Source organism: Streptomyces sp. NPDC012794, assembly GCF_042901085.1.
In the GTDB taxonomy this organism is placed as follows: Bacteria; Actinomycetota; Actinomycetes; order Streptomycetales; family Streptomycetaceae; genus Streptomyces.
Window position 1 is genome coordinate 286,710 of the sequence record NZ_JBIBCI010000007.1, and the last position, 54,676, is coordinate 341,385.

The 54,676-nt window shown below is 75.0% G+C and carries 50 protein-coding genes, 1 tRNA gene and 2 pseudogenes (1 of these 53 running past the window's edge); 24 read left to right on the forward strand and 29 right to left on the reverse strand.

Annotated features, from left to right (window positions below):
• Positions 1 to 710, reverse strand: the 5' portion of a protein-coding gene (locus ACFY7H_RS16395; RefSeq protein ID WP_388938553.1) for an FAD-dependent oxidoreductase. 670 nt of this gene lie to the left of the window's left edge; only the first 710 of its 1,380 coding nucleotides appear in the window; the start codon lies at positions 708 to 710; the stop codon falls past the left edge of the window.
• Between the two features lie 63 nt (positions 711 to 773).
• Positions 774 to 1,787, reverse strand: coding sequence for a DUF4349 domain-containing protein (locus ACFY7H_RS16400; RefSeq protein WP_388938555.1), 1,014 nt, complete (start codon positions 1,785 to 1,787; stop codon positions 774 to 776).
• Between the two features lie 138 nt (positions 1,788 to 1,925).
• On the opposite strand from ACFY7H_RS16400, the gene hemG reads away from it, so the two are divergent.
• On the forward strand, positions 1,926 to 3,404 hold the full coding sequence (hemG, locus tag ACFY7H_RS16405) for a protoporphyrinogen oxidase (protein ID WP_388938557.1): 1,479 nt from the start codon (positions 1,926 to 1,928) through the stop codon (positions 3,402 to 3,404).
• A gap of 23 nt (positions 3,405 to 3,427) precedes the next feature.
• Positions 3,428 to 4,141, forward strand: coding sequence for a hydrogen peroxide-dependent heme synthase (gene hemQ, locus ACFY7H_RS16410; RefSeq protein ID WP_388938559.1), 714 nt, complete (start codon positions 3,428 to 3,430; stop codon positions 4,139 to 4,141).
• A 111-nt stretch (positions 4,142 to 4,252) separates the two neighbouring features.
• Here the strand turns inward: hemQ and ACFY7H_RS16415 are convergent, their stop codons facing one another.
• The 4 genes from ACFY7H_RS16415 to ACFY7H_RS16430 all read right to left on the reverse strand — a co-directional run bounded on the left by ACFY7H_RS16415 (position 4,253) and on the right by ACFY7H_RS16430 (position 9,481).
• On the reverse strand, positions 4,253 to 6,004 hold the full coding sequence (locus ACFY7H_RS16415) for an alpha/beta hydrolase (protein WP_388938561.1): 1,752 nt from the start codon (positions 6,002 to 6,004) through the stop codon (positions 4,253 to 4,255).
• A gap of 267 nt (positions 6,005 to 6,271) precedes the next feature.
• Positions 6,272 to 7,312, reverse strand: coding sequence for a TIGR04222 domain-containing membrane protein (locus tag ACFY7H_RS16420; RefSeq protein WP_388938563.1), 1,041 nt, complete (start codon positions 7,310 to 7,312; stop codon positions 6,272 to 6,274).
• Complete coding sequence (locus ACFY7H_RS16425) at positions 7,309 to 8,601, reverse strand: DUF692 domain-containing protein (RefSeq protein ID WP_388938565.1); 1,293 nt, start codon at positions 8,599 to 8,601, stop codon at positions 7,309 to 7,311. Before ACFY7H_RS16425 ends, ACFY7H_RS16420 begins: the two co-directional genes overlap by 4 nt.
• 130 nt (positions 8,602 to 8,731) lie before the next feature.
• Positions 8,732 to 9,481, reverse strand: a complete 750-nt coding sequence (locus ACFY7H_RS16430) for an aminoacyl-tRNA hydrolase (RefSeq protein ID WP_388938567.1) — start codon at positions 9,479 to 9,481, stop codon at positions 8,732 to 8,734.
• Between the two features lie 71 nt (positions 9,482 to 9,552).
• Between ACFY7H_RS16430 and ACFY7H_RS16435 the strand changes: the two genes are divergently transcribed.
• The 3 genes from ACFY7H_RS16435 to ACFY7H_RS16445 are packed head-to-tail and all read left to right on the forward strand — an operon-like array spanning position 9,553 to position 11,695.
• Positions 9,553 to 10,227: an AIM24 family protein gene (locus ACFY7H_RS16435; protein WP_388938569.1), complete on the forward strand. Its 675-nt coding sequence runs from the start codon at positions 9,553 to 9,555 to the stop codon at positions 10,225 to 10,227.
• Positions 10,224 to 11,042 (forward strand): ATP-binding cassette domain-containing protein, encoded by an 819-nt coding sequence (locus ACFY7H_RS16440; protein WP_388938667.1) that lies wholly within the window; start codon positions 10,224 to 10,226, stop codon positions 11,040 to 11,042. Before ACFY7H_RS16435 ends, ACFY7H_RS16440 begins: the two co-directional genes overlap by 4 nt.
• A gap of 2 nt (positions 11,043 to 11,044) precedes the next feature.
• A complete protein-coding gene (locus ACFY7H_RS16445; protein ID WP_388938669.1) occupies positions 11,045 to 11,695 on the forward strand; it encodes an ABC transporter in 651 nt (216 codons plus the stop codon).
• A gap of 73 nt (positions 11,696 to 11,768) precedes the next feature.
• Here the strand turns inward: ACFY7H_RS16445 and ACFY7H_RS16450 are convergent, their stop codons facing one another.
• The 5 genes from ACFY7H_RS16450 to zapE form a co-directional block, all read right to left on the reverse strand.
• On the reverse strand, positions 11,769 to 12,668 hold the full coding sequence (locus ACFY7H_RS16450) for a polysaccharide deacetylase family protein (protein WP_388938571.1): 900 nt from the start codon (positions 12,666 to 12,668) through the stop codon (positions 11,769 to 11,771).
• A gap of 17 nt (positions 12,669 to 12,685) precedes the next feature.
• The gene (locus tag ACFY7H_RS16455) at positions 12,686 to 13,504 is read right to left on the reverse strand and encodes a PPK2 family polyphosphate kinase (RefSeq protein ID WP_388938671.1); all 819 of its coding nucleotides are present in this window, start codon (positions 13,502 to 13,504) and stop codon (positions 12,686 to 12,688) included.
• A gap of 238 nt (positions 13,505 to 13,742) precedes the next feature.
• Positions 13,743 to 15,083, reverse strand: coding sequence for an alkaline phosphatase PhoX (locus ACFY7H_RS16460; RefSeq protein WP_388938573.1), 1,341 nt, complete (start codon positions 15,081 to 15,083; stop codon positions 13,743 to 13,745).
• Between the two features lie 150 nt (positions 15,084 to 15,233).
• Positions 15,234 to 15,662 carry an OsmC family protein gene (locus ACFY7H_RS16465; protein ID WP_388938575.1) on the reverse strand — a complete coding sequence of 143 codons (429 nt, stop codon included), beginning with the start codon at positions 15,660 to 15,662 and terminating at the stop codon, positions 15,234 to 15,236.
• 62 nt (positions 15,663 to 15,724) lie between these two features.
• Positions 15,725 to 16,831: a cell division protein ZapE gene (gene zapE, locus ACFY7H_RS16470; RefSeq protein ID WP_388938578.1), complete on the reverse strand. Its 1,107-nt coding sequence runs from the start codon at positions 16,829 to 16,831 to the stop codon at positions 15,725 to 15,727.
• A 36-nt stretch (positions 16,832 to 16,867) separates the two neighbouring features.
• Here zapE and ACFY7H_RS16475 point away from each other — a divergent pair, with 36 nt between their 5' ends.
• The 4 genes from ACFY7H_RS16475 to msrB all read left to right on the forward strand — a co-directional run bounded on the left by ACFY7H_RS16475 (position 16,868) and on the right by msrB (position 20,149).
• Positions 16,868 to 17,650 carry a pyrimidine reductase family protein gene (locus ACFY7H_RS16475; protein ID WP_388938580.1) on the forward strand — a complete coding sequence of 261 codons (783 nt, stop codon included), beginning with the start codon at positions 16,868 to 16,870 and terminating at the stop codon, positions 17,648 to 17,650.
• 144 nt (positions 17,651 to 17,794) lie between these two features.
• Positions 17,795 to 18,262 carry an indole-3-glycerol phosphate synthase gene (locus ACFY7H_RS16480; RefSeq protein ID WP_388938582.1) on the forward strand — a complete coding sequence of 156 codons (468 nt, stop codon included), beginning with the start codon at positions 17,795 to 17,797 and terminating at the stop codon, positions 18,260 to 18,262.
• A 60-nt stretch (positions 18,263 to 18,322) separates the two neighbouring features.
• The gene (gene murC, locus ACFY7H_RS16485) at positions 18,323 to 19,726 is read left to right on the forward strand and encodes a UDP-N-acetylmuramate--L-alanine ligase (RefSeq protein ID WP_388938584.1); all 1,404 of its coding nucleotides are present in this window, start codon (positions 18,323 to 18,325) and stop codon (positions 19,724 to 19,726) included.
• 15 nt (positions 19,727 to 19,741) lie between these two features.
• The gene (msrB, locus tag ACFY7H_RS16490; RefSeq protein WP_388938586.1) at positions 19,742 to 20,149 is read left to right on the forward strand and encodes a peptide-methionine (R)-S-oxide reductase MsrB; all 408 of its coding nucleotides are present in this window, start codon (positions 19,742 to 19,744) and stop codon (positions 20,147 to 20,149) included.
• Here the strand turns inward: msrB and ACFY7H_RS16495 are convergent.
• From ACFY7H_RS16495 to ACFY7H_RS16525, 7 genes and pseudogenes are all read right to left on the reverse strand, one after another.
• Positions 20,130 to 21,032 carry an NAD-dependent epimerase/dehydratase family protein gene (locus ACFY7H_RS16495; protein WP_388938588.1) on the reverse strand — a complete coding sequence of 301 codons (903 nt, stop codon included), beginning with the start codon at positions 21,030 to 21,032 and terminating at the stop codon, positions 20,130 to 20,132. The genes msrB and ACFY7H_RS16495 overlap by 20 nt on opposite strands.
• The gene (locus ACFY7H_RS16500; protein ID WP_388938672.1) at positions 21,029 to 22,120 is read right to left on the reverse strand and encodes a cytochrome P450; all 1,092 of its coding nucleotides are present in this window, start codon (positions 22,118 to 22,120) and stop codon (positions 21,029 to 21,031) included. Before ACFY7H_RS16500 ends, ACFY7H_RS16495 begins: the two co-directional genes overlap by 4 nt.
• A 31-nt stretch (positions 22,121 to 22,151) precedes the next feature.
• The gene (locus tag ACFY7H_RS16505) at positions 22,152 to 22,421 is read right to left on the reverse strand and encodes a hypothetical protein (protein WP_388938673.1); all 270 of its coding nucleotides are present in this window, start codon (positions 22,419 to 22,421) and stop codon (positions 22,152 to 22,154) included.
• Between the two features lie 146 nt (positions 22,422 to 22,567).
• Positions 22,568 to 22,906, reverse strand: a pseudogene (locus ACFY7H_RS16510) (glycosyltransferase family A protein); the annotation flags it as partial.
• On the reverse strand, positions 22,903 to 24,402 hold the full coding sequence (locus tag ACFY7H_RS16515; protein WP_388938590.1) for a class I adenylate-forming enzyme family protein: 1,500 nt from the start codon (positions 24,400 to 24,402) through the stop codon (positions 22,903 to 22,905). The gene ACFY7H_RS16515 and the pseudogene ACFY7H_RS16510, both read right to left, overlap by 4 nt.
• The gene (locus ACFY7H_RS16520; protein WP_388938592.1) at positions 24,402 to 25,148 is read right to left on the reverse strand and encodes a glycosyltransferase family 2 protein; all 747 of its coding nucleotides are present in this window, start codon (positions 25,146 to 25,148) and stop codon (positions 24,402 to 24,404) included. Before ACFY7H_RS16520 ends, ACFY7H_RS16515 begins: the two co-directional genes overlap by 1 nt.
• On the reverse strand, positions 25,145 to 26,167 hold the full coding sequence (locus ACFY7H_RS16525) for a 3-oxoacyl-ACP synthase III family protein (RefSeq protein ID WP_388938594.1): 1,023 nt from the start codon (positions 26,165 to 26,167) through the stop codon (positions 25,145 to 25,147). The genes ACFY7H_RS16520 and ACFY7H_RS16525 overlap by 4 nt, the downstream gene beginning before the upstream one ends.
• Before the next feature lie 477 nt (positions 26,168 to 26,644).
• Between ACFY7H_RS16525 and ACFY7H_RS16530 the strand changes: the two genes are divergently transcribed.
• Together ACFY7H_RS16530 and ACFY7H_RS16535 are read left to right on the forward strand one after the other, a co-directional pair.
• Positions 26,645 to 28,705 (forward strand): phosphocholine-specific phospholipase C, encoded by a 2,061-nt coding sequence (locus ACFY7H_RS16530; RefSeq protein WP_388938596.1) that lies wholly within the window; start codon positions 26,645 to 26,647, stop codon positions 28,703 to 28,705.
• 179 nt (positions 28,706 to 28,884) lie between these two features.
• Entirely contained in the window at positions 28,885 to 29,640 is a 756-nt protein-coding gene (locus ACFY7H_RS16535; protein WP_388938598.1) for an alpha/beta fold hydrolase, read from the forward strand.
• Positions 29,641 to 29,712: 72 nt separating this feature from the next.
• Here the strand turns inward: ACFY7H_RS16535 and ACFY7H_RS16540 are convergent.
• Positions 29,713 to 29,785, reverse strand: a tRNA-His gene (locus ACFY7H_RS16540).
• A gap of 73 nt (positions 29,786 to 29,858) precedes the next feature.
• Entirely contained in the window at positions 29,859 to 30,638 is a 780-nt protein-coding gene (locus ACFY7H_RS16545; RefSeq protein WP_388938600.1) for a hypothetical protein, read from the reverse strand.
• A gap of 168 nt (positions 30,639 to 30,806) precedes the next feature.
• Between ACFY7H_RS16545 and ACFY7H_RS16550 the strand changes: the two genes are divergently transcribed.
• On the forward strand, positions 30,807 to 31,655 hold the full coding sequence (locus ACFY7H_RS16550) for a LysR family transcriptional regulator (protein ID WP_388938602.1): 849 nt from the start codon (positions 30,807 to 30,809) through the stop codon (positions 31,653 to 31,655).
• 37 nt (positions 31,656 to 31,692) lie between these two features.
• Here ACFY7H_RS16550 and ACFY7H_RS16555 read toward each other — a convergent pair whose 3' ends face one another.
• Complete coding sequence (locus ACFY7H_RS16555) at positions 31,693 to 32,241, reverse strand: CGNR zinc finger domain-containing protein (protein ID WP_388938604.1); 549 nt, start codon at positions 32,239 to 32,241, stop codon at positions 31,693 to 31,695.
• A gap of 88 nt (positions 32,242 to 32,329) precedes the next feature.
• On the opposite strand from ACFY7H_RS16555, the gene ACFY7H_RS16560 reads away from it, so the two are divergent.
• Positions 32,330 to 33,205 carry an alpha/beta fold hydrolase gene (locus ACFY7H_RS16560; protein WP_388938606.1) on the forward strand — a complete coding sequence of 292 codons (876 nt, stop codon included), beginning with the start codon at positions 32,330 to 32,332 and terminating at the stop codon, positions 33,203 to 33,205.
• 57 nt (positions 33,206 to 33,262) lie between these two features.
• Here the strand turns inward: ACFY7H_RS16560 and treZ are convergent, their stop codons facing one another.
• Positions 33,263 to 35,014, reverse strand: coding sequence for a malto-oligosyltrehalose trehalohydrolase (treZ, locus tag ACFY7H_RS16565; protein WP_388938608.1), 1,752 nt, complete (start codon positions 35,012 to 35,014; stop codon positions 33,263 to 33,265).
• 121 nt (positions 35,015 to 35,135) lie between these two features.
• On the opposite strand from treZ, the gene ACFY7H_RS16570 reads away from it, so the two are divergent.
• Entirely contained in the window at positions 35,136 to 35,711 is a 576-nt protein-coding gene (locus ACFY7H_RS16570) for an FHA domain-containing protein (RefSeq protein WP_388938610.1), read from the forward strand.
• Positions 35,712 to 35,846: 135 nt separating this feature from the next.
• Positions 35,847 to 36,305 (forward strand): GNAT family N-acetyltransferase, encoded by a 459-nt coding sequence (locus ACFY7H_RS16575; protein WP_388938612.1) that lies wholly within the window; start codon positions 35,847 to 35,849, stop codon positions 36,303 to 36,305.
• On the opposite strand, the gene ACFY7H_RS16580 is transcribed toward ACFY7H_RS16575, so the two are convergent.
• Together ACFY7H_RS16580 and ACFY7H_RS16585 are read right to left on the reverse strand one after the other, a co-directional pair.
• Positions 36,287 to 37,516: a M14 family zinc carboxypeptidase gene (locus ACFY7H_RS16580; RefSeq protein ID WP_388938613.1), complete on the reverse strand. Its 1,230-nt coding sequence runs from the start codon at positions 37,514 to 37,516 to the stop codon at positions 36,287 to 36,289. The genes ACFY7H_RS16575 and ACFY7H_RS16580 overlap by 19 nt on opposite strands.
• Before the next feature lie 110 nt (positions 37,517 to 37,626).
• On the reverse strand, positions 37,627 to 38,415 hold the full coding sequence (locus tag ACFY7H_RS16585; RefSeq protein ID WP_388938614.1) for an RICIN domain-containing protein: 789 nt from the start codon (positions 38,413 to 38,415) through the stop codon (positions 37,627 to 37,629).
• A gap of 204 nt (positions 38,416 to 38,619) precedes the next feature.
• On the opposite strand from ACFY7H_RS16585, the gene ACFY7H_RS16590 reads away from it, so the two are divergent.
• From ACFY7H_RS16590 to ACFY7H_RS16600, 3 genes are all read left to right on the forward strand, one after another.
• Positions 38,620 to 39,180: a hypothetical protein gene (locus tag ACFY7H_RS16590; protein ID WP_388938616.1), complete on the forward strand. Its 561-nt coding sequence runs from the start codon at positions 38,620 to 38,622 to the stop codon at positions 39,178 to 39,180.
• 17 nt (positions 39,181 to 39,197) lie between these two features.
• Positions 39,198 to 39,653, forward strand: coding sequence for an RICIN domain-containing protein (locus ACFY7H_RS16595; protein WP_388938618.1), 456 nt, complete (start codon positions 39,198 to 39,200; stop codon positions 39,651 to 39,653).
• 209 nt (positions 39,654 to 39,862) lie between these two features.
• Positions 39,863 to 40,960, forward strand: a complete 1,098-nt coding sequence (locus ACFY7H_RS16600) for a serine hydrolase domain-containing protein (RefSeq protein ID WP_388938620.1) — start codon at positions 39,863 to 39,865, stop codon at positions 40,958 to 40,960.
• 51 nt (positions 40,961 to 41,011) lie between these two features.
• Here ACFY7H_RS16600 and treY read toward each other — a convergent pair whose 3' ends face one another.
• Entirely contained in the window at positions 41,012 to 43,306 is a 2,295-nt protein-coding gene (gene treY, locus ACFY7H_RS16605) for a malto-oligosyltrehalose synthase (protein ID WP_388938622.1), read from the reverse strand.
• Positions 43,307 to 43,388: 82 nt separating this feature from the next.
• Here treY and ACFY7H_RS16610 point away from each other — a divergent pair, with 82 nt between their 5' ends.
• Entirely contained in the window at positions 43,389 to 44,669 is a 1,281-nt protein-coding gene (locus ACFY7H_RS16610; RefSeq protein ID WP_388938624.1) for an MFS transporter, read from the forward strand.
• Here ACFY7H_RS16610 and glgX read toward each other — a convergent pair.
• Entirely contained in the window at positions 44,654 to 46,768 is a 2,115-nt protein-coding gene (gene glgX, locus ACFY7H_RS16615; RefSeq protein WP_388938626.1) for a glycogen debranching protein GlgX, read from the reverse strand. The two genes, ACFY7H_RS16610 and glgX, sit on opposite strands and share 16 nt — an antisense overlap.
• Positions 46,769 to 47,064: 296 nt before the next feature.
• Between glgX and ACFY7H_RS16620 the strand changes: the two genes are divergently transcribed.
• Positions 47,065 to 48,339 (forward strand): SAV2148 family HEPN domain-containing protein, encoded by a 1,275-nt coding sequence (locus tag ACFY7H_RS16620; RefSeq protein ID WP_388938627.1) that lies wholly within the window; start codon positions 47,065 to 47,067, stop codon positions 48,337 to 48,339.
• 185 nt (positions 48,340 to 48,524) lie between these two features.
• Positions 48,525 to 49,250, forward strand: a complete 726-nt coding sequence (locus ACFY7H_RS16625; protein WP_388938629.1) for a 3'-5' exonuclease — start codon at positions 48,525 to 48,527, stop codon at positions 49,248 to 49,250.
• Positions 49,251 to 49,253: 3 nt separating this feature from the next.
• Here ACFY7H_RS16625 and ACFY7H_RS16630 read toward each other — a convergent pair whose 3' ends face one another.
• The 3 genes from ACFY7H_RS16630 to ACFY7H_RS16640 form a co-directional block, all read right to left on the reverse strand.
• A complete protein-coding gene (locus ACFY7H_RS16630) occupies positions 49,254 to 49,898 on the reverse strand; it encodes a hypothetical protein (RefSeq protein ID WP_388938631.1) in 645 nt (214 codons plus the stop codon).
• Positions 49,899 to 49,970: 72 nt separating this feature from the next.
• Positions 49,971 to 50,372 carry a hypothetical protein gene (locus ACFY7H_RS16635; RefSeq protein WP_388938633.1) on the reverse strand — a complete coding sequence of 134 codons (402 nt, stop codon included), beginning with the start codon at positions 50,370 to 50,372 and terminating at the stop codon, positions 49,971 to 49,973.
• A 129-nt stretch (positions 50,373 to 50,501) separates the two neighbouring features.
• Positions 50,502 to 51,365 (reverse strand): phosphotransferase enzyme family protein, encoded by an 864-nt coding sequence (locus ACFY7H_RS16640; RefSeq protein WP_388938635.1) that lies wholly within the window; start codon positions 51,363 to 51,365, stop codon positions 50,502 to 50,504.
• A 143-nt stretch (positions 51,366 to 51,508) separates the two neighbouring features.
• On the opposite strand from ACFY7H_RS16640, the pseudogene mgt reads away from it, so the two are divergent.
• From mgt to ACFY7H_RS16655, 3 genes and pseudogenes are all read left to right on the forward strand, one after another.
• Positions 51,509 to 52,770 (forward strand): annotated as a pseudogene (gene mgt / locus ACFY7H_RS16645) (macrolide-inactivating glycosyltransferase).
• Positions 52,767 to 53,339: a DUF1697 domain-containing protein gene (locus ACFY7H_RS16650; protein WP_388938637.1), complete on the forward strand. Its 573-nt coding sequence runs from the start codon at positions 52,767 to 52,769 to the stop codon at positions 53,337 to 53,339. The pseudogene mgt and the gene ACFY7H_RS16650 overlap by 4 nt, the downstream one beginning before the upstream one ends.
• Before the next feature lie 94 nt (positions 53,340 to 53,433).
• Complete coding sequence (locus ACFY7H_RS16655; protein ID WP_388938638.1) at positions 53,434 to 54,435, forward strand: ketopantoate reductase family protein; 1,002 nt, start codon at positions 53,434 to 53,436, stop codon at positions 54,433 to 54,435.
• Positions 54,436 to 54,676 lie beyond the last annotated feature (241 nt).

Below are 54,676 nucleotides of genomic sequence, written 5' to 3' on the forward strand. Positions count from 1 at the left end.
CCGTCCGCGGTGGCGACCGAGCGGGCCCGGCCCTCCTCGTCGGCGAGGATCTTCACCACCTCGGCGTCGGCGACCGTCACGATGCCCATGGCGTTCATCGCCGCGTGCACCAGGCCGCCCATGTCCGGGTCCAGGGTGGACATGGGCTGCGGGCCCCGGTGCAGGACGGTGACCTCGTACCCTCGGTTCACCAGGGCTTCGGCCATCTCCACGCCGATGTAGCCCGCGCCGACCACGACCGCCCGGCGGCCCTCCGTACGCTCCAGGGTGTCCGCCAGGCGCTGCCCGTCGTCCAGCGACTGGATGCCGTGCACCCCGTGCGCGCCGATCCCCGGCAGCTTCGGCCGGACCGGGCGGGCGCCCGTCGCCAGGACCAGCTTGTCGTAGCCCGTCCAGGACTCGGCGCCGCTCTCCAGGTCCCGCGAGCGCACCCGGCGGCCCGGCACGTCGAGCTCCACGACCTCCGTCCGGGTGCGCAGGTCGATGCCCCGGGCACGGTGCTCCTGCGGGGTGCGGGCGATCAGGTCGTCCCGCTCGCCGACCAGTCCGCCGACCCAGTACGGGATCCCGCACGCGGAGTACGAGGTGAAGTGCCCGCGCTCGAACGCGATGATCTCCAGCTCCGCCGGGCCCTTCAGCCGCCGGGCCTGTGACGCGGCGGACATCCCCGCCGCGTCACCGCCGACCACCACCAGTCGTTCCACCGCCATCGTCCGCCCCGCCTCCGCGCCGTCGCCTGCGTGTACGGGGACACGCTACGGGCGGACCCGGCGTCAGTCCTGGAGATCCGCTCCAGTCCGCTCCGGGGCACCGGCGCCCCCGGCGGCCGGCTCCGCCGCGGCGGGCGCGGCCTGACGGGGCACCAGGGTCCGCTTGAGGCCCGTCCTCGGCTTCGCCGGGCGGAAGCGGCGGTACGCCCTGAACCCGAGGGCCAGCAGCCCGGCGGCGATCACGAAGGGCAGGACCGCCGCCACCGCGAGGGCCAGGTAGCGCACGAGCGTGACGAACACGCCCCAGCCGCCGCTCAGAGCATCGCCCAGACCCGGCTCCTCTTCCTCCCGGGGCTTCTCCGGCCCGGCGGCGGGCTCCGAGACCGACACCGTGATCGTGCCCAGCGAGGTCTGGTCCTTCAGCGCGTTCTGCTGGGCCAGCAGCGACTCCAGGTCGGACTGGCGCCGGCTCAGCTCGCCCTCCAGCATCACCACGTCGCTCAGCGCCGAGGCCTTCTCCATCATCTCCCGCACCCGGGCCACGCTCGCCTGCTGCGACTTGACCCGGCTGTCGACGTCGGCGACCTTCTCGGTCACGTCCTGCGCCTCGACCTTCCGGTTCAGCAGCTTCCCGCTGCCCTCCAGCGCGCCGAGCACCGCGTCGAAGCGCTCACCCGGCACCCGCAGGGTCAGCGTCGAGGTCAGCCGGCCGTCGCGGCCGCGCTCGGTTGACTCGTTCCCGACGTACCCGCCCGCGCCCTCGGCCGCCGTGCGCGCCGTGGCGAGGGCCTTCTGCGGCCCGGCCGTCTCGATGGTCAGCGTCCCCGTACGGATGACGTGCGGGCGCAGCGGCGCCTGCGGCCCGGCCTTGGAGTCCTGGGCCGCCGCCGGGGGAGCGGCGGCCCCGGCCCCCGGCTTGCCCGGGGCGGCCGCGCCCTCCCGGGGGCCGGCGACCGCCGCCCGGTCGGAGGCGGCGCTTCCGCCGCCGTCGGCTCCGCAGCCCGTGAGCACGAGGGCCGCCGCGAGCGGGAGGCCGGCCAGCATCGCGGCGCGGCGGTGTCCGTGGAGCGTGTGCATCGTCAGTACCCCCGGGGATCGGCTGATGTCCCCGGTTCGACGTCCGGCGGCCCCCGCCGGGTTGCGCCCGCGAGGTTCCGGCCCGGTTCCGATGCGGTCACGTTCAGGCCTCACCGGCCGGTCTGAGACGATGTGTTCATGCACGAAGCGGACACACGTACGGACCGGCCTGGCCCCTCGCGGCACGCCGTCGTCATCGGCGGTGGCATCTCCGGCCTCGCCGCCGCCCACCGGCTGCTCTCCGACGGAGTCCGCGTCACCCTCCTGGAGGCAGGCCCGCGCCTCGGCGGCAAGCTGTACGCCGGAGAGCTCGCGGGGCACCCCGTCGACCTCGGTGCCGAATCCGTGCTCGCCCGCCGTCCCGAGGCGCTGGAACTGGCCCGCGCCGTCGGCCTCGGCGACGCCCTCCAGGCCCCGGCCACGGCCACCGCCCGGCTGTGGACCCGCGGCACGCTGCGGGAGATGCCGCGCGGGCACGTGATGGGCGTCCCGGGCGACACGGCCGCGCTCGCCGCCTCCGGCGTGCTGTCCGCCGAGGGCCTCGCCCGCATCGCCGCCGACACCGGGCTGCCGCCCACCGAGGTCGGCGAGGACGTGGCCGTCGGCGAGTACGTCGCCGCCCGGATGGGCCGCGAGGTCGTCGACCGGCTGGTCGAACCGCTGCTCGGCGGGGTCTACGCCGGCGACGCCTACCGCATCTCCCTGCGCGCCGCCGTCCCCGCCCTCTACGAGGCCGTCCGCACCCACCGCACGCTGACCGAGAGCGTCCGCGCCCTCCAGAGCGGGCCCGCGGCCCGCGCGGCCGCCGAGCGGACCACCGTCATCGGCGCGGCCGCCGCCGGCGCCTTCTTCGCCGGGATCTCCGGCGGCATCGGCCGGCTGCCGCTCGCCGTCGCCGAAGCCTGCCGGGCCGCCGGGGCGCGGATCCTGACCGGCACCCCGGTGCGCGGCCTCACCCGTACGCCCACGGGCTGGCGGGTCACCGCCGACGGCGAGGCCGTCGACGCCGACGCCGTGGTCCTCGCCACCCCGGCCGGACCCGCCGCCGAGCTGCTCTCCGGCCTCGCCCCGGCGGCGGCCGCCGGGCTGCGCGAGGTCGAGTACGCCTCCATGGCCCTGGTCACCATGGCCTTCCGGCGCTCCGACCTGCCCGCCGCGATCACCGACGGGAACGCCAGCGGGTTCCTCGTACCGCCCGTGGACGGCCGCACGATCAAGGCGTCCACCTTCTCCAGCAACAAGTGGGCCTGGGCCGGGGCCGATCCCGGGCTCTTCCTGCTGCGCACCTCCATCGGCCGCCACGGCGACGAGGGCGACCTCGAACGGGAGGACTCCGAGCTGGTCGACGTCTCCCTCGGCGACCTCGGCGAGGCCGTCGGGCTGGCCGCCCGGCCGGTGGCCGCCACCGTCACCCGCTGGGACGGCGGACTGCCCCAGTACCCAGTCGGCCACCTCGCCCGGGTCGAGCGGATCCGGTCCGCCGTGGCCGGGCTGCCGGGTCTCGCGGTCTGCGGGGCCCTGTACGACGGGGTCGGCATCCCGGCCTGCGTCGCGAGCGCCGCGAAGGCGGCCGACGCGGTGACCGCCGCTTTGGCCACCCCTGGGACAGACCACTGATCAGCACACGGGACAATGGACACATGACTGCACCAGAGAAGATTCCCAACGCGGGGAAGAAGGCGAAGGACCTCAACGAGGTCATCCGCTACACCCTGTGGTCCGTCTTCAAGCTGAAGGACGTCCTGCCCGAGGACCGCACCGGCTTCGCCGACGAGGTCCAGGAGCTGTTCGACCAGCTGGCCGCCAAGGACATCACCGTCCGCGGCACCTACGACGTCTCCGGCCTGCGCGCCGACGCGGACATCATGATCTGGTGGCACGCCGAGACCTCGGACGAGCTGCAGACCGCCTACAACCTGTTCCGCCGCACCAAGCTGGGCCGCGCGCTGGAGCCGGTGTGGTCGAACATGGCCCTGCACCGCCCGGCCGAGTTCAACAAGTCGCACATCCCGGCCTTCCTGGCCGACGAGGTCGCCCGCGACTACGTCAGCGTCTACCCCTTCGTGCGCAGCTACGACTGGTACCTGCTGCCCGACGAGGACCGCCGCCGCATGCTCGCCGACCACGGCAAGATGGCCCGCGGCTACCCGGACGTGCGCGCCAACACCGTCGCCTCGTTCTCGCTGGGCGACTACGAGTGGCTGCTGGCCTTCGAGGCCGACGAGCTCTACCGCATCGTCGACCTCATGCGCCACCTGCGTGCCTCCGAGGCCCGGATGCACGTCCGCGAGGAGGTGCCCTTCTACACCGGGCGCCGCAAGTCCGTCGCCGACCTGGTGGCCGGGCTCGCCTGATACCTCCCCTGGGGGGAAGGACCGGAGGGACACCCGTGACACAAGGGTGGTCTCCGGGGATCGGGAGGCCCTGCCCCCGAATCGACGCAGCCGGAGACCCCGCCCGGAAGTTCAGACGACCGGCGGCAGCAGCGCCCTGGAGGTGCTCGCCGCCCCGTCGTCCAGCGACACCGGCGCGGGCTCCGGATGCGGCGCACACGTGACGCGCCACCCCGGGGTGGCGCCCGTCAGCAGATACCGCTCCACGTGCCGGTCCACGCACGCGTTGCGTCCGCCGGCCACCCCGTGGGTGCCCGCCCCCCGCTCCGTGACCAGCGCGGCCCGCGCCCCGAGCCGCCCCTGCAGTGCCAGCGCGCCCCGGTGGGGCGTGGCCCCGTCCCGCTCCGCCGCGACGATCAGCGTGCCGGGCAGGCGGCCCGGTTCCGCCCCGACCTCGACGGGCCGCTGCCGGCGGGATACCGGCCAGGAGGCGCACGGCAGGTTCAGGAAGGCGTTGGCCCAGGTCTCGAAGGGGGCGCGGCGGGCCAGTTCGGTGTTGTCGCGGTCCCAGGTCTCCCAGTCGGCGGGCCAGGGGGCGTCGTTGCACAGCACCGCCGTGTAGACGGCCGTCGCGTTGGCCGCCTCGCGCGCCGTTCGCGGATCGCGGGCCGCCTGCCGCACGAGCGGGGCCGGGTCCCCGCGCAGGAAGGCGGCGAGGGCCGCGGCCCGGTCCGGCCAGACGTCGTCGTAGTACGCGGCCTGGAGGTACGCGGCGTGCAGCTCGCCCGTCCCGACCAGCCCGCCCGCCGGGGTGCGGGCCACGGCCGCGCGGACCTTCTCGTAGCTGCCCTGCACGGCCCGCGCCGTGGTGCCGAGCCCGTACGTCGCGTGGTGACGGGCCGCCCAGGCGCGGAAGTCGGCCCAGCGGCGCTCGAAGCCCGGGGCCTGGGCGAGGTTGTTGAGGTACCAGATGCCGCGCGGGTCGGGGTCGACCGCCGAGTCGAAGACCATGCGGCGCACGCGCTCCGGGTGGCGGGTGGCGTAGACGGCCCCGAGGTAGGTGCCGTACGAGGCCCCCGTGAAGGTCAGCCGCCGCTCGCCGAGCGCGGCCCGGAGCACGTCGAGGTCGCGGGCGTTGTTCAGGGTCGTGTAGTACGCGAGCGCGGAGCCGGCGTGCCGGGCGCAGCCCTCGGCGTAGGCCCGGGCGGCGGCCAGCCGTTCCCGCTTGTGGGCGGCGGACGGCTCGGCCGGGACCTGGGTCGGCCCCTGCGGCCACTCGGCCGGGTCCTGGCAGGCCAGCGGGGTGGAGCGGCCGACTCCGCGCGGGGCGTAGCCGACGAGGTCGTAGGCGGCCGCGATGCGCCTCCACGCGGGGCGGTCGGCGAGCAGCGGGAAGTACATCCCGGAGGCGCCCGGTCCGCCGGGGTTGTGGACGAGGGCGCCCTGCCGGGCGGCGCCGCCGCGGCCGCTCGCCGGGACCCGGCTGACGGTGAGGGAGATCTGCGGGCCGTCGGGGCGGGCGTAGTCGAGCGGCACCCGCAGGGTGGCGCACCGCACGGGATCGGGCAGTTCCTCGACGGCGGGACACGGCCGGAACTCCAGCCGCCCGCTCCCGGCCCGGGGCGGGGGCACGGGCCGGGTCCCCGGCGCCGGAGCCCCCGCCGCCCCGGTGGGCCCGCCCGCCGGCCGCAGCGCGGCGGCAGCGGCCGCCCGCCGGGCGACGAGCTCCGCTCCGGCGTCCTCGGCGGCGGTGCTTCCGCCCCCGGGCCCGTCCCCGGTGCCGGTCCCGCTCGCCCGGGCCGGCGCGGGGGCGCACAGGGCGAGGCAGAGCGCCGCGGCGGCGGCCCCCTGCCGTAGGCGCGTCATCGTCCGGTACGTCCGCATGGCGGCCCCTTCATCTCATCGTCCGGTCGGATGAGATGCCAGGACCGCGCGCCAGTACAGGCACACCGCCGGAACACCGCGCCGGGTACGCCCTCTTGCCGTAGACCTCACGGCGTGTCGCGCCCGGCGCCGCCCGCCGCTCCGGGTCCCGTAGCGCGCGGTCCCCGGCCGGCCGAGTCCGCCCCGTCCGCCGGGAGGGCCGGCGAAGCCCCCGCCACCACCGGCACGGCGGCCCACCGCACCGACCGGACCGCCGGTGATGCTCGGTCAGGAACTGCTGGAGCAGCTGGAACCGGAGGAGCCGCCGCAGCTCGAACCGCCGGAGCAGCTCGAACCCGAACCGCCGGAGCAACTCGAACCGGAACCACCCGAACCACCGGAACACCCGTGGCCCGAGCCGCCGGAACAGCCGCTCCCCGAGGCTCCGCAGCCGCCCGCCCCGGAGGAACCGCCCCCGCCGTCGCTCATCGCGCACCAGAGCACCGGAAGAGGCTCCGCCCATGCCCCGGACGTGCCCGCCGAACCGGTCCCGCGCCCGCGGGACTGCGCCGCCGCCAGCCGGGTACCGCGGGCCGCCGGCACCAGCTGCCCGCGCAGGTACGGATCCGGCAGGCCCCGCAGCCCGAACAGCGCCGTCCGGACCCGGGGTGCCGGATCGGCCGCGTACCGCTCCCGGAAGGCGGCCAGGGCCCGCCGCCCCGCCGGGGTGATCCGCCGCCCGGCCCGCCGCGCGCACACCAGGCCCGCCACGAGGCCGCCCAGCAGGGCCGGGAGCACGACGAGGGCGAACGGAACCCCGGGTTCCGGGTCCGCCAGCAGGAAGATGAAGGTGAGCGGCAGCGACAACGGCAGCATCACCAGGCACACCACCGCCTGTGCCAGCCCCCAGCGCCGCGCCCCGCGCCCCGCGCCGGGGGCCGAGAGCAGCCCGCGCGCCGCCAGCGCGTCGCCGGTCTCCTGGACGGCCGGCTCGCACATGGCGGCGTACCGCACCTGGTAGAGCCACCCCGACGGCGCCCGGGACAGGGCCAGCAGCACGGCCCGCTCGACGGGGTCCGTGCCCCGCGCCCCGGGCCGCGCCTGCACGATGCCGGGGCCGCCGACGACCAGCCGGCCGTCCCCGAGCAGCGAGACGAGCGCGGTGTCGACCACCGTTCCGGGGCCGCCCGCGAGGAACGCCGCCTCGGACAGGTCGTGCACGGCGGGCGCGGGTCCGGGCACCGGCGGCCGGGAGCGGCGCAGGGCGCGCAGCAGCAGGAGGGTGGAGACGGTCACGGCCGCCCAGACGGCGACGGCCAGGGTGTTCACGGTGACGCCTTTCCCACGAGGGCGCGCGCCCAGCGGGTGAAGCGGCCCGGCGGCCGCACCCCCGCCCGCTCCCGCCACCAGTCGGCGAGCCGGCCGCGCGCGGCCGGGTCGGCCGGCAGCTCCCGGACGAGCAGGTGCTCGGCGAAGTCCAGCGCGTCCCGGCGGTATCCGGCCGTCATCGGGCGGCCGCGGGCATAGCGGAGGAAGGCCGTGCGGTACGCGGCGGGACCGCCCAGGATGCCGGGCAGCTCCGGGGCCACCTTCGCGACCACCGAGGCCCGCTTGGCGGCGAGCGCCCGCGCCTGCACGCGGACCCGCTGCCGGTCGAAGCCCTCGGGTACGGGTGTCCCGGCGACCAGCGCCGACAGCAGGGCCGCCTGCCCGAGCGCCAGCCGGGTCCGCGCGGTCTCACCGGCCGTGCCCGCCGCGTCCTCGCGGAGGGTGACCCGCTCGCGCAGGGCGCCGGGGGGCCCGCCCGCGTCCACCACCGCGCGGATCCGGCCCAGTTCGGCGGCCAGCTCCGCCTCGGGCGGGAAGTCGTCGTCCCGCTCCAGCAGGACACCGGGCGGGTCCACCCGCTCGCGCAGGCGGGCCAGGACGTCGAGGACCACGGGCGGCACGGGGTGGGCGTGGGTGTCGTGCCAGACGCCGTCGCGCTCCACGCCCCCGGCGACGTGCACGTACGCCAGCGCCTCCAGCGGGATCCCGTCCAGCACGGCGGCGGGGTCCTCGCCGCGGTTGACGCGGTTGGTGTGCAGATTGGCCACGTCGACGAGCAGCCGTACGCCGGTCCGCTCGACCAGCTCGGTCAGGAACCGGCCCTCCGTCAGCTCCTCCCCGGGCCAGGTGATCAGCGCGGCGATGTTCTCCAGGGCCAGCGGCACGGGCAGCGCGTCCTGCGCGATCCGGACGTTCTCGCAGAGCACGTCCAGCGCGTCCCGGGTCCGGGGCACGGGCAGCAGGTGCCCGGCCTCCAGCAGCGGCGAGGAGGTCCGTACGAAGGCGATGTGCTCGGTGACCAGCGGCGACCCCAGGGCCACCGCCCGCTCCCCGAGCGCCGCCAGTTTCGCCGGGTCGGGACGGTCTGCCCCGCCGAGGCCCAGCGAGACCCCGTGCGGCACGACGCGGACCCCCCGCCCGCGCAACCGCACCAGGGACTCGGGCAGGTGGCCCGGGCAGAGGTTCTCCGCCACCACCTCGACCCAGTCCAGGCCGTCCAGCCGCTCGACCGCGTCCGCGATCTCCGGCCGCCAGCCGATACCCACCCCCAGGCGTTCCATGGGCTTCATGTCCCCCTCGCCCCCTTCACGGACCGTGTGCCGAAGTGATGACCTCCCCCGGGCACGCCCAACCACGGGAAGGGGACGTTCAGAGCAACATTTGAGGTTCCCGCCGGTTCAGGGCGGGTTCAGGGCGGGTTCAGAGCCGGGAGCGCAGGGCCGGGTGGTCCGCGACCACCGTGCAGGAGCCCGGGGCGATCTCCGTGAAGCCGGCGTCCCGGACCACCGGCAGGCCGCTCCCGCTCAGCCGCGCCCACCGCTCGCGCGGGGCGGTGCGTACCGCCAGCCGGAAGCCGGAGGCCTGCCACAGGGCCCGCTCGGCCGCGGTCAGCTCCCACCAGGCCAGCTGCGCCGCGTGCCCGGCCTGCGCCATCGCCTTGCCCGCCGACATGTCGAGGTCCGGGTTCAGCCACAGCACCGGGACGCCCGGCTCGGCCGGACCGGCGGGCCCGGGGTCGTCCAGGTCGGTGCCCGACACCTGGAGCTTGGCCAGCTCCTTGGGCCAGCCGTCCAGCGGCACCGGCGGGAAGACGCGGACCTCGGACGCCTCCCCCTCCACGGTGACCCCCGGCAGGGTCCCCGCCTTGCGCCACTCCGCCCCGCGCGCCCGCCGGACTACCTTGCGGATCCGCGCGTCCTGCCAGTCGCGCACCGCCCCGGCCCACTCGCCCTCGCCGTGCGACCGCTCGTCCGCCAGCAGGACCAGCACCGCGCGGGCCGCGGTCTCCAGCGCGTCGGTCCGCGCCGGCGGGTCGGTCTTCTCGATCCGTACCACCAGCGGCAGGACGAACTGCGGGGCCTCGTCGCGCGGGGCGTGCTCGCGCCGGAAGGGGCTGTCCGCGCCGACCGCGGGTACGTCTGTGGTCTCGTTCGGGTGCTGGCTGCTCATCCCGCCAAGGATGCCAGGCTCCGCCTTCAGGAGGATGTCCCGGGTGGCCGGCGCGGGTGAGGATCGGGTCCATGAAGAGCGACCTTTTCGCGAGCGAGAACCTCGCCCAGCCCGCCACCGCGCCCGGTATGACCCTGCAGAACGCCAAGTCCGTCAAGTACGCCGTGAACGGGGAGATGCTGGCCCGGCAGGGCTCCATGGTCGCCTTCCGCGGGAACCTCCAGTTCGAGCGCCGGGGCCAGGGCGTCGGCGGCATGCTCAAGCGGGCCGTCACCGGAGAGGGGCTCGCGCTGATGTCCGTACGCGGCCAGGGCGAGGCGTGGTTCGCCCACCTGGCCGGCAACTGCTTCATCATCGACCTCGAGCCCGGCGACGCCCTGACCGTCAACGGGCGCAACGTCCTGTGCTTCGACGCGACGCTCTCCTACGAGATCAGGATGGTGAAGGGCGCCGGCATGACCGGCGGCGGCCTCTTCAACAGCGTCTTCACCGGCACCGGAAAGCTCGCCGTCGTCTGCGACGGCAACCCGATCATCATCCCGGTCACCGCGCAGTCGCCGGTGTACGTGGACACGGACGCGGTGGTCGGCTGGAGCGCGGCGCTGGAGGCCGGGCTGCACCGCTCCCAGTCGGTCGGCTCCATGATCCGCGGTGGCTCGGGCGAGGCCGTCCAGCTGAAGCTGAGCGGCGAGGGCTTCGTCATCGTCCGGCCCAGCGAGCTCACCGAGACGGCGGCCGCCCACTGAGGCTCACCGACGTCGGCCGCCGCTACGGCAGGCGGCGGCCCTGGGTGCTGCGCGGGATCACGGCGGAGCTGCCGGCCGGTTCCCTGGTCCGCGTCGACGGCGGCAACGGCGGCGGCAAGTCCACCCTGCTGCGCGTCGTCGCCGGCATCGACACGCCGACCGAGGGGCGCGTCGAGGGGCGTCCGTCCCGCACCGCCTACGTCCCCGAACGCTTCCCGGCGGCCCTGCCGCTCACGGCGGGTGCCTACCTGACCCACCTGGGCCGGGTGCACGGCCTGACGGCCGCCGAGGCCGCCCGGCGCGCCGCCGGGGCCCTGGAGCGGTTCGGCGCCGCCCGCCACGCCCGCACCCCGATGGCCGAACTGTCCAAGGGCACCAGCCAGAAGGTGGCCGTCGCCCAGGCGCTGCTCGCCGGTCCGGCGCTGCTCGTCCTCGACGAGGCCTGGACCGGGCTGGACGCCGCCGCCCGGGCGGAACTGGACCGGGCCGTCACCGAACGCACCGCCGCCGGGGGCACGGTGGTCTTCGTCGACCACGACCCCGCCCGGCTCGCCGGCCTGCCCGACGCCCACTACCGGCTCCGCGGCGGCACGCTGGCGCCCGCCGCCCCGCCCGCCCCGGCCCGCGCACCCGCCGTACGGATCCACGCGGCCGGGCCGCCCGGCGCCGCCCCGCCCGCGGGCCTGGCCGCCGTACCCGCCCCCGACGGCGGCGTCCTGCTGACGGTGGACGCCGCCCGCTCCGACGCCGTGCTGCGCGAGCTGCTCACCGCGCTCCCGCCCTGGCACATCCGCGCCGTGGAGGAACTCCCGTGACCGTGACCGCCCTGCTGCGCTACCAGGGCGCCCTGCTGCTGCGCTCCCAGCGCTGGATCGCCCCCTCCGTCCTGTACGCGGCGTTCCTCGCGGCCGGCATCCGCTCCGGGGACCCGGCACCGGACGCCCTCGGCTACGCGGCGGCCGGCCTGGTGCCGGTGAGCGCCTGGCTGGTCCGGATCTGCGTCACCGCCGAACCCCCGGCGGCCCGGGCCGTCTCCGCCGCCGCGGCCGGTCCGGTACGGGTGCACGCGGCGGCCCTGCTGACGGCGCTGGCCGGGGCGCTGCTCGCCGGGGCGGCGGGCGCGGCCCTGGCCCTGCTGCTCGGCGACCTGGGGCAGCGGCCCCCGGCCGCGACGGCCCTCGCCGGGGCGGTGGCGGCGGCGGGGTGCGCCCTGACGGGGGCGGCCGTGGGCGCGGTGTGCGGCAGGCCGCTGCTGCGGGCACGGGGCCTGGGGGTGCTCGCCGGGGGCGTGGGCTCGGTGCTGGCCTGGGTCGTGCCCTTCTCCCCGGCCCGCCGCGCGGTGTCCGCGCTGGTGGGGGCCGCCCGTGCGGACACCGTTCCGCTGCCGCTGGGCGCGCTGGCGGGGGCGCTGCTGCTGGCGGGGGCGGCGGGGGCGGTGGCCTGCCTCGTCAGTACGCGGCGGAGCTGACGGGGCCGGACCGCGCGGGCCGTGCGGGCCGTGCGGGACGCGCCGGGCCGCGCACGCCGCCCACGCCGAAACGTTACTTCCCCATCAGCTCCGACACCTTCACGAAGCGGAATCCCCTCTTTCGCAGCTCGGGGACGATCTTCTGGATCGCCTGCTCGGTCACCGGTGCCGCGCTGCGCGTGCAGTGCATGACCACCACCGAACCGGGCTTGACCCCGGCCAGCACCTGCTCCGCCACCGCGTCGGGGTCCTTCGCGAAGGCGTCCCCGCTGACCACGTCCCACTGCACCGCGGTGACCCCGGCGGGGGACAGCGCCCGCAGCGCCCGGTCGTCGTAGCAGCCGCCGGGGAAGCGGAAGTACGGGACGGTGTTGACCGCGCCCGCCTTCCGGAACGCCGCGAAGGCCCGGTCCACGTCGGCCCGCGCCGCCTCGCCGTCCAGCGCGGGCAGTCCGTAGCAGGGGGAGGTGAAGGCGTGGTGGCTGTACGAGTGGTTGGCGATCTCGAAGTTCTGGTCCGTGCCGATGGACTTGGCCTGGTCGGGGTACTCCTCCGCCCAGCGGCCCGTCATGAAGACCGTCGAGGGCACCTTCAGCCGGCGCAGGGTCGCGATCAGGTCCGGGTTGTCGAACCGTTCCCCAGAGGCGGCGCGCGGTCCCTGGTCGGAGGTCATGTCGGCGTCGAAGGTGAGCGCGACCGTCTTCTCGGAGTGCTGCCGGGCCCGTTCGAAGACGGGGGTCAGACCGTTCGGGCCGGGGGGCAGGACCGGGACCCGGGCGGGCGCGCCGGGCAGCGCGGAGGCGGGGGCGGAGGGGGAGGCCTGGGCGGACGCGGTGGCGGGGCCGGAGGCCGCGGGACTGGCCAGTCGTGCCTGCCCGGCGCCCTGCGGGGTGCCCGGGGTGCCGCCCCCGCATCCCGCGAGGGCGGCACCGAGCACGGCCGCTGCCGCTACTTTGCGTACAGAAAGGGTCACGTATGCAAAATATATGACTATGTGGCAAGTAGGCGTTCGCGGCACTCCTGGACGTCGAAGTCACCCGGCGGGTACTGCGGGCCGATCGCCTCCAGATGCTCCAGCAGCAGTTTCGCGACCGCCCAGTTGCGGTACCACTTGCGGTCCGAGGGGACCACGTACCAGGGCGCCGCCGTGGAGCAGCGCTCCAGCGCCAGCTCGTACGCCCGACGGTACGCGGGCCACGCCGCGCGGTCGTCGACGTCCCCGGGGCTGAACTTCCAGTGCTTGTCGGGATTGTCGAGCCGCTCCAGGAGCCGCGCGCGCTGCTCCTCGTAGCCGATGTGGAGGAAGACCTTGACCAGGGTCACGCCGTCGTCGGCGAGGGCCTCCTCGAAGCGGTTGATCCGCGCGTAGCGGCCCTCCAGCCGCTCGCGCGGCACCAGCTCGCGGACCCGCGCGACGAGGACGTCCTCGTAGTGCGAGCGGTCGAAGATGCCGATCTCGCCCGGCAGGGGGAGGGCCTTTTCGATCCGCCAGAGGAAGGAATGGGCGCGCTCCTCCTCCGTGGGGGCCTTGAAGGCCCTGACCCGGCAGCCGGAGGGGTTGAGGTGACCGATCACGTGCTTGACGGTGCCGCCCTTGCCGCTGGTGTCCATGCCCTGGAGGACCAGCAGGACCCGGCGGCGGTCACCGGCGGTGCTGGCCGCGTAGAGCCGCTCCTGGAGGGAGGCCAGCGGTTCGGCCAGGCGGGCGGTGGCCGCGAGGGCGGCCGCCTTGTCCGGCGGGCCGCCCGGGGTCGCGGAGGGGTCCAGGGCGGCGAGGGCGACCCGCTCCCCGGGCGTCACCCGCAGCAGGGGCGCGAGCGCCCGGCCCTCCTGCCCGCGCGCTCCGTCGGCCTTCCGGGCGTTACCGCGCTCCCGGGCGCCCGCCGCCTTCCGGGCGTCCCCGGACTCCGGCGCGTCCCCGGACTTCCGGGCGCCCCTGCCGCTCTTCTCCTGCTCGGCCACCGCTGTCCACCCCGATCCGGTCGGTTCCGTACGATCGTGCGGCACGCCGGACGGAAGCGCGAGACGGCCGGGGCGGGGACGCGGGTCACCGCCAGGGGCCGGTCACCGCGAAGGTGGTGCCCGGTGCGTAGGCGTTGACGAACATCGTCCGCCGGTCGGGGGAGAAGGTCACCCCCGCGAACTCCCCCCACTCCGGCACACCCGGCGCGCCGATGTCGTCGGCGTTGCGGGCCACCGGATAGACCTCACCGCCCGGGGTCACGCCGAAGAGGTACTGGTCGCCGCCGCCGTCCTCGCACACCATCAGCCCGCCGTCGGGCGCCAGGCAGATGTTGTCGGGGGAGTCCCCGGGCAGGGAGGCGGCCGCCGCCGGGCCGAAGAGCACCTCCAGCCGGAGCCTGCCGCGCAGCGGGTCGTGGAACCAGACCTGGCCGTGGTGGTCGGCGGCGGCCCCCTCGCCGCTGCGGGCGTAGCTGGAGACGAAGTACACCCCGTCGCCTCCCCAGTAGCAGCCCTCCAGCTTCTGCGCGTGGGTGATCCCGCGCGTGCCGAAGTCCTGGAGGCGGACCGGTGTCCCGGCCGCCGAGGGGTCGGGTACCGGGACCCACTCCACCGGGAACTCCGCCCCCGGCTCGTCCACCGCCGACAGGTCCGCGACCCCGGGCACCCGCAGGGCTTCCAGGACGCCGCCGGCGCGCAGGGAGCCGGGGCCGCCGAGCGGCAGCGCCGGGAGGAAGCGGTAGAAGAGCCCGAAGGGCCGCACGAAGGCGTCCTCGGTCTCGTAGACCACCCCCCGGTACGGGTCCACGGCGACGGCCTCGTGCGCGAAGCGGCCCAGCGCGGTCAGCGGGACGGCGCCGAGCCGGTGCGGGGCGGCGGGGTCCACCTCGAAGACGTACCCGTGGTCCCGGGCGTACCCCGACTCCCCGGCCCGCTCCTCGGTCTCCTCGCAGCTCAGCCAGGTGTTCCAGGGGGTGCGCCCGCCCGCGCAGTTGACGGCGGTCCCGGCGAGCCCGACCCGTTCGGCGCGCAGCTGCCCCGCCGGGTCCAGCTCCAGCACCGTGCAGCCGCCCAGCGCCGCGGGGTCGTACGTGAGCCCGGCCGCGGCGGGGACGCGCAGCGCGGCGGTGGCGCGGTTCTCGTGGTTGCGGACCAGGCGCAGCCGGCCGCGGCCCGCGCCGAAGGCGGCCATGCCGTCGCAGTTGCCCGGCACCGTGCCCCCGCCCGAGCGCAGCGGGTCCCCGGCGCGCGAGAGCACCCGGTACGAGAACCCGGCGGGCAGGTCCAGCAGCCCGGCCGGGTCGGGCAGCAGCGGCCCGTACCCCCGGGCGGAGGCGCGGGCGCCGCCCGTGGCGAAGAGCGCTCCGAGGGCCCCGCTGAAGGCGACCGCGCCGGCGGCGAGCAGGCTGCGTCGGGTGACGGACATCGGCGACTCCGCGGTGCGCGGCTGGAGGAGTGACCGGCCCGTGGTACCACGGCGCACCGCGGCGGGGACCGCGACGCGTGCGCCGGACGCGGCCCGTCACCCCACCGGGCCCCGGCGGCGTGCGCGGGGGCCCGGCGGCGGTGGGCGGGATCAGACGAGCTTGGCGCTCAGGGTGATCGTCGTACCCGTCAGGGCCTGGCTGACGGGGCAGTTCTTCTTGGCGTCCTCTGCGGCGGCGACGAAGGCGTCGTCGTCGAGGCCGGGGACCTCGCCCTCGACCGTGAGGTGGATGCCGGTGATGCCCTGCCCGGGCACGAAGGTGACCGCGGCCGAGGTGGTCAGCTTCGCCGGCGGGTTGCCGGCCTTGGCCAGGCCGTTGGAGAAGGCCATGTTGAAGCAGCTGGAGTGCGCCGCGGCGATCAGCTCTTCGGGGCTGGTCCGTCCGTTCGCCGCCTCGTCGGTCCGCGCGGGCCAGGAGACGGGGTAGCTGCCGAGGCCGGACGAGTCGAGGGTGACGACGCCCTTGCCCTCGAACAGGTCGCCTTCCCAGACGGCGTGTGCGTTACGTGTGGCAGCCATGGTGATCCCTTCGCAGAAGTGGAAACGGCCGGGCCGCGAGAAGCGACCCGGCCGTGCCAAACCTACTGCGACACCAGGGGTTTCGCGTCGCGTGCGAGCGCGGTGAGCCGCGATATGGCTCGGAAGTACTTCTTCCGGTAACCGCCGTTGAGCATCTCCTCGCTGAACAGCCTGTCGAAGGGCACCCCGGAGGCCAGGACCGGGACCTCGCGGTCGTACAGCCGGTCGGCCAGCACCACCAGGCGCAGCGCCGTCGACTGGTCCGGCACCGGCACGACGTCCGTCAGGCAGACCGCGGCGATCCCGTCGGTCAGCGCCCCGTAGCGGCTCGGGTGCACCTTCGCCAGGTGCTCCAGCAGGCCGGGGAAGTCGTCGAGGCTCGCGCCCGGCGTCGCGTACGCGGCCTTCGTGACCTGCTCGTCGGAGAAGGGCGCCGGGGCCTCGGGCAGGCCGCGGTGGCGGTAGTCCTGGCCGTCGATGCGCAGCGGCCGGAAGTGGGCGGACAGCCCCTGGATCTCGCGCAGGAAGTCGGCGGCGGCGAAGCGGCCCTCGCCGAGCTTGCCGGGGAGCGTGTTGGAGGTGGCGGCCAGCGCCACGCCCTGCTCCACCAGGCGGCTGAGCAGCGAGGACACCAGCACGGTGTCGCCCGGGTCGTCCAGCTCGAATTCGTCGATGCACAGCAGCCGGTGACCGCCCAGGGTCTGGACGGTCTGCTGGAAGCCGAGCGCGCCGACCAGGTTGGTGAGCTCCACGAAGGTGCCGAAGGCCTTGAGGGCGGGCTCGGCCGGGGTGGCGTGCCAGAGGGAGGCGAGCAGGTGGGTCTTGCCGACGCCGTAGCCGCCGTCGAGGTAGACCCCGCGCGGTCCGGCGGCGGGGGCCGGGGCCTTCTTCTGGAACCACCTGCGCTTGCCGGCGCCGCTGGCGTGCGCGCCGCCCAGGCCGGCGGCGAAGCCGCTCAGCACGGTGACGGCCTCGGACTGGCTCGGCTGGGCCGGGTCCGGGTCGTACGTGTCGAAGCGCACCGAGTCGAAGCGCGGCGGCGGCACCATCTCGGCCACCAGCCGTTCGGCCGGCACGCGCGGCTCGCGGGCGCACAGGGCGAGGGGCCCCGCGTCGGCTATCGGGGGCCGCCCGGAGGCATGACCGGAGGTGGAGAGTGATGTTGACACAGCTCTTAACTCTACGGGGCGTGTCACACTGCACCGATGCGACGCCTGTTCCCTGTGACCGATCAGACATCCGCCCCGTCCGGGGCCACGGCCGACCGCGAGTGGTCGCTCGACGAGCTGGCGGAAGCGTACGCCTATCCGGACCTCGCCCCCGGCGCGCACTGGCTGCGGGCCAACATGGTCTCCACCCTCGACGGCGCCGCGCAGCACGACGGCCGCTCGCAGCCCATCTCCGGCGAGACCGACATGCGCATCTTCGGCACCCTGCGGGCCCTGGCCGACGTCATCGTCGTAGGGGCGGAAACGGTTCGCCAGGAGGGCTACCGCCCGGCCCGGGCCCGGGAGGCCTTCGCGGCGCGCCGCACGGCCGCCGGGCAGGGGCCCGCGCCCGTCATCGCCGTGGTCACGGCGAGCCTGGACCTGGACTTCGGCCTGCCCCTGTTCACCTCCCCCCTGGTCCCCACCCTGGTGGTCACCGGCGCCGGCGCCCCCTCCGACCGGGTGGCGGAGGCGACCGCGGCCGGCGCCGAGGTCGTGGTGGCGGGCGAGGGCGCCGCGGTGGACCCGGAGCGGGCGGTGGGCGAGCTGGCCGCGCGCGGGCTGCGCCGCCAGCTGACCGAGGGCGGGCCCCGGCTGCTGGGCCAGTTCGTGGCCGCCGACGTGCTGGACGAGCTGTGCCTGACGATCTCCCCGACGCTCACGGCGGGTGACGCCCAGCGGATCTCCGGCGGGCCCTCCGTCGCCGTTCCGCACCGGCTCGCGCCCGCCTGCGTACTGGAAGAGGCCGGGTTCCTCTTCACCAGTTACCGTCGGATCTGACAAGAGCGGAATTTCTCGTTCCGCTTAGCTTCCGACGGGCACATACCTGGGCACACATACCTGCGAGGCTCCGCGCGCCAGCGGGGCAGGATGGTTTTTGCAGGGGCCGGCCGACCGGTCTCGGCCATGAAGGAGAGGGCGTCCGTGTTCACGAGCGTATTGATGATCGAGCAGCCGCTGACCCCGGTGGACGTGGACTTCGTCACCACTCTGCACGGAGACGACCCGGTCTCCTTCTTCGTCCTCATGCAACCCAGGGGCGACCAGGACCGACTGCTGCGGGCCATCGACGACGTGGCGCTCGGCGAGCTGCCCGAAGCCCTCCGCGAAGCCGACGTACCCGAGGGCGAGGCCGCCCTCGGCCCCGCCGCACAGGCGCTCGAACACTCACTCGCCGCCCTGCGGGCCAAGGGCGCCGAGGCCGTCGGTCAGATCGTCGAGGACCACCCCCTCGACAAACTGAAGGCCGTGGTGGACGAGACCAACGCCGACGAGGTGATCGTCCTGACCGCCCCGCACCTGGTCGAGGAGTTCTTCCACCGCGACTGGGCCTCCCGCGCCCGGCACAAGGTGGAGGTTCCGGTGCTCAAGCTCTTCGCCCACAACGAATAGGCTGGGGCGGACACACCCCGGCGGGCAGCGCGTCCCGCACTCGATCCTGGAGCGACCTGAATGAAGCCCGGCCTGCCGACCGCGATGGAACGGCCCCACTTCATCGGCATCGGCGGCGCCGGCATGTCCGGCATCGCGAAGATCCTCGCCCAGCGCGGCGCGCGGGTGGCCGGCAGCGACTCCCGTGACTCCGAGACCGCCCAGGCGCTGCGCGCCCACGGGGCCACGGTCCACATCGGGCACGCCGCCGGCCACCTCGCCGCCGACGCCACCTGCGTCGTCGTCTCCAGCGCGATCCGCGCCGACAACCCCGAGCTGGCCCGCGCCGCCGAGCTCGGCATCCCGGTCGTGCACCGCTCGGACGCCCTCGCCTCCGTCATGGACGGCCTGCGCCCGATCGCCGTCGCCGGTACCCACGGCAAGACCACCACCACCTCGATGCTGGCGGTCTCCCTCTCGGCGCTCGGCCTCGACCCCTCCTACGCCATCGGCGGCGACCTGGACGCCCCCGGCTCCAACGCCCACCACGGCGAGGGCGAGGTCTTCGTGGCCGAGGCGGACGAGAGCGACCGCAGCTTCCACAAGTACACCCCGCAGGTCGCGATCATCCTCAACGCGGAGCTCGACCACCACGCGAACTACGCGTCGATGGAGGAGATCTACGAGTCCTTCGAGACCTTCGTCGGCAAGATCGTCCCCGGTGGCACCCTGGTCGTCGCCCACGGCCAGGACGGCGCCGCCGAGATCGCCCGCCGCGTCGCCGGCCGCGACGGCCTGAACGTCGTCACCTACGGCGAGGACGAGGACGCCGACGTCCGCATCACCAAGATCACTCCGCGGGGTCTGACCAGCGAGGTCACCGTCCTCCTCGACGGCCGCCCGCTCACCTTCACGGTCTCCGTCCCCGGCCGCCACTACGCGCACAACGCCGTCGCGGCCCTCGCCGCCGGCGTCGCCCTCGGCATCCCCGCGCACAACCTGGCCTCGGCCCTCGGCAAGTACACCGGCGTCAAGCGCCGCCTCCAGCTCAAGGGCGAAGCGGCCGGCGTCCAGGTCATCGACTCCTACGCGCACCACCCCACGGAGATGACCGCCGACCTGGAGGCCATCCGCGGTGCCGCCGGGGACTCCCGCATCCTGGTCGTCTTCCAGCCCCACCTCTTCTCCCGCACCCAGGAACTGGGCAAGGAGATGGGCCAGGCCCTCGCCCTCGCCGACGCCTCCGTCGTCCTCGACATCTACCCGGCCCGCGAGGACCCGATCCCCGGCATCACCAGCGAACTGATCATCTCCGCGGCCCGCACCGCCGGCGCCGACGTCGCCGCCGAGCACGACAAGGACGCCGTCGCCGACGTCATCGCGGGAATGGCCAAGCCCGGCGATCTCGTTCTCACGATGGGCGCGGGCGACGTCACGGATCTGGGCCCCCGGATCCTGGAAACCATCGCCCGCCTGTCGAACTGAGGGAGCGGGAGAGTCATGGCGTACGAGGTCCAGAAGACGGACGAGCAGTGGCAGGCGGAGCTGACCCCGTCGGAGTACCAGGTGCTGCGCCTCGCCGGCACCGAGCCCGCCTTCCGCGGCGAGTACACCGACACCAAGACGGAAGGCGTCTACTCCTGCCGCGGCTGCGGCGCCGAGCTCTTCCGTTCCTCGGAGAAGTTCGAGTCGCACTGCGGCTGGCCTTCCTTCTACGACCCGAAGGACAGCGAGGCGGTGGAGCTGAAGGCCGACACCTCGCACGGCATGGTCCGCACCGAGGTCCTCTGCGCGAAGTGCGGCTCCCACCTCGGCCACGTCTTCGAGGGCGAGGGCTACCCCACCCCGACGGACCAGAGGTACTGCATCAACAGCATCTCCCTGCGGCTCACCCCCGCACAGAGCTGAGGTAGTCCTCCAGGGTCCGCCGCGGGGTCCAGCCCTGGGAGCGGGCCCTGGCCAGGTCCAGGACCACCGGATGCGCCAGCTGGTCCACCGCGTAGCGGCTGAGGGCCGGCTCGGTGCCGGTGAGGCGGGCCAGCGACTGCGCCGCCCGGGCCGCCGCGCCGGCCGCCCGGAGCGGCAGGTGCCGGACGCGGGCGCGGACGCCGTGGGCGCGGAGCACCGCGGCGACCGCCGCGTCCCGCCCGTACGGGGCCGCGTCCGCCACGTTGTACGCGCCCGGGGCCCAGCCGGGCGCCGCCAGGCAGGCGTCCGCCAGGTTCTCCACCGCCGTCAGGCTCAGCCGCACGTCCCGGCCCGGCAGCAGCAGGGTCCCGGCGCGGACCCGGGAGAGCAGCCGGGGCAGGAGCTGGGTGTCGCCCGGGCCGTACACCGCCCTCGGGCGCAGCACCACAGCGCCCGCCTCCAGCGCCAGGGCCTCGCCCGCCGCCTTCGTACGGCCGTACGCGTTCAGGTGGTGCGCGCGGGGATGGTCCTCCGTGACACGGTGACGGTCCCGCCGCGGGTCGTAGACGCTCGCGCTGCTCACCCACACCACCGGCCGCCCGGCCGCCGCGCGCAGCAGCCGCGCGGTGCCCTCGACGTTGACGGCGCGCATGGCGGCCTCCGCCCGCGAGCCCGGCGCCGGATCCCCCACCGCCGCCGCGCAGTGCACCACCACGTCCACGCCCGACAGGTCCGGCACGGCGGACGCCGCGTCCCAGAACCGGTGCTCGCCCAGCGGACCCGGCCGGCGGCCCAGACAGACCACGGCGGCCCCGGCCGCGGCCGCCGCCCGGGCCACGTGCCCGCCGCAGAAGCCGCTCGCCCCCGTCACCCCGATCCTCATGAGCCCGCCCTCAGCCGCAGCACCCGCCACCCCGGCAGGGCCGCCCGCCGGTCCACCCGGGAACGCGTCACCACCGGCCGGTACGGTGCCAGCGCCGCCAGGACGTCGCCCAGCAGGACGGTCGCCAGCCGGGCCCCCGGGCACACGTGCGGCCCCGCCCCGAACACCAGCCGCGCCGTCCCCGCCCCCGCCGGATCCCGCCCGTCCGGGTCGCGCCGGTGCGCCCCCGCCGCGTGCCGGGCCACCAGCAGCAGCCGGTCCCCGCCCCGCACCGGACAGCCCCCGACCGTCCCCGCCCCGGCCGCGACCCGGGGCAGCACCGGCGAGGCCGCCGTGACCCGCAGCAGCTCCTCCGCCAGCCGGGGTCGCAGCTCCGCGTCCGCGGCCTGCCCCCACAGCCCGGCGTCCGCGCACCAGGCGACGGCCCGGGGCACCGCCGCCACGGTGGTGTTCACCGCGGCCACCGCCACCATCGCGTCCAGGGCGTCCCCGCCGCCCAGCAGCCCCCGCAGGCGCTCCGCCGCCCGGGCCGCCGCCGCCCCCGCGCCGGGCCTCGGCGGGCCCGGCAGGTGGCTGCGCACCGAGGCCGACGCGGCACGCGCGGCCGCCTCCGCGAGATCCCACGGCGCGGCCGGGCTGTCCAGCAGGGCCGCCGCCACCGTGCCGGCCAGCTCGCGCGCCAGCGCCACCACGTCCACCTCCGCACCCCGGCCCAGCGGCGCCGGACCCCGTGCCAGCAGCGGCCGCCACACCGCGCGCAGCTCCTCCACTCCGGCCGCGCCGAGGCCCTCCGCGAGCGAGCGCCGGCCGGCCCGGTGCCCGCCGCCCTCCTGGTCGAACAGCACCCCGCCGTCCCCGCGCAGCGCCTCCCGCGCGGCCCCGCCCGTGGTGCCCGCCGCCGTCCGGTCCAGCGGGATCCGGGTCAGCGCCTCCCGGTACGCGTCGGCGTCGTGCACCAGCACCGTGCCCCCGAGCCGGCGCACGGCCCGCCCGCGCGTGGCGGCGAGCAGCCCGAAGAGCAGCGGATGGCTGCGCAGGTAGACCCGGCGGTCGCGCCGACGCGCCCGTGCCTGGGCGGTGGTGGTCATCGGACGTGGACCCCTTCCGTGGCGGTGGTGGTCATCGGACGTGGACCTCTTCCGTGTCGGTGGGCCGGTAGCGCCGGTCCCAGTACCAGAGCAGGGTGCGCCGCGCACCCCAGGACCGCAGCCGCCGCAGGCTGTTCTCCACCACCAGGTGCTCGGCGCGCACGACCCGCGCGCTGTGCTGGCGGGCCCGGTTGAGCAGGGTGACGTCCTCCGAGCCCTCCTCCAGCCGCTCGCGCGGTGCCCCGCCGCAGCGCACGTACAGCTCGGCGGTGATGCCGAGGTTGTGGCCGTGACACAGCACGTACGGGGCCAGGTAGCGCGGCCGCGGTGCGCGGGGCGCACCCGCCCGTACAGCGCGGCCAGCCGCACCAGCGCCGGCAGCAGCCGGGACTCGGCGAAGTCCGGCCGCTCGTCCCGGCGCGGCACGCTCCGCCCGCACAGCACCTCCGCCCCCCGGCCGAACTCCGCCCGGGCGACGGCCGTCCAGTCCCGGGCGGGCAGACAGTCCGCGTCCGTACGCAGCAGCAGGCGCGCCCCGCCGCGTACGGCGTGCCGGAAGCCGGTGTCGGCGGCGGTCCCCGCCCCCGGCTCGGGCTCGTGGACCAGCTCGACGGGGAAGGGCGCCGACCGGGCGAACTCCCGGACGGTCCGGGCCGTCCCGTCGGTGGAGGCGTTGTCCACCACCACCAGGCGGAAACCGGTGTCGTGCTGCGCGGCCAGCGCCGCCAGGGTCGCCCCGATCGACCCTGCCTCGTTGTACGCGGGGACCACCACCCACAGGCTCACGGCCCCGTCCCCGCGGCCGTCACCAGCCGGGCCGCCAGCGCCGACACCGCCGCCCGGTCGGGTTTGCGCGAGCGCCCCGACAGCGGGATCCGCGCGAACAGCAGCGCGTCCGGCTGGGCGGTCCCCATCCGCCGCAGCGGTTCGGACAGCGCGGCGCGCAGGGCCGGTTCGGGGACGCCGGGCCGCGGCTGGACCACCGCCACCAGGCGCTCGTCCCCGTCGCCCGCCGGGACCCCGACGAGGACGCCCAGCTCCACTCCCGGCACGTGCAGGCCCGGCTCGTACAGGCCCGGGTAGATGTTCTCCGCCCTGCGCAGCACCATGTCCTTGCAGCGGCCCCCCAGTACGATCCGCCCGGCGCCGTCCAGGGCCGCCCGGTCCCCGGTGGCCACCCACGGATCGGGGGCCTCTCCCAGGTAGCGGTGCCGGGCCGCGGGCCCGGCCAGCAGCAGCTGGCCGTCCGCGTCCACGGCGGTCCGCACCCCGGGCAGCGGGGCGCCCACCAGGTCCCCGGCGCCCTCGAAGGCGGCCTTCTCCCGGGACTCCACCGCCGCGGCGGGGAACAGCTCGGTCAGCGCGTACACCCCCCACGCCTGCTCCGCGCCCGCCTCCCGGACCCGGCCCAGCAGCTCGGCGCTCGCCGGAGCCGAACCCGTCCACACCCGGCCCCCGAACCGGGCCCCCGCGCCGAGCGCGTCCCGCAGCTGGGGCGGGGTCAGATAGGTGTCCCGGGGCCGGAGCCGGTCCAGCTGCCGGGCCAGCGTCGCGGGGGAGCGGGCCGGCAGCGCGACCGGCGCCCCGTGCGCCAGCGACGGCACCAGCACGAAGAAGGTCCCGCCCAGCACGGGCTCCCCCCGGTCGCCCCCGGCGGCGAACAGCGCGGACACCGTCTCCATCCCGGCGGCCAGCCCCGCCCGGGTGTGCACCACGGCCCGGGGCCGCGAGGTGGTCCCGGAGGTGAACACGATCACCGCGTCCGCGTTTTCGTCGTATCCGCCGTCCCCGGCCGGCACCCCCGCCCGGGGCGCCCCCCGCTCGAGGGCGGGCGCGCATCCGGGCAGCCGCGGCCCCACCGTGGCCACCGGCCCCAGCGAGGCCAGCTCCGGCAGCTCCAGCGCCGCCCGCCGGGCCAGCGGCCGGGCCCAGCCGGCCACCGCCTGCGCGGGCGCGTCAGCCAGCACCAGCGCGGGCCGCGCCAGCCGGAGCCGGGCCCGCAGCACCTCCGCCCCGGCACCGGGGTCCAGCACCGCGCCGCGCAGCCCGAGCCGCCACAGCGCGAGCAGCACCGCCAGCGCGCGCGGCCCGGGCCGCACGGCGACGCCGACGGTGTCCCCGGCGCGCAGCCCGCGCGCGTGCAGCGCGGCGGCGAAGTCGTCGGCCAGTGCGGCGATCTCGCCCCGGGTGGCGCGGACGCGGGTGCCGCCGGAACGGGTCGCGGAGAGCACGGCGGGCTGCTCGGGGCGGGCCCGCAGCGCGTGTTCGAGTCGGTCCAGCATCAGCGGGGGTCGTCCGTTCCGTGCGTGCCGCTGCCCTGGCCGAGGTACCAGCGGGCGGTCCCGGCGAGGCCGTACGCGCGCAGCCGGCGCGTGGAGTTCTCCACGACCATGCCCCGGCAGCGGGAGATCCGGTCGGTGTGGCGGCGTACCGCGTTCAGGAAGAGCCGGTCCGTCGGCGAGGGGCGCCGCGGCATCCCTCCCACGGCCAGGTACAGCTCGGCGGTGATCGCCATGTTGTTCCCCGCGTGCATCCGGTACGGCGCCCGGAAGCCGTGCCGCCGGGCGTGCCCGGGCCGCAGCCGCCCGAACAGCGCCGCCAGCGCGACCAGGCCCGCGAAACCGGCCCTGCCCAGCGGGCCGTGCTCGTCGCGCCGGGCCGTGACCCGCCCGCACACCAGACCCGGCCGGGCCAGCAGCGCGGCCCGGGCCGCGCCCGTCCACCCCGGCCGGGGCAGGCAGTCCGCGTCCGTGCGCGCCAGCAGCGTGGCGCCGCGCCCGATCGCGTACCGGAAACCGGTGTCCACCGCCGAGCCGACCCCCTTCTCCGGCTCCTCGATCACCTCCACCGGGAAGGGCGCCCCCGCCGCGAACTCCCGGGCGATCCGGCCCGTGCCGTCCGCCGAGGCGTTGTCCACGACCAGCAGGGTGAAGTCCCGGTCCCGCTGCGCGGCCAGCGCCCGCAGGGTCTGGCCGAGCCGCGCCGCCTCCTCGTGCGCGGGCACCACCACCCACATGCGGGCGCTCACGACTTCTCCCAGACCATCGTCATGATGCTGATTCCGCCGCCCAGCCCGACGAACAGCACCCGCTCCCCGGCCGCCAGCCCCGGGAAGACCCGCTCCAGCTGCACCCCGATGCTCGCGCTCGCCACGTTTCCCAGCTCGGGCACCGTGACCACCAGCTTTCCCGCGGGCACCCCGGTCAGCTCCGCGAACCGCTCCAGGTACGGCACCGTCACCTGGTGCACCAGCACCTTCGCGAAGCCGTCCCAGTCCATGCCCGTGCGGTGCAGCGTCCGGTCGATGACCGCGGTCCCCACCTTCTCGAACACCCCGCGCAGCTCGTGCCCGTCCCCCTGGAAATAGGTGTACGCGTCCCCGCGCGGGTGCCGCGACCCACCGCCCGGGATGCCCCCGACCTCCCAGTGCTCCGAATGCGTCTCACTGTCCACGTCCAGGATCCCGCCGCGCCCCACCTCCTCCAGGAGGACGGCCGCGCCCGCGTCGCCGAAGGTGTAGCCCGCGAAGGCGCCGCGGAACTCGGCGAGGTCGGCGGGGTCCTTCCGCACCGCCCGGCTCGGGGTCTCCCCGGTGACCACCAGCGCCCGCCGGGCCCGCCCGGCGAGGATCGCGCTGCGGGCGAGGTCGATCCCGTTGACGAAGCTGTTGCAGGCGTTGGTCACGTCCACCGCGTGCGCCCTGGACCCCAGTTCGGCCTGCACGATGTGCGCGGTCGCCGGCTCGACCAGGTCCCGCGAGGCGGAGGCGAAGACCAGCAGGTCCACGTCGAGCGGCGAGAGCCCGGCCGAGTCCAGCACCCGGCGGGCCGCGCCCACCGCGAGCGTGGAGGCGTACACCCCCGGGGCCGCGACCCGGCGCGACACGATCCCGGTGGCCTGCGTCAGGAGCCGCGCGGGCAGCGCGAGACCGCTGCGCCGGGACACCTCGCGCTGGAGCTCGTCGGACGACACGACGTCCTCGGGCAGCAGGCTGGCGACGGCGGTTATGCCGACGCGCGGGCGCGGATCACAAGACTGTATGGGCATGCCTCCACGATGACGACCCGGCCGCGCCGGGACCTGAGTACGGATGCTCAGTTCCCCTGTGGGGGGCGCTGAGTAGGACCCCCGCCGTTCACCTCAGGGGCAGGCGCGGCGGCGGCCCAGCCGCTCGGGCGGCCCCGTCCCCGGCGCCCCGCGCCCGGGGCGGATCGGTGCGCGCGTGCCGCTGTGAGGTCAACTGGCGTGACACCAGGGTCTGTTGTGCGGGGTGCGAGGGGACGTACCGTACCGGCAGCGGAGCGCACGGCACGCCCCTTGACGTCCCCGCATCCGTCCGGCCCCCGTCGCAGTGCGCGCGGAGGCCGTCGCGGATGCCGGTGGCGTTCGGGAGCTGCCGTCCACGGGCCTTCCGTTCGTCCGCTGTACGGCCCGACGTCAGACGGGGATCTCCGTCCGGTACCCCGGGACCGCTGTCCTTGGGGCGCCCCTCGATCCCCCCTCACCCCCTAGAGGTCGTCACCCATGGCTGAACTCGACCGACGCAGGTTCCTCCAGATCGCCGGCGGCACCGCGGCCGCCGCGATGCTCAGCGAGAGCATCGCGCGCGCCGCCGCCATTTCCGCGCAGGGCGGCACCGGAACGATCCGGGACATCGAGCACATCGTCGTCCTCATGCAGGAGAACCGTTCCTTCGACCACTACTTCGGCGCCATGAAGGGGGTCCGGGGCTTCGGCGACCCGCGGCCGGTCCTCCAGGACAACGGCAAACCGGTCTTCCACCAGTCCGACGGCGCGAAGGACGTCCTGCCCTTCAACCCGCAGGTGGAAGACCTCGGGATGCAGTTCCTCACCGGCCTGGACCACGACTGGGCGGGCGGCCACCAGGCCTACAACAACGGCAAGTACGACAAGTGGGTCCCGGCGAAGACCGCCACCACCATGTCGTACATGACCCGGAAGGACATCCCCTTCCACTACGCCCTCGCCGACGCGTTCACCGTGTGCGACGCCTACCACTGCTCCTTCATCGGCGCCACCGACCCCAACCGCTATTACATGTGGACGGGCCATACGGGCAACGACGGCCTGGGCGGCGGCCCGGTCCTCGGCAACCAGGAGGCCGGGTACGGCTGGAAGACCTACCCCGAGCGCCTGGAGACCGCCGGGATCTCGTGGAAGGTCTACCAGGACATCGGCGACGGCCTGAACGCCGCCGGCCACTGGGGCTGGATCAACGACGCCTTCCGCGGCAACTACGGCGACAACTCGCTGCTGTACTTCAACACCTACCGCAACGCCCAGCCCGGCAGCGCCCTGTACGAGAAGGCCCGCACCGGCACGAACGTCAAGGCGGGCGACGGCTACTTCGACCGGCTGCGCGCGGACGTGCTGAACGGCAAACTGCCCCAGGTGTCCTGGATCGCCGCCCCCGAGGCGTTCAGCGAGCACTCGAACTGGCCGACGAACTTCGGCGCCTGGTACATCTCGCAGGTCCTCGACGCGCTGACGGCGAACCCGGCGGTGTGGGCGAAGACCGCCCTCTTCATCACCTACGACGAGAACGACGGCTTCTTCGACCACGTGGTCCCGCCGTACCCGCCGGCCTCCTCGGCCTGGGGCCTGTCCACGGCCGACGTCACCCGCGACCTCTACCCCGGTGGCGGCGGCTACGCGGCCGGCCCCTACGGACTCGGGCCGCGCGTCCCGATGATCGTGGTCTCCCCGTGGAGCAAGGGCGGCTACGTCTGCTCCGAGACCTTCGACCACACGTCGGTGATCCGCTTCATGGAGAAGCGCTTCGGGGTGCACGAGCCCAACATCTCCCCGTGGCGCCGCGCGGTCTGCGGCGACCTGACCTCCGCCTTCGACTTCACCCTGGCGGACGCGGCACCCGCGGCGCTGCCGTCGACGGCCGGGTACGTCCCGCCGGACAAGAACCGCCACCCGTCCTACTACCCGACGCCGCCGGCGTCGGGCACCCTGCCGAAGCAGGAGGCCGGCTCCAAGCCCGCCCGTGCGCTCGGCTACAGCCCGTACGTGGACGGCTCCCGCACCGTCTCCACCGGCAAGTTCACGCTCACCTTCTCCTCCGGTCCCAAGCTCGGCGCCCACTTCCACAGCACCTCGGGCAACCGCACGGACGGCCCCTGGCCCTACACGGTCGAGGCGGGCAAGACCCTTTCCGACACCTGGTCCACCAGCAGCTCCACCGGCAACAGGATCGACCTCACGGTCTGGGGCCCCAACGGCTTCCTGCGCACCTGGAAGGGTCCGGCGAAGAAGGCCGGCCCCGAGGTCACCGCCCGCCAGGTGGACGCCACCGGCAACCTGGCCCTGACCCTGGTCAACGGGGGCGCCGCCGCGGTGAACCTCACGGTGACCAACGCCTACGGCGGCGCCCCGCAGACCTTCAAGGTCAACCCGGGCGCCACCGTCTCCCACACCGTCGACCTGCGCGCCTCGGGCCGCTGGTACGACGTCTCCGTGGTCTCGGACGCCGACACCACCTTCCTGCGCCGCTTCGCGGGGCACGTGGAGACGGGGGCCCCGAGCGTCTCGGACCCGGCGATCAAGACCGTCTGACACGTGCCCCCTCCGGGCGGACCGGCCCGGTTCCGCGCTCGCGAAGTCAACGCCCGCGTCGACTTCGCGAGCGCGCCCCGGCCGGCCTGCCCCGGCCGCCGGCGGTGGTGTGACCGTGAGCCGGGTGGGCAGTACCTACGGCGTCGGTTTCCACCCCCCGCGTCACCGAGGGAGAACGCATGGCCATCGCCCATCGCCGGATCGGCACCGGACCCGTCCGTGTCATCGTGCTGCACGACTGGTTCGGTACCTCCGCCAACTGGGGCTCCGTGCTCGACTACCTGGACCCGCAGGGCTTCTCGTACGCCTTCCTCGACTACCGGGGCTACGGAGAGCGCCGGGACGTGTCCGGCCGCTACACCGTCCCCGAGATCGCCGACGACGTCCTCGCCCTCGCCGACCAGCTGGGCTGGGACACTTTCTCCCTGATCGGCCACTCCATGGGCGGCAAGGCCGCCCAGCAGGTCCTGGCCCGCGCCCCCGAGCGCGTCGAGAAGCTCATCGGGCTCACGCCGGTCCCCGCCGGGCCGTACGCGATGGACGACGCGACCCACGCCCTCTTCCACGGGGCCGCCGAGGACCCCGAAAAGCGCCGCACCATCCTGGACCTCGTCACCGGCCACCGGGCGAGCCGCCACTGGCTGGAGCGCATGGTCGCCCACTCCCTCGCCGTCTCCCGCCCCGAGGCCTTCGCCGGCTACTTCGCCGACTGGCAGCCGCGCGACCTGTCCGCCGCGGTCAAGGGCAGCACCGTGCCGGTGCTCGTCCTGGTGGGGGAGTACGACCTGGCCCTGACCGCCGAGGTCATGCGGGGAACCTTCCAGGCCTCGTACCCGAACTGCAGGGTCGTGACGATCCCAGGCGCCGGCCATTACCCGCCGCAGGAGACCCCTGTGGCCTTCGTCACGGAGGTGGAGGCCTTCCTGTGCGGCTGACCCCGGGTCCGTCCGGCGGAAAAGCCCGTAGGGGGTACGAGGCGAACCTCGTACCCCCTACGGGACCAACAGGGTGAGTGACGGGACTTGAACCCGCGGCCACCTGGACCACAACCAGGTGCTCTACCAACTGAGCTACACCCACCACGAAGGGCGGTGACCACCCGTTCGTCGTGCACGCACAGCATAGCCGATCCCACGGGTGGTCCCGCGACCGGTCATCCGGCAGCCCGGCCGCCGGCGGGCGTCCCGGCCGTCCGCCGCGCGGCGCGGGCGACCGCCGCGACGGCCAGGGCGCGGATCACCGGGTGCGGACGCGACCCGTCCCCGGCGAGCTCCGGCTGGAAGAGGGCGGCGAGGAAGAAGGGGTGCCCGGGCAGCTCCGCCATCCGCACCCGCCCCTCCCCGTCGTGCCCGGACATGCGCAGCCCGTGCGCGGCGAGCACCGGCAGGTGGCGGGCCGAGGGCCCGTAATGGCAGTGGTAGCGCTCCGTCGACCGCTCCGCCCCGAGTGCCGACTCGGCCAGGGAGCCGGGCTCGGCATGGACGAGCTCCTCGTGCCCGGCCAGCGAACAGGTCAGCGGGGCGATCAACGGGTCGTCCGCCCCGGGGTCGTTCTCGGCGTGCGCGGCCCCCTCCAGCCCGCAGACGTCGCGGGCGTACTCCAGCAGCGCGTGCTGGAAGCCGCCGCACGTCCCGAGGAAGGGGATGCCCTCCTCCCGGGCGACCCGGATCGCCGCCAGCGCCCCGGCCTCGCTCGCGTAGGGGCTGCCCGGCAGCACCCACACGGCGTCGAACCCGGACAGGGTCCCCGCCGCGGCCTCCGCCGCGGCCACCGAGGTCGGGATCCAGTAGGCGTCCAGCACCAGCCCCTCGCGGGAGGCCAGCGCGTCGAGCAGGAGCGGGAGCCGGGTGTGGGACTCCACGTGCGGGGAGCGGTCGCCGACGAGGGCGATCCGGGCGACGGACGGGCCGTACGCGGTCTGCGCGGTGGTCATGCGGATCATCCTGCGACCCCGTACCGCTCCGGCGCCAACGAGCGTTCCTGCACGGCCGATAAGCGGTGCTGATGAGCGGTGCTGGGGGCGGCGGCGCTGATGGGCGGCGCTGATGTGAGGCTGATCTGAGGCTGATGGGCGGCTGAGGGGCGGTGCCATCCTGCGGGCATGGACCCGCACCTGCTCCGCACCTTCACCGCCGTCGCCCGCCTCGCCTCCTTCTCCGCCGCCGCGCGCGAACTCGGCTACACCCAGTCCGCCGTCTCCCAGCACATCGCCGCGCTGGAGGGCGACCTGCGCACCGAACTGCTCACCCGGCGGCCCGTCGCTCCCACCCCGGCCGGGGCGCGGCTGCTGGAGCACGCCCGGCCGCTGCTCCTGCGGCTCGACGCGGCCCGCGCCGACGTACTGCGGCTGGCCGCCGCCCCGCCGGGCCGGATCACCCTCGCCGCCTCCCCGCTCGCCGCCGCCGGCCCCCGGCTGCTCGCCGCCCTGCCCGCCACGGGCGTCACCTTGCGCGTCCTGCCCCCGGCCCGGGTGCCCGCCGCCGTCGCCGCCGGGGACTGCGACCTCGGGCTCGTCGACGGCCTCGCCGCCCCGAGCGACCCGCTGCGGCTGCCCGACGTGGCCCCGCTGCGGGTCACCGGCGTCGGCGAGGAGGAGCTCGCGGTCCTCTTCCCCGCCGGGCACCCCTTCGCCGTGCGGCACTCCGTCCGGCTCGACGACCTCGCCGACGCGCGCTGGCTCGACGCGCCGGACGTGGGGCTGCCGCTCACCGCCGGACGCGGCGGCCTGCGCTACGACGGCACCGACCTGCACGCCCTGTGCGCTCTCGCCGCCGCCGGGCACGGCCTCGTACTGCTGCCGCGTCCGCTCGCCGAATCCGCCCGCGCGGGGGTCGCCGTACCGCTCGCCGCACCGCGCCTCGCGCACCGTACGGAGCTGCTGGCGCCCGCCGGCCTGTCCGGGGCGGCCGCCGCGCTCGCCGCACACCTGACGGCGGGATCCCCGGTCTGACCGCCGCACCGGCTCCCGACCCGGCCCGTGACGGGGGTCAGGGGCGCTTGTGGCGGGCGTAATAGCGGGCCACTCGCGCGCGGTTGCCGCAGGCGGACGCCACGCACCAGCGGCGTCGCGGATGAGCCGGCAGGAAGAGCAGGACGCAGCCCTCCGCCTCGCAGGCGCGGACCGACGTCACGCGGGGATCGGTCAGGAGCTCCGCGACCGCCTCGGCAAGTTCCGCCGCCAGCCGCCGCGCGGGGCCGGCCGGCCGCTGCGGGGTGGCCGTAATGCCGACTTCCTCGGTCCAGGTCAGCTCCTGGTGGGAGGGAGCCGCGGACAGGGCGCCGTTCAGCGTGCGCAGCGCATCGGCCGGGGGCCGCCCACCGCGCAGGGCGGCGTCGAGGGCCGCCCGCGCGGCCTCCCGTACGGCCAGTACGGCGGCCACCTCGGCCGCGCCGGTCTCCCGGACCGGCGTCAGCCTCCCGGCCTGCTCGGCCAGCCACGCGCCGAGGCCCGCGGGACCGGCGACGAGGTCGCCCTCGGCGGTGCGGGTGTTGAGGAGGTCCAGGGCCAGGGGCTCGCCGGTAAGCGGAAAGGTCACTTTCACATGGCTAATGGTAACTGAATCGCTTGACCCATTAGCTTGTGGTCGGCAAAGCTAATGTCATCACGCACCCAGGAGGCATGTGATGACCGCTCGCCGCACCATCCCGTCCGTTCGGCACCGCACCGTCGAGGTGGAGGGCGTGCGTGTCGCCTACCGCGAGAGCGGCCCCGCCGACGGCCCCGTGCTCCTCCTGCTGCACGGCTTCCCGACCGCCTCGCACCAGTTCGCCCGCCTGATGGACGCCCTCGGCGACATCCCGTACCGCCTGATCGCCCCGGACTACCCCGGCTTCGGCCGGACCGAGGCGCCGGAGGGGTTCACGTACAGCTTCGACCGGCTCGCCGACATCGTGGAGGGCTTCACCGACGCCCTGCGCCTCGACCGCTTCGCCCTGTACGTCTTCGACTTCGGCGCCCCGGTCGGACTACGGCTCGCCACGAGACGCCCCGAACGGGTCACCGGGCTGATCGTGCAGAACGGCAACGCGTACGAGGAGGGCCTGTCGGACGCCGCCCGCGAGTTCACCGCTCTCCGGCGGGAGGTCCCGGCCGACGAAGAGCGGGTACGGGCGCTGTTCACCCTGGAGGGCACCCGCTTCCAGTACGAGACCGGCGTTGCCGACACCGGCCTGCTCTCCCCGGACAGCTGGACTCTGGACGTGCACTACCTGAACCTGCCGGGGCGGACCGACGCCCAGGCCGACCTCGCCTTCGACTACGCCTCCAACTTCGCGCACTACCCGGCCTGGCAGGCCTGGCTGCGGTCGGCGCGGGTGCCGGTGCTGGTCGTCTGGGGTGCTGGGGACCCCTTCTTCACCCCGGCCGGGGCGAAGGCGTACCTGCGGGACGCCCCGGACGCGGACGTCCACGTCTTCGAGGGCGCGGGCCACTTCGCCCTGGAAACCCACCTCCCGGAAATCGCCCCCCTGATCTCCAGGTTCCTCACCCGTCTCCCGTAGCCGACCGGACCGCGCCCGTCGAGCACCGGGCGGCGGCCCCTGAGCTCCCCGGCGGCGTCACGGCCCCAGCACCACCGCCGACTCGCCCGGTACGTGGATCCGCCCGTCAGGACCCGGATGCTCCACCGGCTCCCAGGAGGCCAGCACCCGTACCCCGTTGCGGCCCAGCGCCACCGTCACCGACTCCGTCGACAGGTTCACCACCACCCGTACCTCGCCGCGCCGGAAGGTCAGCCAGCGGCGCTCCTCGTCGTACGCCACCCGGACCGCCGCGAGGTCCGGGTCGCGCAGGTCCGGGTGGGTGCGGCGCAGCCGGATCAGGGTCCGGTACCACTCCAGCAGCCAGGCGTGCGACTCCCGCTCCGGTTCGGCCCAGTCCAGGCAGGACCGGTCACGGGTCGCCGGGTCCTGCGGGTCCGGGATCTCCTCCGCCTTCCAGCCGTGCGACGCGAACTCCCGCCGCCGGCCGCTGCGCACCGCCTCGGCGAGCTCCGGGTCGGGATGGTCGGTGAAGTACTGCCACGGGGTGCCGGCCCCCCACTCCTCGCCCATGAACAGCATCGGTACGAAGGGCCCGGTCAGCGCCAGCGCCGCCGCGCACGCCAGCAGCCCGGGGGAGCAGGAGGCGGACAGCCGGTCGCCCAGCGCCCGGTTGCCGACCTGGTCGTGGGTCTGGGTGTAGCCGACGAAGCGGTGCGCGGGGGTGCGGCGGCGGTCCACGGGCCGGCCGTGGGTGCGGCCGCGGAAGGAGGACCAGGTGCCGTCGTGGAAGAACGCCCGCGTCAGGGTCTTGGCGAGGGCGCCGAGCGGGGCCTCGGCGAAGTCGGCGTAGTAGCCCTGCGATTCGCCGGTCAGGGCACAGTGCAGCGCGTGGTGGAAGTCGTCGTTCCACTGCGCGTGCATGCCCAGGCCCCCGGCGGAAGGCGGCATCGTCAGCCGGGGGTCGCACTGGTCGGACTCGGCGATCAGGAACAGAGGGCGCGTGGTCTCCGCCGCCAGCCGGTCCACGGCCGCCGCCAGCTCCTCCAGGAAGTGCAGCGCCCGCCCGTCGGCCAGCGCGTGCACCGCGTCCAGCCTCAGGCCGTCGATCCGGTAGTCCCGCAGCCAGGCCAGCGCGCTCCCGATCAGGTACGAGCGGACCTCGTCGGAGCCGGGCGCGTCCAGGTTCACCGCCGCGCCCCAGGGTGTGTGGTGCGTGTCGGTGAAGTACGGGCCGAAGGCGGGGAGATGGTTCCCGGAGGGGCCCAGGTGGTTCAGGACCACGTCCAGCACCACCCCCAGCCCGGCGGCGTGCGCGGCCTCCACGAAGGCCGCCAGTCCCGCCGGGCCCCCGTACGGCTCGTGCACCGCCCACGGCGCGACCCCGTCGTACCCCCAGCCGTGCCGGCCCGGGAAGGGGCACACCGGCATCAGCTCCACGTGCGTGACGCCCAGCCCGGCCAGGTACCCCAGGCGGGTGGCCGCCGCCTCGAAGGTGCCCTCGGGGGTGAAGGTGCCGATGTGCAGCTCGTACAGGACCGCGTCCTGGAGCGGGACGCGCGGCGGCGGCACCCGGGGCGCGAGGGCCGTCAGGTCGACCACCGCCGACAGGCCCTCCGTACCGTCGGGCAGCCGGCGCCCGCGCGGATCGGGCCGGACCACCGGATCGTCGCCGAGGCGGAACCCGTACCGGTCGCCGTCGGCCGCCGGGGCCTCGGCGACCCACCAGCCGGAGCGGCCGGGGGCCGGGTCGGGGCCCATCTCGTAGGTGGTGTCGTTCAGTCGCATGGCGACCCGACCTGTCAGCGGTGCCCACACCTCGAACTGCACGGACGGTCCCCTCGTCTCCGGCGGTGTCCAGCATGCGTATCCTGCCCGTATCGTGCCCATCATCCCGGGCCCGGCGGGGGAGTTCTGGACACCCCGCACCCGACGGGCCGACAATCACCCTGTGACGTCGAGTTTCGAGTTCCCCGCCTATCCGGCCCCCCGGCTCTCCGATGCGGAGCGCGACCGGGCGCTGGGCCAGCTCAGGGAGGGTGCGGCCCTCGGCAGGCTGTCGCACGACACCTTCCTGCGCCGTATGGAACTCGCGCTGGCCGCCCGTCGCTCCGAGGACCTCGCCGTCCTCCTCGCCGACCTCCAGACGCGGGAGGGGGCGCGCGGCGCCGCGAGCCCGTGGACCAGCCGGCTGTTCGGCTGGGTGGGCCGGGCCTCGGCCGTGTCCGCCGGGGTGCGGCGGGCCTGGCAGGTGGAGCGCCTGCCCGCGCTGCTGTTCCCCCACCCGGCCGCCGGCCCGCTGCGGATAGGCCGCGACCCGGGCAACGGGCTGCGGCTCAGCCACGACACGGTCTCGCGGGCGCACGCGGAGCTGAGCATGCGGCGGGACGGGACGTGGCTGCTGCGGGACCTCGGCTCGACCAACGGCACCACCGTCAACGGGCGCCGGGTGACGGGGGCGGCCGTGGTGCGGCCGGGGGACCAGGTGGGATTCGGACGGATGAGCTTCCGGCTCTCGGAGAACTGAGAGCCGGGCGGGGCCGGGCCGGGGCCCGGGCCGGGGCGCGGGGACGCAACCGGTGCGGCCCGGAGGCGGTGCCGTCGCCGTCCCTTCGCCGGCCCGCCCTTTGCCGGGGCGCCAGGGCCCGGCAGTATCCCCTCCATGGACCACACCGGCCTCGTGCGCCCCGCCCGCCCCGAAGACCTTCCGCGTCTCACCGAGCTCATCCACGAGCACGTCGCGTACGAGAAGTCCGCACCCCGGCCCGCGGACCTCGGCGAGCGCCTCGGTCCCCGGCTGTTCGCCGAGGACGCCCGGCTGTGGGTGCTGCTCGCCGAGACCCCCGGGGGCACGGTGGCCGGATACGCCGCCTGCTCGGAGGAGTTCGCGTTCTGGGACGCCCGCCACTACCTCCACATGGACTGCCTCTACCTCGCCGAGGAGGCCAGGGGCCACGGCCTCGGGGCGGCCCTGATGGCGGGCGTGGCCGGTCTCGCCCGACGCCTCGGCCTCGAACACGTCGAGTGGCAGACCCCCGACTGGAACGAGGGCGCGATCCGCTTCTACGACCGCCTCGGCGCCACGGGCCGCCCCAAGCGGCGCTACGCCTGGCCGGTCTGAAGACACCCGTACGCGGCCAGGACCGTCCGCGACTGGTGCTCCACCTGCGTGGCCACCGGCACCCAACGGGCCTGGAAGCGGGCGGAGAACTCCTCGCACCACCCCGTCACCAGGCGGTCCAGGGCGGGCGCCGACGGATGGGCCTGGGACCGCAGGACGCGCAGCAGCATCGCGGCGGTGCGCAGCGAGAGCCGCCGCCCGAAGGCGTCGATGCTGCCGAGGGAGGCCGTGGTGGCCTCGGCGGGTGCCCCGGGAGCCGTCCATTCGGCGGTGACCTGCGGGATCAGCCCGAGCGTCCAGTCCACCGCCCGCAGCAGGGCGGCGGCGCCCGGCCCGGCGGCCGCGACTCCCTCCCGCAGCCCGGCCACCCGCGCGGTCTCACCGGTCAGCCGCTCCGCCAGCATGCGCAGGGCGGCCCGGGGGTCCGGGTGGGGGGCCGGGTCGTCCACGATGTGGGAGGCCCACATGGGGACTTCGACGATCGCCGTGGTCCCGTGGTGGCACCAGGTGCTGAGCCGGGTGTCCTCGCTCCCGGACCGCGGCATCACGAAGATCCCGGGACCGGGCGTGCCCCAGCCGTTCGCGTCGGAGGCCCGGGTCTCCACCGGGATGCGCAGCTCGGCCGCCGACTTCCCGAAGGGCTCGGCGAGCCCCGGTACGTCACGCGTCAGCTGGACCCAGGACCCGCCGAGATCGGTACCGTGCAGGGAGACCTGCAGGACCGGCCGCAGCCGGTCCAGGAGCGCGGTCAGGGTGCGCGTCTCGGGCGGGAGCCGGTCCGGGGGGAGTAAGGACGGGGCCCACTCGGGCTGTTCCGGGCCGGGCGGCCGGTAGAAGTTGCGGTGGTAGTCCAGCAGCGAGTCCGGGCGGGGCGTGCGGTGCAGGTCGGCGCCGTCGGGGTCGGCGCAGAGCAGGAAGTGCCAGCCGGCCCCGCCGCCCCCGGCCCGGATCACCCGCCGGGCGAGGTCCAGCGCGGTCGCACCGCCGACGGGTTCGTTGGCATGGGCACCGGCGACGACGAGCACCTCCCGGGGCCCGCCGCTCTGCCCGTCGACGGAGAGCAGCCACAGCGGTCTGCCGCCCCGGGAGACACCGGCCTGCCGCATCCGCACCCGGCCGGGGTGCTCGTCCGCCAGTGCCCGGCCGGCCAGGGCGAGTTCGTGCGGGGTGGGGTAGCGCATGTCACGGAGGAGGGTCACATGTGATGCCATGCCCGCCACACCGGCCGGCTACTGCTCCGCGGGGACCGAACGTACGTGTGCCCGGCAGGGCCCCGTGGCCGGGGCCGTGAGAACCCGGTCCGTTTCCGGCGGACCCGGGGTCAGCCCCACTTCTGACGCTCCGACCGGTCGCAGGGCAGGGCGCGCAGCCCCGCGGGGCTGTCGTCCAGACACTGGCCGGTGGTCCGGCTCTTGACCTCGACCGACGCGTCGGGCCATGTCGTGACGGTCCACCGCTGCGACGGGGCCTTGTCGCAGGAGCGGGCGTCGAGTCCGCCGTCGCCGCTGTCCAGGCAGGCGCCCGTGGCGTGGTTCCTCAGGGTGCTGGTGCCGTCGGGCAGCGGGCGGACGGTCCAGCGCTGGTAGCTCATGCCGTTGGGCGGGAAGGAGCGCAGGCCCTGGTCGAGGCTGTGGTCCAGGCAGCTGCCCGTAGAGCGGTTGACGAAGATCCGCGTCATGTCGTTCCTCGGCGGCGCGGGCGCCCCGCCCGCCGCACGCGGCTGCGAGGGCGGCGCCCCGGGCGCCAGGAGGAGCAGGCAGAGCGCGGTGCCGAGCACCAGACCGGCCAGGGCGCCGACGGCCGCCCACGCCCAGCGGCCGCGCCACCACGGGGAGGAGGCCGGGGGCGGCGGCGGAGGCGCCGGCTGGCTGCGGTCCGCCGCCTCCCACAGGGCCCGGTACTCCGCCGGGTCGGCGCCCAGGGCCCGGCACAGGTCCCGGACGGTGCTCCACGGCGGGATGGTGCTGCCGCGTAAGTAGCGGGACAGCGAGGAGTCGCTGATCCTCACCTCCGACTCCAGGGAGCGCAGCGTCCGTCCGGAGCGTTGCTGCAGCGCCCTCAGTGCCCCGCCCAGTTGTTGCGCCGGGCTGCGCCCGCCGACGTCCACCATGCTCGCCCCTGTCCCGGGATGGTCATGTCCCAGCAGGTCAGAAGGGTAGGGATCCCGACTTGCCCGAAGCAAACGGGACAGCGTTGCGAGACCTCGCCGGACCGCCGCAGACTCTGCATCAGCCGGCTCCCAGTCGAGTGAGCGGCGATCCCACCACCTGCGCCGTACCGGCGTATTTCCCCTGCCAGAAATCGGAGGACGGGCATGTCCGTCAATCTCACCCGCCGCGTGGCCATGGCCGCGTTGACCACCCTCCTGTCCCTGGGCTCCCTCGCCCTGACCGCGCCGCCGGCCCCGGCGGCCGGCTCCTCGGCCGAGACCGTCCAGTCGGCTCCCCGCATCACCCGCTCGGAGGTCCTCGCCCGGGCCAGGACGTGGCTGACCGCCAACAACGGCCGCCCGGTCCCCTACAGCCAGACCAAGTACTGGAAGGGCGGCTACCGGCAGGACTGCTCCGGCTACGTCTCCATGGCCCTCGGTCTGCGCAAGCCCGGCCCCAACACCGTCTCCCTCAAGAACGACGGCTTCACCCGCCGCATCGCCATGAAGGACCTCGCCCCAGGCGACCTGGTCATCAAGGCCAACAGCAACAGCGCCGACAACCGCCACGTCGTCATCTTCGGCGGCTGGGCCAACAGCGCGCACACCGTCTACAAGTCCTACGAGCAGGCCGGCGGCGTCGGAACGCGCTGGAAGAAGCACTCCTACGGCGTGAACGGCCGCGACGGCTACCACGCCTACCGCCCCGTCAACATCGTCGGCTGACCCCACCCAGGAGCGGCATGAACACCCGTACGACCATCCTGGCGGGCATCCTGCTCGCCACCGCCCTGGCGACCGCCACCGCCGAGGCCGGCACGCTCGACACCGTCCAGACCTTCCGCAACGCGGCGACGTCGGCCTGCCTCGACGACAGCGACGCCGGTGTCCGCACCTACACGTGCCTGGGCAACGACCACCAGAAGTGGAACGTCCACCAGTGGGCGGACGGCACCCGCGAGCTCCGGAACCGCAAGACCGGTCTCTGCCTCACCGACCACCCGCGCGGTACCGCCTCGGCGCAGCCGTGCGACAAGGCCAAGGACGAGAGCTGGTTCGTCCACCGCTACCCGGACGGCGCCGTCGAGTTCAAGAACCAGGCGACCGGCCTGTGCCTGGACGACAGTCACCAGTTCCACCTGCGCACCTTCCCGTGCGGCACCCACGCCCAGAGGAGCCCCTACCAGACCTGGCACTGATGGTCCCCGGGCCCGGCCTCACCCGGGGGCCGGGCCCGCATCGGCAGGACTCCGGTCCCGGCTTCCCCCGGCGGAAAGGCGGGGGACGCCGGGGGAAGCCGGGGGAAAGCCCCACCCCGCGGCCTCCGGCCAGCAGGATCGCCCGTACCGCCGCATACGGAAATGCTGGGCACACCACCGATTCCCCGCATTTCCGTAGGAGTTCCCCCATGCCCAGGCAGACCCGGCGCAGGACCCTCGTACGAGCCGCGGCCGCGGCCGTCATGGCCATCGGCGCCCTGGCCCCGGCCGCGGCCGCCACCGCCCGCCCGGACCCCGTCCAGCAGGGGCTGAACGCCCTGGTGGTTGACGACGGCGTGCCCGCGGCCCTGGCGAGCGTCAAGGACCGCGACGGGCGCGCCCGTACGTACACCGCGGGCGCCAGGGACGGCCAGGTGCGCATCGGCAGCAACACCAAGACGTTCACCGCCGTGGTCGTGCTGCAACTGGTCGGCGAGGGCCGGATCGGCTTGGACGACAAGGTCGAGACCCACCTCCCGGACCTCGTGCGCGGCGAAGGGATCGACGGGCGCCGCATCACGGTCCGCGAGCTCCTCCAGCACACCAGCGGACTGCCCGACTACGAGGCCGACGTCACCGACGACATCCTCGGCCGCCGCTACCTCGAACCCCGCGACATCCTCGACATCGCCTTCCGGCACAAGGCCGTCTTCGAGCCGGGAACCAGCTGGGCGTACAGCAACACGAACTACGTCCTGGCCGGCCTCATCGCCCAGAAGATCACCGGCCGCCCCCTCGGCGAGGAGATCGACAAGCGGATCGTCCGGCCCCTCGGCCTGCGCCACACCTATTTCCCCACCGCCGGCGACATGACCATCCGGGAACCCCACCCCAAGGGCTACCACCAGGACGCGCCGGGCGCGCCCCTGCGCGACGTCACGGAGATCGATCCCTCCGCGTCCTGGGCCGCCGGCCAGATGATCTCCACCAACGCCGATCTCAACCAGTTCCTCACCGCGCTCCTGGACGGCCGCCTCCTGCGGCCCGCCCAGCTCGCCCAGATGCGCACCACCGTCCCCCTCGGTGACACGGGCGCCGGCTACGGGCTGGGCCTGATGAGTAGGCCGCTGTCGTGCGGCGGCGTCTACTGGGGCCACGGCGGCGACATCGCCGGCTACGAGACCCGTGGGGGAGTCACCGACGACGGCCGCGCCGCCGCTGTCGCGGTGACCACCGACCCGGTGGACGGAGCGGTCGCCAAGCACGTCGAGAAGCTCGTGGACACGGCCCTCTGCCGGAGCGCCTGAGGGCCGTCCCGTCATCCCCGGCGGGCGGCCCCCGGCTCCCCCCCGGTACGCCTACTCGCGCACCAGCACCGCCACCGGCACCCCCTCCAGCAGCTCCGCCAGCGCCACCCGCCCCCCGTACTCGGCGCCGGCCGGCCCGCCCGGCCGTCCGCCGACCCGCGCCCACCGCCCCTCGGGCAGCTCCAGGGTGGTTCCGCGCCAGCCGCCCGCGGCCGCCAGGCGGTGGGAGAGGCGGGTGGCCACCGCGACGAGCCCGGCCGGACGGGCGAAGGCCACGCAGTGCTCGGCGGCCGGACCCCGGGCCGGCAGGGGGGCGTAGCCGGTGAACAGCCCGGGCCGGTCGCGGCGCAGCCGCAGCAGCGCCGCCGTCAGCGCGAGCTTCTCCCGGGCGAGGTCCGGCGGGGCGGCGCCGGAGTCCAGGGCGGCCAGCGCCTTCCGGGGGAACTCGACGGGGCGGCGGTTGTCCGGGTCGACCAACGCCCTGTACTCGTACTCGCAGCCCTGGTACACCTCCGGCACCCCCGGCATCGCCAGGTGCAGCAGGGTCATCCCCAGCAGGTTGGCCCGGGCTGCCTCGGCCAGTTCCGGCGGCAGCTCCACCGCCTCCCGGGGCACCAGATCCGCGATGCCCGCCTCGTACTCCTCGTCGGGGTCGGTCCAGGAGGTGTGCACCCCCGCCTCCCGCGCGGCCTTCAGCAGGGCGGCCGCCAGCCGGGACTCCCGTTCGGGCGCCTCCCCCAGCCCGAGCGCGCTCTGCCGGGCCACCCACGCCAGCTGCGGGTCCGCCCCGGGCGGCCCGCCCGGCGCCCCCATCGCCTCCGGGGCCTGCGACAGCACCGAGATCCGCGCCCGTACGTCCGCGCTGCGCTTCGTGTCGTGCGTGGACAGCACCGTCCCGGAGGCGGGCCAGTCCCGTTCGAGCTCCGCGCAGTACGCGTGGAACCCGGCGACGGACACCGCCGGGTCCCCCGGCTCCCCGCCGACCTCGGTGGCCGACAGCAGCGGCGCCCACCGGTAGAAGGCCCGGTCCTCCAGGGACTTGGCCCGCAGGGCCGCCGAGGTCTGGGCGAAGCGCGCCGCGAAGGCGGGATCCCGCAGCAGCAGCTCCCGTACGCCCTCCACCACCGCGGCCCCCGCCCGCGCTGCGGCCCGCTCCAGGGTCGCCGCCGACGGCCCCGGCCCGCCCGGGTACGTCCGGTACACCGGAGAGGCCAGCAGCAACTCGCCCACAGCGGCGGCCAGTTCCGGGCCCGCCCACCGCTCCAGCGTCGCCAGCTCGGCGGCCAGGTCGACGGTCAGCACCTCCCGCGCGGCCTCCGAGGCGGTCTCCTCCCACGAGGCCGGTTGCCCGGCGGCCTCCCCGTACGAGCGCGCCAGCCGGCGCACCCCCACCGGGTCGGTGAACACCCCGTCCACCCGGTGCAGCGCGTCGTACCCGGTGGTCCCGGCCACCGGCCAGGACGCGGGCAGCCGTTCCGCGCGGGCCAGGATCTTCTCCACGACGATCCAGCAGCCGTCCCCGACCGCGGCCCGCAGCCGCCGCAGGTACTGCTCCGGGTCCGCCAGCCCGTCCACGTGGTCGATCCGCAGGCCGGCCACCACCCCCTCGCGCACCAGCTGCAGCACCTTTCCGTGGCCGGCGGCGAACACCGCGGGGTCCTCCACCCGCACCCCGATCAGGTCGGAGATCGTGAAGAACCGCCGGTAGTTCAGGGCCGTCCGCGCCTCGCGCCACCAGGCGGCCCGGTACCACTGCGCGTCCAGCAGCTCCCGGAGCGGCAGCCCGGCTGTCCCCGCCCGCAGGGGCAGCTCCAGCCCGCCCCCGTACCGCAGCAGCTCCTCCCCGCCTTCCCCGGCCACCACCTCGCAGCCCTCGTCGGGCCCGCCCAGCACCGGCAGCAGGACCTGCCCCCCGCCGCCCTCCCAGTCGATGTCGAACCACCGCGCGTACGGTGACCCCGGCCCCTCCCGCAACACCTCCCACAGGGGCCGGTTGAGCCGCAACGGCACGGGCACCGCCATGTGGTTCGGCACGATGTCCAGCACCAGCCCCAGTCCGTGGGCCCGCGCCGCCGCCGCGAGCGCGCGCAGCCCCCGCTCGCCGCCCAGCTCGGCCCGGACCCGCGCGTGGTCGACGACGTCGTACCCGTGCTGCGAGCCCGGCACCGCCTCCAGCACGGGGGACAGGTGCAGGTGCGACACGCCGAGCGAGGCGAGGTACGGCACGGCCGCCTCGGCCGCCGCGAACGTGAAGCGCGGGCCCAGCTGGAGACGGTAGGTCGACGCCGGAACGACCGGTGTCTGAACGTCGGATTCCGATCGGCTGCTTGAATACCCCAGGGTCATGAGAACGTACGTACCCAGCCCGGGCGATTCCGTGCCATGACCCAATGCATCCGGGTGACTCCAGCGCGTTAGTGTCGATCAAGTGGTTGGAACCGTCAGCACCTATCGACACGTCATCGCCCTGACCGGGCCCCTGCTCCCGCTCGTCTCCTTCTTCGCCCGACTGCCCGTCGCGATGTCCCAGTTCGGGAGCGTCCTGCTGGTCGCCGGGACCAGCGGCTCGCTCACCACCGCCGGAATCGTCGGCGGCATCCTCTCGGCCGGCCAGGTGGTCTGCGGGCCCGTCCTCGGCCGGCTCGCCGACCGCCACGGGCAGCGGCGCGTCGTCCTCACCGCCGCCGCCGTCAACGCCCTCGCCACCGCCGCGCTCGTCGCCGGCGCCCTCGGCGGGCTCGCGACCGCCCCCCTCGCCGCGATCGGCGCCGTCACCGGGGCCTCCGTACCGCTGGTCGGGCCGCTCGCCCGCACCCGCTCCGTCGCGCTCGCGCACCGCGCCCGCGCCGACGAGAAGGTGGTCGGTGCCGTGCACTCGCTGGAGGGCACCCTCGACGAGGTCTCCTTCGTGCTCGGCCCGGCCCTCGTGGGCCTCGCCGCGCTCGTCGCGCACCCGGCCGTCGCCCTCGGCGGCGCCGCCGCGCTCGTGGCCGTCTTCGGCACCGCGTACGCCCTGCACCCGACCGCCGCCGTCACGGCGGGCACCCCCGCCCGGCGGCGCACCGGCGGCGCCCGGCCGACCCGTCAGCCCCGCGTGGTGCACGCCGTACGCGGCTCCCTCGCCCTCCAGGGCGCCATGTTCGGCGCCTGCCAGGCGGGCATCGCCTCGCTCACCGCCGCGCTGGGCGTCCCGGGCCAGGCCGGGCTGGTGTACGCCGCCATGGGTGTCGTCAGCGCCGCCGTCGGTCTCGCGCTCGGTGCGCTGCCCGCCCGCTTCGGGCTGAGGCTGCGCTGGCGGGTGGCCACCGGCGCCGCGCTGCTCCTCTCGGTGCCACTGCTGTTCACCGAGACCCTCTGGCCGCTGTACGCGGTCGTCACCGTCCTCGGGGCCGCCTACGCCCCGCACCTGATCACCGCGTTCGCGCTCACCGAGCGCGTCGTGGAGCCGGCCCGGCTCGCCGAGTCGATGGCCTTCGCCGCCAGCTCCCTGGTGGCCGGGCAGGCCGCCGCGCTCGCCGTCTCCGGGCGGCTCGCCGAGTCGTACGGGCCCGCCGGGGCCTTCGCCGTGGCGGTGGGCGCGGCCGCGCTCTGCCTGGTCATCGCCCTCGTGACCCGGGTGCCGTCCACCCGGCCCCCCGCGGCGGTCCTCGCCGCGGCCCGGCGCACCGCCTCGCCCGGAGGCACCGCCGCCGGCTACGCCGGCCGCTGAAGCACCACCAGGCACCGCCCCGTCAGGGCCACCCGGTCCCCGGCCGCGTACTGCGGCCCGGTGCCGGGTGGCAGCACCTCCGCCCGCGCCGTGTCCACGACCAGCCGCCAGTGCGCGCCGTGCCCGGCCGGAACGGTGAAGTCCTGCGGTTCGGCGCCCGCGTTGAACATCAGCAGGAACGAGTCGTCGGTGATCCGCTCCCCCCGCGTGCCGGGCTCGGAGATCGCCTCCCCGTTCAGGAACACGGTCAACGCCCGCGCGTGCTGCGCCTGCCAGTCCCGCGCCCGCATCTCCTCGCCGTGCGGGGTGAACCAGGCGATGTCGGAGAGTTCGTCGTGCGTGCCCTCCACCGGCCGGCCGTGGAAGAACCGGCGCCGCCGGAACACCGGGTGGTCGCGCCGCAGCCAGACCATGCGGCGGGTGAACTCCAGCAGGGCGGGCGGTGGTTTGCCGGGCTCGGGCCAGGTCACCCAGGACAGCTCGTTGTCCTGGCAGTAGGCGTTGTTGTTGCCTTCCTGGGAGCGCCCGAACTCGTCTCCGTGGCTGAGCATCGGCACGCCCTGCGACAGCATCAGGGTGGCGGTGAAGTTGCGCATCTGCCGCTCGCGCAGCTCCTGGACCTCCTTGTCCTCGGTGGGCCCCTCGACCCCGCAGTTCCACGACCGGTTGTGCGTCTCGCCGTCCCGGTTGCCCTCCCGGTTGGCCTCGTTGTGCTTCTCGTTGTACGAGACCAGGTCGCGCAGGGTGAAACCGTCGTGGCAGGTGGTGAAGTTGATGGAGGCCAGCGGCCGGCGCCCGTCGTCCTGGTAGAGGTCGGAGGAGCCCGTCAGCCGCCCCGCGAACTCCGCGAGCGTACGCGGCTGCCCGCGCCACAAGTCCCGCACGGTGTCCCGGTACTTGCCGTTCCACTCGGTCCACAGGGGCGGGAAGTTCCCCACCTGGTAGCCGCCCTCGCCCAGGTCCCAGGGCTCCGCGATCAGCTTCACCTGGCTGACCACCGGGTCCTGCTGCACCAGGTCGAAGAACGAGGACAGCCGGTCCACCTCGTGGAACTGCCGGGCCAGCGTGGCCGCGAGGTCGAAGCGGAAGCCGTCCACGTGCATCTCGGTCACCCAGTACCGCAGCGAGTCCATGATCAGCTGGAGCACGTGCGGGGAGCGCATCAGCAGCGAGTTCCCGGTCCCCGTGGTGTCCGTGTAGTGCCGGGGATCGTCCGCGAGCCGGTAGTACGAGGCGTTGTCCAGGCCGCGGAAGGACAGCGTCGGACCCAGGTGGTTGCCCTCGGCCGTGTGGTTGTAGACCACGTCCAGGATCACCTCGATCCCGGCCTCGTGCAGCGCCCGCACCGCCGACTTGAACTCCAGCACCTGCTGGCCCCGGTCCCCGGAGGCGTAGCCGTTGTGCGGGGCGAAGAAGCCGATGGTGTTGTAGCCCCAGTAGTTGCTCAGCCCGTCGTTCACCAGGCGGTGGTCGTTGACGAACTGGTGCACGGGCATCAGCTCCAGCGCCGTCACCCCCAGCTTCGCCAGGTGCCCGATCACCGCCGGGTGCGCCAGCGCCCCGTACGTGCCCCGCAGCTCCTCGGGCAGATCCGGGTGACGCATGGTCAGGCCCTTCACATGGGCCTCGTACAGCACGGTGTGGTGGTACTCGTGGCGCGGCGGCCGGTCGTTGGCCCAGTCGAAGTACGGGTTCACCACCACCGAACTCATCGTGTGCGGCGCCGAGTCCATGTCGTTGCGGGAGTCGGGCCGGCCGAAGTGGTAGCCGTAGACCTCCTCGCCCCAGGACACCTGCCCGCTGATGGCCCGCGCGTACGGGTCCAGCAGCAGCTTCGCCGCGTTGCAGCGGTTCCCGCGCTCGGGCTCGTACGGCCCGTGCACGCGGAACCCGTACCGCTGGCCGGGCATGATCCCCGGCAGGTAGGCGTGACGGACGAAGGCGTCCGTCTCGCGCAGCTCGACCGCGGTCTCCGAGCCGTCGTCGTGCAGCAGGCACAGCTCGATGCGGCGGGCGACCTCCGAGTACACCGCGAAGTTGGTGCCCGCGCCGTCGTACGTGGCGCCCAGCGGATACGCCTGTCCCGGCCAGACTTGCATGGCTAACGACTCTTCCCGTCCTGGTCCGGCTCGATCCGGCGTGCATCACGTCTCTGCCAGATCTTCCCCGAAAGAGGCTCTCCACGCGTGGACTTGGAATGCTGCCGATGGGTGAACCGGAGAGCTGATAGGCGGGTCAACCGACTGTCCGGGCATCACATAATGGGTCAACGGACGGCCGGACCAGGGGACCTGAGGTCCCGGGGGACGGCTTCGGGCTGCGTCGGGCCGCGTGCGCGGAGTACCCTTCCGTGATCACTGGAGACGGGCGTCCAGACGCAGAAGGCGGTGCACGGGTGAGCTCGGGAGGTCTGGAGCTGCCCCCTGGTGACAGCGGTCACGAGGGTGGCCCGGCGGACGCGGCGGGCGGTACGTCCGCCGGTGTGCCGGGTGCGGCGGCGGCCGGGGCGGCGGTGTCGCTGGCCCCGCAGGAGGCCGGGGACGCGCGGGCCGGGGCCGAGCTCGACTGGGGCGCGGACGCGTGGAGCGAGGTCCGTACGCGGGCCCAGCGCGCGGGCCGCGCGTACATCTGGCTGAACCTCATCGAGCAGCGGCTGCGCTCGGTGGTCGGTGCCGTGCTGCGGCCCGTCTACGAGCCGGTGCACGGCGGCGACGACTGGGTGGTCGCCGCCGCGGGACCCGCCGGGCAGGAATGGGTGCAGCGGGCCGTGGCCGTGCGCGAGGTCAGCAGGCGCAAGGGCTACCTGCTGGACCCGGCCGACGACAACGTGCTGAGCTTCCTGACGCTGCCGCAGCTGCGCGAGCTGATGGTCCAGCACTGGCCCTGCTTCGAGCCGTACTTCGACGACCGGCGCGAGATCGAGCTGGCCCTCGACGAGCTGGAGGTCACCCGCAACGTGGTCTCCCGCAACCGGGCGCTGTCGCGGGCGGTGCTGGAGCAGGCGGAACGCGCCTCGGCGCGGCTGCTGGAAGTGCTCGGCGCCGGCTCGGGCAGCCCCTCGGCGGACCGGCTGCCGATCGATGCCGTCGAGGACCTGGTCGGCGACCGGTACGCGGACGTCATCTCGGTCCACCCCGACCGGGTGCGGCTCCAGCGGCAGCTCCCGGCGGAGGACCTCTTCGGGGGCGCTCGGCGGCTCGACGCCATCGGCATAGGCCTCAACCTGCTGGTGCAGAACTTCTCGGGCCGCCGGCTGGTGCGGCTCTCGGAGGCCGGCTGCCGGGTGCGGCTGCTGTTCCTCAACCCGGCGAGCAGCGCGGTCAAGCGGCGCGAGCGCGAGCTGGGGCTGCGCAAGGGCGAGCTGAGCCGGTCGGTGGAGATGAACATCCTGCACGTGCGCAGGGTGCGGGCGGGGCTGAAGGACCCGTCGCGCTTCGACATCCACGTATTCGACGAGACCCCGCGCTTCACGGCCTACCTGGTGGAGGGCCAGTCCTCGGGGATCGCGGTGGTCCAGTCGTACCTGCGGCGGGCCCGGGGGATGGAGGCGCCGGTGCTGGTGCTGCGCGGGGGCGGCAGGGGGGTGCCGAAGGACGCCGACCACGGGCTGTTCCAGACGTACCGGGAGGAGTTCGAGTCGGTGTGGGAGGACTCGCGGCCGGTGTCCTGACCCGGGCGGGCCCGCCGGCCGCTCTCCCCGTTCCCGTCCGGCTCCCGGCGGCCTTCCGGGCCGGCTCCCGGGGCCGGCCGTACCAGGCCCGGTGCGGGGCGGTCCCGGGGGGTGGCCCGGCCCGGTGTCAGTGCCGCGTGGCAGGCTGAAACGCGTTGACCTGAAACACGGGGGAGGGGCGCGTCATGGAGGCGTGGCACGGGGGAGCGCTGGTCGGGTTCGACCTGGAGACGACCGGTACGGAGCCGGGGGAGTCCCGGATCGTGACGGCCGCGGTGGTCGAGGTGCGGGGCGGTGAGGTGCACGCCAGGCGCGGCTGGCTCGCGGATCCGGGGATACCGATCCCGGAGCAGGCCGCGGCCATCCACGGGATCAGTACGGAGCGGGCCGTCGCCGAGGGCCGCCCGGTGCGGGAGGTCGCCGAGGAGGTGGCGGCTGCCCTGGTGGAGCACTGGCGCGGCGGAGCGGTGGTCGTCGCGTACAACGCGGCCTTCGACCTGACCCTGCTCTCGGCGGAGCTGGCCCGGCACGGGCTTCCCTCGCTCGCCGACCGGCTGGGCGGGGCCGAGACCGGCCCGGTGGTGGACCCGCTGACGATAGACCGGGCCGTGGACCGCTTCCGGCGCGGCAAGCGGACGCTGGAGGCGGTGTGCGGGGTGTACGGGGTCACCCTCGACGCCGCGCACGACGCGGGAGCCGACGCGCTGGCGGCGGTACAGGTGGCCCGCGCGATAGCCGCCCGCCACCCGCAGGTGGCCGCGCTCAGCCCGGCCGAGCTGCACGACCGGCAGGGCGGCTGGCACGCCCGCTGGGCCCGCGACTTCCAGTCCTACCTGCGCCGCCAGGGCAGCCCGGACGCGGTGATCGACACGGCATGGCCGCTGCGGGGGCCGGTCCCGGCCCCGGCCTGAGCCTCACCGGGGCGGGCCGTCGCGGTACTCGACGTGGATGTCCCGGAAGCGGGGGTCGCAGTGCACGCTGCGGCAGTAGTGCCCGTGGCGGTAGCCGGGGGGGAAGGCGGTGGTGTGTCCGGGGCCGAGGCGGGCCACCTCGTGGAAGACGTCGGCCGCCTGACGGAACACCGTGGCGCTGCCCGTCATGAAGAGCGTCTCGGCGTGGACGCTCTGGTGGAAGCGATCGCGGTTGTCCGCGCGGTGCGCGGCGGCGTGGTCCACGTCGCCCGGCTCCGGAAGCAGCACCTCCACGGTCTGCGGGCGGCCGGGACCCAGACGGCCCCGCAGCTCCTTCCAGCGCGAGGGCGCCAGTTGGAGCGAGTGGTGTGACAGGACCAGGTCCAGCCGCCGCGAGCCCGCCGGGGCGGGCCCGCCGCGCAGGGGCAGGTGGACCAGCGAACGCGGTGAGGAGGCGGCGAGGGTCCACAGCCCCGCCATGAGCACGGCGGCGTCCTGGTCGACGTACGCGTTCAGGTACCAGCTGTCGTCGAGGAGTTCGGCGCACGCCGGCGATCGGGCGGGGCGGACCACCCTGACGGTTCCCGTCCCATGGCGGACGTGGTGGACGGTGAGGCGTAGCTTCGTTCGATCGGGCACGCGTGTCATTGTCCCGGGTGGGGGCGGTACGCATCGGGGGATTTTCTCCGGGCGGCGTCGGGCGGCGTCGTTCCGGGCCGGTCAGGGAGCCTCGGCGGTCTTCACCCGGGTACAGGTGACCACCCGGGTCCGGCCTTCCTCCGCATAGTCGTCGAGGGACCAGGTGCCCTCCCTCGGCCACGGGTCCGCTCCGCCTCCCCTCATCAGCCAGTCGCCTTCCCTGGACACCGCGATCCGAGCCCCGGAGCCGTTCTCGGCCCGGAACTCCCAGCTGCCTTCGAGGAACGTCCCAAGAGTCCGGAACTTGACGCTGGTGGAGCCGCCGTTACCCGAACAGGCCGCCATGGTGGCGGCCGAATCCCGCCGGCGCGTACCGCAGCGCCGTCCGGCGTCCCACCAGTCGTACGGCGTCCCTGGCGTCCACCGGCTCTTGCCTCCCGTCGCCGTCGCCGTCGCCGTCGCCGCGCCAAGGGCAACGGGCATCCGCCACGCGATCGCGCAGTAACCGCACGGGGCCATAGAGACGCTTCATGATGGCCGAATGACACCGACTCCCCCTGGTGCGATGCCGCCGGCAGGGCCTGGTGCCCGCCGGGGGTGATGATCCCCGGGCTAGAAGGAGTGCCAGCGGGCTTCCGTGTCGCCGTCGCGCAGGGAGGCCACGCGGCGGCGGAACTCGGCCACGGCCTTGGGGTTGGACGGCGCGTGCTGGGCGACCCAGGCGCAGCTCGCCGTCTCGCGGGCGCCGCGAAGGACGGCGCAGCCCTCCCACTCCCGTACGTCCCATCCGTACGCGGCCGTGAAGGCCTCGTAGGAGGCGGCGGGCAGCCCGTAGCGGTCGCGGGACAGGGCCATCACCACCAGGTCGTGTTCCCGCAGGTCCGCCGAGACGGTCTCCAGGTCCACCAGGACCGGCCCGTCCGGGCCCACGTGGACGTTGCGGGGCAGGGCGTCGCCGTGGATGGGGCCGGGCGGCAGGTGCGGGGCGAGTGCTGCGACCTCGCCCGCGTAGGCGTCGCGCCGGGCGCGCAGGTAGGCCGCGTCCTCGGGGTCGACGGCCGCGCCGGCCAGCCGGAGCCACCGCTCGACCCCGCCCAGCAGGTCCCGCGCGGGCAGGGCGAAGGAGGGCGCGGGCAGCGCGTGCAGCGGCCGCAGCAGGGCCGCGAGGTCCTCGGGGCCCGCCGGGCGGACCGGTTCCGGGAGCCGGTGCCACAGGGTCAGCGGGTGCCCGCCCACCAGCCGGGGCTTCGGTTCCGCTGCCCGGACCGCCGGGATCCCGGCGTCGGCGAGCCAGCCCGCGACGGCCAGTTCCCGCTCGGCCCGTTCCAGCAGTCCCGCCTCGCGGCCCACCTTGACCACGAGGCCGCCGGCCGCGAAGACGGCGTTCTCGCCGAAGGCGAGCAGCTCCGGGCGGTCCGCCCCCGCGCCCGTCAGTCCCGCCTCCGCCAGTACGTCCCTGGCCCGCGCCTCGTCCATGCGTTCGTCTCGTCCTTCGCGGGGTCGTCGTGATCACCGTGGGTCGCCCCAGTCTCGCATTCCGCGCCCTGGAGCCCCCGGTGGGAGACGGAACGAGCCATCAGATCGTTTCGGCCAGGAGGATCCGGGTGGCCGCCATCTGATTGCACGAGACGTCTCGTCTCGTTAAGCTCGCTGCATGACCTCAGCCAAGCCCGCACACATCGCCATGTTCTCCATCGCCGCCGCCGGGCACGTGAACCCCAGCATCGAAGTCATCCGGGAACTCGTCGCCAGGGGCCACCGCGTCAGCTACGCCATCCCCGCCTCCTTCGCCGCCAAGGTCGCGGAGACCGGCGCCACCCCGGTGGTCTGGAAGTCCACCCTGCCCACGGAGGACGAGCCCGAAGCCTGGGGCACCGAACTCATCGACAACATCGAGCCCTTCCTGAACGACGCCGTCCAGGCGCTCCCGCAGCTCGCGGACGCCTTCGAGGGCGACGAACCCGACCTCGTCCTCCACGACATCACCGCCTACCCGGCACCCGTCCTCGCCCACCGCTGGGGCGTCCCCGCGATCTCCCTCTCCCCGAACCTGGTCGCCTGGACCGGCTACGAGGAGGAGGTCGCCGCCCCCATGACCGCCGGACTGCGCGCCTCCGAGCGCGGGCGGGCGTACTACGCCCGATTCCGGGCGTGGCTCGACGAGAACGGCATCGGCGCGGACCCGGACCACTTCGTCGGCCGCCCGTCCCGCAGCATCGTCCTGATCCCCCGCGCCCTCCAGCCGCACGCCGACCGGGTCGACGAGACCGTCCACACCTTCGTCGGCGCCTGCCAGGGCGACCGCGGCGCAACCCAGGGCACGTGGGAACGGCCCGCCTCCGCCGAGGGCAAGAAGGTGCTCCTGGTCTCCCTCGGCTCCACCTTCACGAAGCAGCCCGCCTTCTACCGCGCCTGCGTCGAGGGCTTCGCAGACCTCCCCGACTGGCACGTCGTCCTCCAGATCGGAAAGTTCACCGACGAGGCCGAACTGGGGGAGATCCCCGCCAACGTCGAGGTTTACCGCTGGGTTCCGCAGCTGGACATCCTGCGCCAGGCCGACGCCTTCATCACCCACGCCGGTGCCGGCGGCAGCCAGGAAGGCCTCGCCACCGCGACCCCGATGGTGGCCGTGCCCCAGGCCGTCGACCAGTTCGGCAACGCCGACATGCTGGCCGCCCTCGGCGTGGCCCGGCACCTCCCCATGGAGGAGGCGAACGCCACCACCCTGCGCGAGGCCGTCCTCGGCCTGCTCGCCGACCCCGAAGTCGCCGTCCGCGCGGAGGCCCTCCGCGCCGGCATGGCCTCCGAGGGCGGCACCCGGCAGGCCGCCGACCTCATCGAGGCGGCGCTGTCACAGGCACGCCCTAGTGTTCGGCCATGACGAAGAAGGCGAGTCCGAAGAGCACGAAGAAGTACGCCGCCCTCCTGCGCGGCATCAACGTCGGCGGGAACAAGAAGGTCCCGATGGCGGAGCTGCGCTCCCTGCTGGAGGGCCTCGGCCACGACGACGTGCGCACGTACCTGCAGAGCGGCAACGCCGTCTTCAACGGCGCGCCGACCGATCCCGCCGTCCTCGCCCGGGACCTGGAAGCGGCCATCCAGGCCCACTTCGGGTTCCGGGTGCCCTGCCTGGTCGTCGACGGCGACCACCTGGCGGCCGTCGCCGCGGCCTGCCCCTTCCCGGCCGCCGAACTGGAGGGCAGACAGCTCCACGCCACCTTCTTCTCCGAGCAGCCCGGCCCGGAGCGCTTCGCCGCGCTCGACGACGCCGCGTACCTCCCCGAGGAGTACCGGCTGGGGGACCGTGTCCTCTACCTCTACGCGCCCGAGGGCCTCGGCCGCTCCCGACTGGCCGAGGCCCTCAGCCGGCCCGCCGTGGTCAAGGGCCTGGACGTCACCACCCGCAACTGGAACACCGTCGTCAAGCTCGTGGAGCTGACCCGCCCCTGAAGCCCCGCGCTCCGAAGCCCTCGGGGACCAGCCGCCGGGGGACCCAGCACGGCCCGACCGCGGCCGTGCGCGACCGGTGTGCCAGGCTCTGGGCATGCGTTACATCATCATCGGCGCCGGCGCGGTCGGCGCGACCATCGGCGGACGCCTCGCGGAATCGGGCCGGGCGGTCGTCCTCGTCGCCCGCGGCGCGCACGCCGAGGCGCTGAAGAAGGACGGGCTGCGGCTCACCACCGCCGACGGCACGCGCCTCCACCGGCTGCCCGTGGCCACCGGCCCGGCGGAACTGGGCGAACTGCGCCCGGACGACGTACTGCTGCTGACGGTGAAGACCCAGGACGCCATCGCCGCCCTCGACGCGTGGGGCGACGCGGAGGTCGCCGGCGGCGGCACGGCGGCGCAGCGGCTCCCGCTGCTGTGCGCACAGAACGGCGTCGAGAGCGAACGGCTCGCTCTGCGCAGGTTCTCCCGGGTCTACGGGGTCTGCGTCTGGCTGCCCGCGACCTTCCTGGAGCCCGGCGTCGTCTCGGCCCTCTGCGCCCCCTTCACCGGCATCCTGCACCTCGGGAAGGCGGCCGACGGATCGGACGCGCGGATCAGGGCCGTCGCCGCCGACCTCGCCGGGGCGGGCTTCGAGGCGCCGGTCGTCGAGGACGTGATGCGGTGGAAGTACGCGAAGCTGCTCGGGAACCTGGGCAACGCGATCCAGGCGACCACCGGCCCCGAGCCGGACCCGGCCAAGGCGGCCCTGCTGCTGCGGGCGATCCGCGAGGGCAAGGCCGCCTTCGACGCGGCGGGCATCGGCTACGCCACCGAAGCCGAACAGTCGGCCGCCCGCGACGGCAAGGCCGACCCGCCGGCGGGCGTGCGCGGCGGCTCCTCCTGGCAGAGCCTGGCCCGGGGCACCGGCTCGGTGGAGGCCGACTACCTCAACGGCGAGATCTCCCTGCTGGGCCGCCTCCACGGGGTGCCCACCCCGGTCAACGACGTCCTGCGCCACGCGGCGAACATCTTCGCCCGCGAGGGCCTTCCCCCGGGCGCGATGTCCATCGCCGACCTGACCTCCCTGGCCGACGAGGCCGCCGCCCGCGGCTGAATGGCCCGCCGCCAACGCCCGCTCGAAGCGGACCGGAAAGCCGGCCGGCGTCTCGGAGGCCATCCCCTCCGGCTCCGATCCACCCAGAGGTGGTCGGGGCCGGGCCCGCCCACGGGCTCGCCCAGGGCGCCCCGGCGCGCGATCCGGCGATCCTGGGGCCGCGGACGTCGTGGCAGCCGTAGTGATACACCGTCAAGCCGTGCCAGTGGCGTCGATTCTGCCCCGGTGCACCTGGTCGTGG

What these genes read in the sequence shown, in the direction of transcription:
- ACFY7H_RS16400 (WP_388938555.1), bottom strand. Translation starts at nt 1,787, where the DNA reads ATGCACACGCTCCACGGACACCGCCGCGCCGCGATGCTGGCCGGCCTC.
- hemG (WP_388938557.1), top strand. Translation starts at nt 1,926, where the DNA reads ATGCACGAAGCGGACACACGTACGGACCGGCCTGGCCCCTCGCGGCAC.
- hemQ (WP_388938559.1), top strand. Translation starts at nt 3,428, where the DNA reads ATGACTGCACCAGAGAAGATTCCCAACGCGGGGAAGAAGGCGAAGGAC.
- ACFY7H_RS16415 (WP_388938561.1), bottom strand. Translation starts at nt 6,004, where the DNA reads ATGCGGACGTACCGGACGATGACGCGCCTACGGCAGGGGGCCGCCGCC.
- ACFY7H_RS16425 (WP_388938565.1), bottom strand. Translation starts at nt 8,601, where the DNA reads ATGAAGCCCATGGAACGCCTGGGGGTGGGTATCGGCTGGCGGCCGGAG.
- ACFY7H_RS16430 (WP_388938567.1), bottom strand. Translation starts at nt 9,481, where the DNA reads ATGAGCAGCCAGCACCCGAACGAGACCACAGACGTACCCGCGGTCGGC.
- ACFY7H_RS16435 (WP_388938569.1), top strand. Translation starts at nt 9,553, where the DNA reads ATGAAGAGCGACCTTTTCGCGAGCGAGAACCTCGCCCAGCCCGCCACC.
- ACFY7H_RS16460 (WP_388938573.1), bottom strand. Translation starts at nt 15,083, where the DNA reads ATGTCCGTCACCCGACGCAGCCTGCTCGCCGCCGGCGCGGTCGCCTTC.
- ACFY7H_RS16465 (WP_388938575.1), bottom strand. Translation starts at nt 15,662, where the DNA reads ATGGCTGCCACACGTAACGCACACGCCGTCTGGGAAGGCGACCTGTTC.
- ACFY7H_RS16475 (WP_388938580.1), top strand. Translation starts at nt 16,868, where the DNA reads ATGCGACGCCTGTTCCCTGTGACCGATCAGACATCCGCCCCGTCCGGG.
- murC (WP_388938584.1), top strand. Translation starts at nt 18,323, where the DNA reads ATGAAGCCCGGCCTGCCGACCGCGATGGAACGGCCCCACTTCATCGGC.
- msrB (WP_388938586.1), top strand. Translation starts at nt 19,742, where the DNA reads ATGGCGTACGAGGTCCAGAAGACGGACGAGCAGTGGCAGGCGGAGCTG.
- ACFY7H_RS16495 (WP_388938588.1), bottom strand. Translation starts at nt 21,032, where the DNA reads ATGAGGATCGGGGTGACGGGGGCGAGCGGCTTCTGCGGCGGGCACGTG.
- ACFY7H_RS16500 (WP_388938672.1), bottom strand. Translation starts at nt 22,120, where the DNA reads ATGACCACCACCGCCCAGGCACGGGCGCGTCGGCGCGACCGCCGGGTC.
- ACFY7H_RS16515 (WP_388938590.1), bottom strand. Translation starts at nt 24,402, where the DNA reads ATGCTGGACCGACTCGAACACGCGCTGCGGGCCCGCCCCGAGCAGCCC.
- ACFY7H_RS16525 (WP_388938594.1), bottom strand. Translation starts at nt 26,167, where the DNA reads ATGCCCATACAGTCTTGTGATCCGCGCCCGCGCGTCGGCATAACCGCC.
- ACFY7H_RS16530 (WP_388938596.1), top strand. Translation starts at nt 26,645, where the DNA reads ATGGCTGAACTCGACCGACGCAGGTTCCTCCAGATCGCCGGCGGCACC.
- ACFY7H_RS16535 (WP_388938598.1), top strand. Translation starts at nt 28,885, where the DNA reads ATGGCCATCGCCCATCGCCGGATCGGCACCGGACCCGTCCGTGTCATC.
- ACFY7H_RS16545 (WP_388938600.1), bottom strand. Translation starts at nt 30,638, where the DNA reads ATGACCACCGCGCAGACCGCGTACGGCCCGTCCGTCGCCCGGATCGCC.
- ACFY7H_RS16550 (WP_388938602.1), top strand. Translation starts at nt 30,807, where the DNA reads ATGGACCCGCACCTGCTCCGCACCTTCACCGCCGTCGCCCGCCTCGCC.
- ACFY7H_RS16560 (WP_388938606.1), top strand. Translation starts at nt 32,330, where the DNA reads ATGACCGCTCGCCGCACCATCCCGTCCGTTCGGCACCGCACCGTCGAG.
- ACFY7H_RS16575 (WP_388938612.1), top strand. Translation starts at nt 35,847, where the DNA reads ATGGACCACACCGGCCTCGTGCGCCCCGCCCGCCCCGAAGACCTTCCG.
- ACFY7H_RS16580 (WP_388938613.1), bottom strand. Translation starts at nt 37,516, where the DNA reads ATGGCATCACATGTGACCCTCCTCCGTGACATGCGCTACCCCACCCCG.
- ACFY7H_RS16585 (WP_388938614.1), bottom strand. Translation starts at nt 38,415, where the DNA reads ATGGTGGACGTCGGCGGGCGCAGCCCGGCGCAACAACTGGGCGGGGCA.
- ACFY7H_RS16590 (WP_388938616.1), top strand. Translation starts at nt 38,620, where the DNA reads ATGTCCGTCAATCTCACCCGCCGCGTGGCCATGGCCGCGTTGACCACC.
- ACFY7H_RS16595 (WP_388938618.1), top strand. Translation starts at nt 39,198, where the DNA reads ATGAACACCCGTACGACCATCCTGGCGGGCATCCTGCTCGCCACCGCC.
- ACFY7H_RS16600 (WP_388938620.1), top strand. Translation starts at nt 39,863, where the DNA reads ATGCCCAGGCAGACCCGGCGCAGGACCCTCGTACGAGCCGCGGCCGCG.
- treY (WP_388938622.1), bottom strand. Translation starts at nt 43,306, where the DNA reads ATGACCCTGGGGTATTCAAGCAGCCGATCGGAATCCGACGTTCAGACA.
- glgX (WP_388938626.1), bottom strand. Translation starts at nt 46,768, where the DNA reads ATGCAAGTCTGGCCGGGACAGGCGTATCCGCTGGGCGCCACGTACGAC.
- ACFY7H_RS16625 (WP_388938629.1), top strand. Translation starts at nt 48,525, where the DNA reads ATGGAGGCGTGGCACGGGGGAGCGCTGGTCGGGTTCGACCTGGAGACG.
- ACFY7H_RS16630 (WP_388938631.1), bottom strand. Translation starts at nt 49,898, where the DNA reads ATGACACGCGTGCCCGATCGAACGAAGCTACGCCTCACCGTCCACCAC.
- ACFY7H_RS16635 (WP_388938633.1), bottom strand. Translation starts at nt 50,372, where the DNA reads ATGCCCGTTGCCCTTGGCGCGGCGACGGCGACGGCGACGGCGACGGGA.
- ACFY7H_RS16640 (WP_388938635.1), bottom strand. Translation starts at nt 51,365, where the DNA reads ATGGACGAGGCGCGGGCCAGGGACGTACTGGCGGAGGCGGGACTGACG.
- ACFY7H_RS16650 (WP_388938637.1), top strand. Translation starts at nt 52,767, where the DNA reads ATGACGAAGAAGGCGAGTCCGAAGAGCACGAAGAAGTACGCCGCCCTC.
- ACFY7H_RS16655 (WP_388938638.1), top strand. Translation starts at nt 53,434, where the DNA reads ATGCGTTACATCATCATCGGCGCCGGCGCGGTCGGCGCGACCATCGGC.